Here is a 57,671-nt window from a genome sequence, read left to right on the forward strand (position 1 = left end):
GTGCCTATATCGGCGGTGTCCACCTCTTCCCATTCCGAACAGAGAAGTTAAGCCCGCCAGAGCCGATGGTACTGCAGTAAAATGTGGGAGAGTAGGTCGGTGCCCAATCTTAAAGTTAAACCCCCTTGCGTAAGCATGGGGGTTTCTTTGTTTTAAAGGTTTTTTAACTGCTAAGAGGATGATGATAAGCGGGCTAACTGCTAACTACACACCGCCAACTGCAAACTTCCTCACCCTGTCCGTCCGTCCACTACTGCCGCACTTTACGTACACTACCGCGGACACCCCCTATCCTACACAAACACCACATCACCCAAATCAATACCCTTTACCCTGTCGGTTTCACTGGCCATACGCTCTAAATCGTTTGATACCCTGAACGTAGTGCCCGGCATAGCTCTTTGCAGCTCCGCCGCCTTTAGCTTCCATTTGCTGTATGCATTAACATCGGGGAACAGCATTACCTTGCGACCCTGTAATACTTTACACTTGGCAAGGTTCAATCCATCTAAACTACCGCTGGCCAGCCATATAAACGCCGGCATTAACGCGCTGGCTATAATGGCCGTTTTCTCGCTCTCGGTAATAGCTACGGGTTTATAAGGCGCTGCTATCAACAAATGCTCGCCAAACAAACATTGGTTTAATACAAAGTTTGCAGTTCGCGGTTGGCAGTTTGCATTGCATTGCTGCCCACTGCCAACTGATAACTGCCCACCGCTGTCGTTCATCTGCCTTAATATTTGGGTATGTGCCCAGGTAATGTGGTTATAAGGTTGCTTTACCCGTTTACCGTTTTGCATGTTGTACAGCATTATTTTACCTGTACGCACATAACCCTGCGCATCAAGCTGCCAAAATACGGTTGCGCCATGCCAGTGGCTACTGGTACCAATGCGGTAACGGCCTACCAGGGCATCGGCGGTATCCAGCCCAAAACGGTTTATAAGGTACTGTACAAAATTATTTTTGTGGTAGTTTACAAAGCTATCGTTTACATAATCGGGGCTTATGTAATAATCGGCTTGCTGTGAGGATGGCTTAACGCCGTGCCGTTTAGGGCCTGTGGTAAACTGTTTATTGCCTGTTACCAGCTTATATCCCCCTGTTTCTTTCAGATACTGCTTAGGTGTAAAGTGATAACCGCATTTATCCTGCCTGTCGCACAGGCCTACATGAGGCGCAAGCTCCTCGCCGGTATCGGTATCAATATAACGGGTAAAGGTTTTGCTGCGGTGGTTGCACCCGGGGCAGCGATAGCGCGTTTGTGCGCTGTAGGGTTGTAGGTGGTATTTGTAGGTCATTGGGGTAATATTTAAACAGATCGTCATTGCGAGGTACGAAGCAATCTCTTTAAGCAAATCGTTTAAGTAAGGTGTACAACTGTCCTAAAGAGATTGCCGCGCTACGCTCGCAATGACGCCTGAAATTTAGGGAGGGAATAAAGTCGTGGGTGTCCGTCCGTCCAAAAAGTACGGCTCCTGCGGACGGACGGACAGGCAGGATCTATTGGCGAGGTTAACCTAAATAGGCTTTCAGCATCCTGTCAGCCTTTTGGTGGGTGATGTTTAGCTCTTTGCCAATTTCGCGCAGGCTACGGCCCGATGCTTTCAAATCGGCAACCCGGGCCATTAGCTCTTCTTCGCTACGCTCGCCTTTTTTGCGTATCAGCTGTAGCCGCTCTTCGCCAAAGCTTACAAACTGGTAATGCAAAAAGTTATCGGGTTTGTTTATGCGGCAAAGGCAAATGTTGTTATCGCCGTAAACCTGCTCGGTATTGCGCTGCTTTATTTGCTTAAGATAACGCATATTGTTATCGGCGTTGCTTTCGCCAATGGTAAAGGCGCTATCGCAAAAGTTCATCAGCATTTTACTGCCCTGCAAATCGTTACGGGTAATGGGTTGGGTAAGGTCGCGCTTGGGGGTGTGCGCCAGTACCAATATACTTAAACCGTACTTGTTTTTAAGGGTTTTAAGCTGTTTCATTAAAGGGAGTGCACCTGCTGCCTGCTCGGTTTCGTTACGCAGGTAGGTAAGGTTATCAATAATAAACACTTTGGCGTTGGTTTCAATTACAGATCGTTCCAAATCATGTATCAGGTACTCGTCGAAATCGTTAAAACCGTTTGGCAGTTCAATGTCGGGGTTTATTTTGCCACGCACAAAGGTTTGGTTAAACAGATAATGGTTGGTATACTCCTGCGAGTAGCGGGCTTCAAACTGCTTATCGGTAAGCTCGAAATCGAGGTAAACAACAGGCTGCGCAGGTGCTTCCACATCAAAGGGATTTTGGCCTGTGCCCTTGGTAATGGCATCAGCAATTTGTACGGCGAGTATACTTTTACCCAGGTTACTATCGGCAAACAGGATGCATACTTCGCCCTGGTGCCAAAATTTACCAAAAAGCATTTGGGGGATAGGCGTTTGGCTGGCTTCCTGCATCCAGTAGTTAGCATCACGAAGCATCAGCACACTATCGGTACCGGTATCGGGTTGGTTTAATTGGTTTAAGCTGTGTTGCTGCAAGTCGGCAGCGTTTAGTTGAAGCATGGGAGTTAATTATTGATTTAGTGAATTATTGAATTAGAAATTAGCGAGGTAATTAATTAGTGAATTACTGAGTTATGAATTGCGAATTAGGGAGGTAGCGAATGTGCTTCCTCAATCACTAATTCACTAACTCAATAATTCACTAATTAGCGAATGGCGAATGAGCTTCCTCAATCACTAATTCACTAATTCAATAATTCACTAATTATAAATCCTTCAGGATTTATCAGAAAATACCCCTCCATTAACCCATTTTAACAAGAGGCTTTCATCTGTGCCACGGGGGTACAGTGCTATAGTACAATGTTTGGTTGGGTGTCCGTCCGTCCGGGGGAGCGGGTAGCTCTGGACAGTTGCGGACGGACTAAAAGCCCGGGGAGGATTATGTTCATTACAAATATAAAGAAATATCTGTATATAATAAAGAATTATTTAAAAATATTGTCCGAAAGTGGCCGCGGGTGTCGGGGAGGGTGGACGGACGGACAGGGGCTAAACTAATTGTTTAAGTTTGTCTCTTTCAGACCAGTTTACCATTTCTGAGTGTGTATTTTCTAACAAGTGCCGAAGTGAACTATTAAAGTGCTCTGGATTATAACCAGAAGCAATATTATCTATCAATGAAATTTTATTTTCAATTTGTTCTTTATATAATCCTTTTGCAGCTAATTCAAATAAGAAATTAGTCCTTGTTATACTATTAAAAAAATATCCAGGAGTGCTACCCGTTATATAATGAATTAATATCAGCTTACTTTTTGGTTTTCTAATTACGGCGCTAATTCGTACCTCATTATTTTTCCCTAAATACGCTCCTAATTCTAACTTGTCTTCTGGAACAATGCTTTGAATGAATGAGTTAGCTGTTCTTTGGAACCTTTCTTTGGTTTCTTTTTCTTGCTTATCAACAAAATCAATTTCCGATAAACTTATAATTGAAGCAATAAAGTTAGATAAGTCAAAAATCAATGAAGGTATAGCAAAAGCTTTTGAGGTTTTTTTATAATAATATTTAACTTTATTAAACCCGTAAACCTCTTTAATGTTAAAGGAATTATAATAGTGGAAAAAGGCTCTGTTAAAAATATCATCTTCAAAATTCAAGATAGATTCATACATATTTGAATCTACCCATCCGCCATCAGAAATTACATACTCATTATCTTTTTCAGAAAGAAAGACCGATATAAATTTTTGGGATGTTGTGACATATGGAGTAATTATTTCCAAAGAGTTCCCTCTTACTTTGAACTTCCATAGCTTGTCGAAAGATGCTATGACGCTTTGAAAAATAGGTTCGTAAATCATATGAAGTTTACATTTGAATTTGGATCGTCAGAAGTAACTTTTAATGGAATTTGGCCAGGTAAAATCTGTATTTCTGGAAAATCATCGTCATTGAGCCGAAGGTTCGCTTCATGGCAAAAATGTTTAATACAAATATTTATATCCTCTAAAGCTTTGGTTTCATTTTCATCAAGTAAAGAAGGAGTTTTATAAGCTATGTTTATTCCATTTTCATTGTAATAATGAAAGTGAGGTGCAGGTACTTGCTGATCTTCCAATGGAATGCTTTCATCATAATTTCTATGTGTATCCCCATCACTATCATATCTAAAAAAGGGAACTGCACATAAATCCGTACACCTTAGTTTGAATTGAAAAAAGTTATGATTATTAACTTTAACATTGATTCTTAAAACAATAGCATTTGGCAATGAAAGGTGTGCAATATTGTTATTGCTCTCTAGGACATTACTATTGTTGCCAATTTCTTCGATACTTATCAAACTATCAAAAACTGATTTTCTCTCTCGTAAAACCTTATTATAAAACGCGTAATTCGCTTTTATTTCAGGTATTAGTTCTTTTGACATTAGGTTAAGGTTATTTCTATAAACTTATAAAAACATTAACAATAATAAAAGGAGATGGGATATTTTAAATTTCATCCTCTTTATTCATACGGATGCCTCGCGACCGCAAGCGTTAACAAGCAAGGCGTACAAGATTTCTCCTCGTACCTCGTTCGAAATGACAGGGTGGGGAGTTGAGTTTCTCACTCGTCCGAAATAGACAATATGGGGAGATGATTTTCTTACCTCCAAAACGCCTCAAAACGGCCTCAAACTATCCATTACCGCACCCCAAACGCCAAATTTCGACCCAAAACGACCTAAAAACGTCCTTTTTAGTAAAACCAGAATTTTAGGCATCATACCATCGTAATGGCATGGTGGGGAGTAGCTCAAACTGTCCGCCACCCCGTCCGCCATACCCGTACCTGCGGACGGACGGACAGCTCCGTGTTACCTAAACCCGATAGCAGCGGATACCGGCCTTCTTGCGCCTAAGGCCTGCAGGCGTATAAGCGGATAGCGGGGCTACCGTAACCGATTGTTGCTACAGCACCTTTACTTATTGGTTCATTAGTTCATTAGTTTATTGGTGGTGGGTTCGGTTTAGTATTGGTGGTGGTAGTAGGATGGGTTTGTGCTTGACGAACTGTAGCCCGCTCATTCGCCGCGGAGGGCTGTTACTTTGTCTTGATACAAAGTAACCAAAAATCAAGACAAAAAAATCCTTCCCCGCACAGGCCTTTACCCATCGGCCCCGGTTTTTTGTCGGCCCCGCGCTCTTCGATAGGGACGGCGGGGGTGGTTGTCATGGTGAGCTTGTCGAACCACGAGCGCAAAGGCAGGGAGGGGTTTAACCGCCCAACTTCACCACCACTCCGAGCCCTCACAAACAGAACGTTAGCTACCTAATGCGGCATTGGCGTGTTGCGGATAGCACAATCCCTGCCACAGCAGAACCTTTAATAGCGACACGACGCAGCCGCGACGTTATTCACTACGTTCATGAGATCGCTACGCTAAGTATCTTTGGTTCGTTTCTTTTGAGAGAAAAGAAATGAACATCCACAGGCCAAAGATCACATACTGCCGCACCTAACGGAGCACTAACTCACGACCTAACGGAGCTTTGAAAGTTCGTTACCTATCAGTCGAACAAGATTTATCAAGTGTTTATATTTTTTAAGGGCTTTGATGAGCTCACTCCGTTCGGTTCTCCTCGTACCTCATTCGAAATGACATGGTGGTGGTGAGGCACCGACGCGCAGGGCCAAATCATCTGCATATTTGCACATCCGCATATCTGCACATCTAAAAAATCCTTATCTTAACCACACAAACCATTATAAATTTACTGCTTATGAAAATTGCTATGCTTGGCTCGGGCTTTATAGCGCGTTTCTATGCCGATTCGCTGATTGGGCACCGCAGGCTGGATGTTCTGCACGCTGTGTACAGTCGTAACGTGGATAAAGCCAAACAATTTGCCAACGATTATAAACTCCCCATCTATAGCGACAATATGCACGAGGTGGTGAACCATCCCGAGGTGGATGTAGTCGTAATTTCGCTCCCTAACGATCTGCACCTTGCCGCTGTTGAGGCCTGCGCCAAAGCGGGTAAGCATATGCTGTGTACCAAACCACTCGGTCGTACCGCTCATGAAGCCAAACAAATGCTGGATCTGGTAGAGCAGGCGGGCGTTATGGGCGGCTACCTGGAAGATCTGTGTTACACGCCCAAGTTTAATAAAAGTTTAGCCAGCGTAAAGGCGGGCGCATTGGGGCGCATACTTTGGGCCAAAAGCCGCGAGGCGCACCCCGGCCCGCACAGCAACTGGTTTTGGGATAAAGAACAAAGCGGTGGCGGTTGCATTGTCGACCTCGGTTGCCACTGCATCGAAATTGCCCGCAGTTATATAGGTAAGGACATTCGCCCGGTAGAGGTGATGTGCTGGGCGGCCACGCAGGTGCACCCTATTGATGCCGAAGACAATGCCATAGGCATGGTCAAATATGCCAACGGTGCTATTGGTCAGTTTGAGGTAAGCTGGTGTTTCCGCGGCGGTATGGACCTGCGCGACGAGGTGATGGGCACCGAGGGCACCATCTGGATAAACAATTTCTTGCGTACCGGATTTGATATGTTTAGCACCGGCAAGGGCGGCGGTTACGTTGCCGAAAAGGCCGAGAGCAGCCAAGGCTGGCTTTTCCCGGTTGGCGACGAGGTGAACGAGCTGGGCTACAACCACATGTTTACCGATATGTTTGAGGCCATTGAGCAAAACCGACCGCCTGCCGAAACGTTCTACGATGGCTACGTGGTAAACGCCATAATCGACGCGGCCTACGCATCGGCCAAAAGCGGCGTGTGGGAACCCGTAAAACTGGATGATTGGCGCGGCAGCAACGATACCAAAATAGCCACCGAATTTGCCAATTACGATGAGCAGTATTACCTCATTAAAGAAGAGATCCTCCCCCACGGCGACCGCAAGCTGTTGTTAAAGGATAAAACGACAGGGGAAGTTGTAGTGAGGGATTTGTAGGGAGAGGAGAATCAAGAGTCAAGAATCAAGACAGGAAAGAAGGTTGGTTACTCTAAGCTTATTGAAAGCTATCCTCCGGGTCTTGCCTCTTTTCTCAATGGCGTTACCTTCGGCCCGGGCTTTACGCTCATACGCGCACAGGCATTAGGCGCGGGGCCGGTATCCGCTGCAATCCCTAACGCAGGGTAGACGCTAATGATAAACTATGTCATTTCGAACGAGGTACGAGGAGAAATCTTCTACGAGCAGTAAGTAAGCGCCTTGCATCTGAAAAAGCAGGGCGTAGAAGATTTCTCCTCACTACGTTCGTTCGAAATGACATAGATATTTAATAAATTGTAAACGAAGACGATAATAATAAACTATGTCATTTCGAACGAGGTACGAGGAGAAATCTTCTACAAGCAGTAAGTAAGCGCCTTGCATCCGAAATGACCGATCTTTAATTTAATAACAATATGTGGAACTATAACTTTTATGTTTACATCACCACCAATCACGACAGAACCGTATTATACATCGGTGTTACAAATGATTTGAGCAGGAGGCTGTACGAACATAAAGAGAATAAAGGCACAGGTAAGTCGTTTACCGGGAAATACTATTGCTATAATTTAGTTCACTATGAGCATTTCTCGAATATTGAACATGCCATAGAACGTGAGAAAGAAATAAAGAAGTGGCGAAGGGAGAAAAAGGATGCTCTGATTGCATCTATTAACCCGGAATGGAAGTTTTTAAATGATGAAGTAATTGAATAAATATAATAAACTGGGTCATTTCGAACGAGGTACGAGGGGAAATATTCTACGAGCAGTAAGTAACTCCTTGCATCCGAAAAAGCAGGGCGTAGAAGATTTCTCCTCACTACGTTCGTTCGAAATGACAATTTGTTAAATAAACCAATATGAACAGAAGAAACTTTATATACAGCAGCGGCATGCTGGCAGCATTGTCCGCATCACCTGCAATGTCCGCAACCATAACCGGACGGACAAAACCCGCCCGTGGCATCCAGCTTTACATGGTTAAAGAAGATATGGAGCGCGACCCTATCAGCACCCTTAAACAACTGGGCGCATGGGGCTACACCCAAATAGAAAGCTACGGCAGTAATAAAGGCATATTTTGGGGTAAAACCAATACCGAATTTAAGAAGATAGCGGCAGGCTTCGGCTTAACCTTGGTAAGCAGCCATTACAACCCCGGCACGCTGGACGAGTTTGACAGGTTGGCGGCGCAGTGTGAAGAAATTGGCATGAAGTATTTGATATGTCCCTGGTTAGGCCCGCAAAAGTCTATAGAAACCTTTAAAACCTTTGCCGACGATTTTAACTCGCGTGGCAATATCTGCCGTAAGTATGGCCTAAGGTTTGGCTATCACCCGCACGATTACCCCTACAAACCGGTAGAGGGGCAGTTGCCAATTGATGTGTTGTTAGCCGATACCAACCCGGAAACGGTAGATTTTCAGATGGACGTATACTACGCCGTAACCGAGGGTGCCGACCCATACGCCTACATGAAAAACCATAAAGGCCGCTTCAAGCTTGCCCACATGCGAGATGTGCTCAGGAAACGCCTCCCCGCCGGCAGTAAGGATGAATCGGCCTGTGATTTGGGCGAGGGGATCATCGATTTCAAGAAGTTTATTACAACCGGGCAGGATACAGGCATGCGTTACTTTTTTGTAGAGCAAAGCCGTTTCTACAACGAAACCCCACTGCAAAGCGCCCGGAAGAACGCCATGTATTTGAAGGGAATGAAGCTGGTGTAGCAAGCTAAGTGGCGGGTCATCCTGAGCTTGTCGAAGGACGTGCGTGAAGGCATAGTCCGCAAATGGTTCGACAGGCTCACCATGACAAAAGGAAAGTTCCCTCCCTTGGGAGGGTTAGGGAGGGGTTTTGGCGTAAAGCAGGGCGAATAAACCCCTCCCTGCCACCACATAGGCCAACACACCCCTCCCCAGGGAGGGAATCTTAACCAACAAATTACCTGTCCGCCATAATGTCCGCCAAACCCTTTCCCATGGACGGACGGACAGTACGCAAAAAGCCTGTATGGTTCACAAACTATACAGGCTTTTTTATGTCTTGACTCTTGATTCTTACATCTTGACTCCTCTATAAAAGATAGATCTTAAAGAACTTTTTACCGTATTCGCCCCAATCCTTCATAACATTGGTAAGGGTGGTTTTAAGGCCGGTGTAGTTAACCGCCTTGCCCTTGGTAGGCACCTTTAAAGCAGTTTCGGGGATAGGTACATCGGTTACTTTGGTGGCAAACCAGGTAACGTTTTCGTGCGGCAGGGCAAGGCCCAGTATCATACCCGGTAAGCCTACAAAAGATTCGGGGCCGCCGGATAGGGGGATCTCATCGCTGTAAAAGGCTACCACGTAAATAGAATCCATAACAATAGCATTTGCACGTCGGCACATATAACCGGCAATTTCGCGAGTTTCGTCGGTTATTTTCCAGGTAATTTTGCGGGCGGTATCTTTTACCAAAAAGGTCTCTTCAAATACCTTTTTATTGGTGACGCTAAGGTTAGTGTTTAGGTCGGTATAAATGGTGTTGATCTGTTGTGCCAGGGGCATATCGCTAAACCAGCTGTTTGATGGCGGTGCATCATCAGGAAGTGGTGCGTACAGGGTTTTGTTATCGCCGAAGGTTAACTTGCTTTTAAGTACTTTAAATTGCGGGTTGCTTTTTTTATACGCCTCAAATGCAGGGGTATACCAGCTCTCGTTATCCTTGTTGATAACGTTTTTTATCACCCCGTACATGTTTACCCTTTTTTCGTACTCGATAGTGCCCGATGTGGTAAAGTGCGCGTTTTGTGCAAACAGGGCGCTACCGCTAAACAGGCAGGTAAGTAATATTAATATATGCTTCTTCATTGCTTGATATTTCTTTTTTTGGTTTATGCCTTACTTATTTCTTTGCAGGTGCACCGCCACCCATTCCGCTAAAATCCCACACAACCGATAGCATATAATACCTGCGGATAGTGGTGTACCTGTTTTCGGTATACGACGTGCTTGATGCACTGCGCGTAAAGCCCGAGTTTTGGTTCAGCAAATCGTTACCTCTTAATACCAGCTTCAAATTCTCGCTTTTGAAAAATGCTTTGGTTATGCTGGCGTTAAGTATGGTTTGCCTAAAATCGGTACTGAACGATTGTGATGCGGCCTTATACTGGTACTGACCATCGCTGCTTATCTGTATTTTGCCGGGCAGGTAAAAGTTAATGTAGTAATCGGCACTAAAACCATAGCCGTTATTGTTTCTATCCGGTTGTAATGATGATTGGCCTACGGTGTAATTAGGGCCTCCGTTTAAAAATATCGAATATTTTTTCTCTTTATATTTTGATAAGCCTATTGTGCCCGAGTAATTATTCGATTTTGTTTTGTTAAGCTCGTTGTTTTGCATGCTGTAATAAATATTACCGCCGGTGTTTAACCTTCCGTTAATATTCATACCTATAAAGCTTAGCTTGCGGCTCAGGTCGAGCCCAAAATTATAGTTAGATTGCCTTTGCCCGCTAAGGTTAACGGCTTGTATAGTGCTTTTACCTTCGTTATCGGTAACTACATTGCTAACAATTGGGTTGGTGGTAAAGTTATAGTTACCATTTAACCAAACCGACTGATCGCTGATAACCTTGTACAAGTTATAGTAACCAAAAAAGCCGTTGGTGAAAGATGGTTTCAGATCCGGGTTACCTAACACGATGTTGGTAGGATCGGTATTTACACGAATGGGTTGCAGCTGATCAATAGTAGGTTGCGTTTGGTTACCATAGTACCCAATGTTTAGCGAGCTGTAAGTAGAAAACTTGTACGAATAATTTGCCTGAGGGCTCCAGTTGGTGAAACTACGACTGGCAGAGTTGCCGGATATTTCATCTTCCTGCTTATAATTTACATTGGTGATACGCGTACCGAAACGCAGGTTGCTTTTGCCTTTTTTATAATTAAAGTTTAAACCACCCTGGTTTGATGTTTGGTTAAATATGTAGTGGTTACTAAAGGTAGTATCCAGCAAGGTATAATTAGGGTTACCAACGGTGCCCGTATTATTAAACGAGCGCCTGTCGGCATTGCTATTGTTTAAGCCAAACCCGTAGTTTAATACAAGAGACAATGCCTTGGTAAGTGGCTCGGTGTAGGTTAAATTGGTATTAAACCTGCTGGTTTTTGTGTTATCGGTTTTTAACTGATCGGTGATCTGGCTGCTTGCAGGCTGGCCCTGAAGGTCGAACGTTTCCAGGTCTGATTTTAAGAACCCGCGTGCCTTGCTTTCGGTAGCACCCGCCGTAACGTTTAATGATAGCGTACGACCTGTTTTCTTTAATTTTTTGGTAAGGAAGGCCGATGCATTAAACAGCTGCTGATCTACCTTGTTGGTAAGTGTACGGTCGTTGGTGTTTAGCATGGTGCTATCAAGGCGCCTGCTTTCTGCATTGTAAGTGCTATGGGTATCGCTGTTTTTTAAAGTACCATCTACCGATACCTTTAAAGTGGTAGTGGTATCAAGCTTAACGGTATAAGTAGCGTCAAGCTTTTGCCTGAACATGGAGTTGTTAAATGTTTCATCGCTTTTTGTATCGATAACCGTATTCGCAGTTGGATCGGTAGGGTTAGGCGGCAGGTTTTGTTGCGATTTATTGTTGCGCGTACCATCAACCTCTAAATTACCAACCTTATAGTTGGTGTTTAAGGCATATTTATCATTTTTCCATTTATCATCATAGTGCACACCACCGGTGTTAGCAACAGGGATACCCTGCCCATCATATCTCCCGCTAAACGAGTCGAGGCCACCGTCTCTGCCGCCACCATCAATATAGGCATTACCGTCATCATTAAACTGGATGCCATCACCAGTGCCCAGTTTATTATTATCGTTCCAGCCTAAGCCTGTTTTACCCGTGTTGCCAAAGGTGCCGTAAACGCTGAATTTCTTTTTGCCCTTAAACTTATTGTAAAGGCCTTGTCCCTGGTAAAAACCATCGGTACCAATACCGGCATCTATTTTACCAAAGTAGCCGTTCTTTTTATCTTCTTTTAGCTTAATATTAATGGTTTTGGTTTTCTCGCCGTCATCAATACCGGTAAAGGTAGCCTGGTCGCTTTTTTTATCGTAAAGCTGTACCTTATCTACCATATCGCCACGAATGTTTTTGGTAACCAGGGTAGGATCGTCGCCAAAAAACTCTTCGCCATCAACCAATACCTTGTTTACGGTTTGGCCCTGGGCTGTAATTTTGCCATCCTTATCAACCTGTATACCGGGTAGTTGCTTAAGCAGGTCTTCCACCTTCGAATTGGGTTGAATAGTATAAGCTTTGGCATTAAACTCGGTAGTATCACCTTTAATTTTTATAGCGGCCACCGTACCTTTTATCAATACCTCGTTTAATAACCTCGATTTTAGGTTCATGTTGATGTTACCTACATTGAGGGTTGTTTTGATAGAATCTAAGGTAAAATGTTCTACATAATCGGCATAGCCGGGGTAGGTTACCAGCAAAATAAACTTGCCTTTGTTAAGGTTTGTTATATTAAACGAGCCATTAGCTGCTGCCCGGGTAAACTTACGCAAGGTAGAATCTTTAGCGTTTAATATACTAACAGATGTGTTTACCAGCTTTAGGTTGGCAACGCTATCAACAGAGTTACCTTTAACCGAATAAGAGGTTTGGGCAAGGGTAGAAAGAGAGCACAGGCAGAAAAATACCAGGGCCGTAATTGTGAACTTCATACTTAGGTTTAATGAGTAGCCAAGGTATAACTAAAATCTTAGTAATAAAAAGACAGGCTTGTTAAAAAATGTTAAATCTGCCTTAAGACTGTCTGAGTAGCGTTATTGTTACGGTGACTTTAAAATTTTACCTGTATATAAAATTTTTCCCTTGAGTGTGATAACGCTTATATAGGTGCCGGGCATAAGGCTAAGCGGGATAGTATTTTCGAACCCGTTGAATGTTTTACTAAAGCTTAACTTACCCATGGCATCGTAAAGCTTAAACTCATAATCGTTTGATTCACCGCTTAAAATAGTAAGCTGTGCACCTACCGGGTTTGGGAACAGGGTGAACTGGTTACTTTGTAAAAGTACGGCGCTTGCCAGGTCAGAGTAGATGCTGGTACCATCTGTTGTTGTAAGTTTAACCCGGTAATAATTAATGCCTTTTTTTGGCGAAGTATCTGTAAACTGATAATCCAAAGCGCTTGCCGTGATATTGGTTGTGCCCAGTGCTACATATTGATCTGTCCCGGTAAGCTTTTCCCAGGTTATGGTTTTCAAATTTAATACACTACCTATCTGCAGGGAAAGCGCGATCGCTTTATTATCCTTAACATCGGCCAATAGTGTACGCACATAACAGCCAACGCCTTGTGTGGTAACATCTATAGTATAGCTTTTTACCCCTTCAAAACCATTGCCCTGCGCACTCACCGCATAATAGTTTGATGATTGCATTGTGGCAGGTACTACAACTGATGTATCGCTACTTGTAGTTAGTTTTTGCAGCAGGTTATCTTTAATAGTGTATATCACATAGCCTGTTGCACCGGGTTGCGGGTTCCAATGCAATAGGGTGCCGCTTGTACAGTTATACCCAACCTGCAATGTTAAAGGTTTAGATATAGTAAACTCCTTACTGATAACATCCTGATCATTGACGTGCATTTTTAGCATGGCAGGGGTAAATACATCGGGTGCAGTCCACTTGTAACCATCCGCATTTAACGCAACGCCTGCAGCAATTTGTTGCCAGTTAGCCCCATGATCATAGCTAACGCTTAAGTTGCCCGTAGATGTATTAAAAGTGTTTTGCCAGCGCAGGTAGTTATCTTCATTAGCTAAAATAATATTATTGCCCGATGGGGATGTCCATTCAAACACATCGGCAAGCTGATTTTGCCAGGCAATGTAAAAGGATTGCGGGCCCTGTGTTACCCGGCTGCCTTTAACGTAAATTGTATAGACCCCTGCCGGCGGGTTTTGTAAGGTTACCTGTTCGGTATTATTAAGGGTATCGCGCTGCATTTTAGCAGCTTTTAGTAAAGAATCAGTCGTAGGATAGGTACTCAGCGTCCAGGGTAACAGGATAGCCCCAGCGGGTGTGGTGATGGATAGGTCGAGGTCATTAATTAACGCGTAGGGCGCATTTAGCTGTGCAGGAGCATCGTTCCATGCTAACGAAACCTTTAGCAGCCTGCAATTTGGCGGCACGGTTACCTGGTAACTTGTTTGCATTTTATCGGCAACGGTGCCGGCTTTGAACCGGGCGTCGGTAATGGTTCTGGCGGCTTCTAAAGCATTTAGTTTTCCGTAACCGGTTTTATAATCAACCGCCGGGTTGCCTATATCATCGGCAGAATTAATGAGCACACTTTTTATTAATGCTGCTGACGGAAGGCTGTTATACTGTTTTTTATAAGCCTGCTGCAGCAGGGCAACGGTACCGGACGTTAACGCCGCAGCGCCCGAAGTGCCATCTTCACCATCGGCAACCAGTTCTGGTTTAATACGGCCATCATAAGCCGGGCCGGCCGAGCTTAATGCTTCGGGGATATTTGTACGGCCTGTACCGCCAATAACCAGTACATTTTTGGCCTGCTTAAATGTGCCCGATAGGTTAGCCATGTTTGCAATCCCGCTATATACACCGGTTTCCGAAGTGTTTGTGCCGATATTACCAGACGAGAATACATGTACTATAGAGTCATTCTCATATATCTGCTTATCGTAGGCCTCGGCCTCAAGGCCATAATAATTTTCGATGCCGGTACCGTATGAGTGGTTTTGAACGCTGATATTATAAGTTTTAAAAGCGGTAGCTGTATCGGGTAATAATCTTGTAAAATCCGATGAGGTAAATTTTACCGCAGGTGCAGCACCAAGGCCTTTTATAAACGAATTGCCGTTACCTCCTATCAATGTTGCCATAATGGTGGCATGGCCGGAGTTATTTTCGCTTGGCGTAACCGAAGTGAATGAACGGGCAAGCAGGTCAAGGTCATCCGCATCATAATGTTCTTCTTTTACGCTTACATTTATACCGCTGCCATTAATATCTGTATAGTTATCAGCTATGGCCGATATGTTATTAGCGCCAAGGTCAAGATCATCAATAACCAGTTCGGGATGGGGCTTACGGTCAAGGCTGGCAAAAGAAACATCAGTGTGCTGTAGCAAAACAGGTAATTGCTTTAGTTGCGTTTTAAGCTTTACCATGTTGCCATTTATGGAGATAATTTCCCCGTATTTTTTTATTTCGGATAGTGTACCGGCGTTCTGTTGTTTTAAAACTAAGCCGATGATCTTTGTGGCATTGGGGTGGCTTTGGTTTAAACGGGCCAGGTTATCATCGGCTTTCCATAACGCGTTGGAAGGGGCTACGCTAATTATATTATCTGTAGTGGTGATTGTGCCGCGCGATGCAACAATGTAGTAGTTATAGGATACCCTTTTTACCGGATGCAGGTTTTTAAAACTGCCGGGTGCAGGCTGTTTAAATTTAACCAGGTAGTATTTTATACTGTCACTTTTAACACCCATGGCAGTTGTTGGGGTGTACATTTGTGTGATAGACCGATCACTGATCGGTTTTTGGGCGTAGATTAATTTAGAGCCAAAAATAAAAAGAATAAAGCAGGCGACCTTTTTAATCATACTATACAAAAGTAAGGGGGAGCTGTGCAAACTCCCCCTTTAAAAGTAAAACTACTTACTTAAATAATTAAAAACAATAATGAGGTTTAGTATAAATAGTTAAGCGCAACTTTATCATTAGTATTAAAAGTGCGGTCGCCGCCGTTTGAACAAGCCAACATCCATGAACCGGCATCAGCAGTTGAAGGGGTACCCGGAATAAGGATAGCGCCAACATTTGAAGCACCTTCGTTTACAGCAGTACCACCGCAGCTAAATGCACGGTTAAAGTAATCGGTATGACGGAAACCAATGCAATGGCCCATTTCATGCTGTAAAACCGAAGTTAAATAGTTTACGTCAGGGTTAGCACCGTAAGCCTGCTCATTGGTGTTCATTTGGATCTGGCTGTATGCCTCGCCTCTTTTAGTTGGGAAGCCCGAAGAACCTAAAGTAATGTAACCACCGCTTGGGCCCTGGTTAAAACCAACAATTTGTATTTGGCCCCTGCTGCTAACAAATTGGAATTTTAAGCTAAGGTTAAGCGCGTTGTAACGGGCAATAGCGTTTTGCGTAGCCGTACCATATACCGTTGGCAGGTTTGATATGGATATGGTTATAGTACGTGGCAGGTTTTTCACTAAGTTGGTGGTTCGGTACTGCTCAGTTTCAGCAATACGAACATTAGGGCTGGTGCTTGCCTCTGTAAGGTTTTCCTGGGTTAGTAATATATCACCCTCTACCAGGTAACCATCACCAACTTTTCTTACCTGGTCTGTACTAAAGCCCAGGTCCTTAATGTTTTTTAACACCGCCTCAGAAACATCGCTCTTAGCTACAGGTGTTACATTAGCATTGTTGTTGTTTTTGGTACAAGCAAGTAAAACGGTTGCACCGAACGCGGCAATAATGCCGGTTTTAAATAATAATCTTGTTTTCATGTGTTTGAAAGTTGTTTAGTATTTCGTTAAGTTATTTTGCAGCTGGCCAGCCTTATATTTTATACGAAACCCTAATTAGGAAAGTTGCACCACTTTTAACAAATAATTAACAAATAGTGAATGTTAATTTATTGCCCTGTGTTATCGCGGAAGTTTATTTATAGAAAATAAAAAACATTGCCTGGAGTGGGCAATGTTTAATTTATTTTTTGATGAATATTAATTGTAAGGAAATGGCAAATACGCCTGTTAGATCCTATTGATCTAATAGTTAAACGGACTAACAAGCGATTTAAAATCGGGGAGCACCTGGTCTTTGGCAGATACTATGGCGTCTTTTTCGGAAATGCCCCAGCCAATGGCCAGTTCGGGATCGTTCCAAAATACGCCAACTTCCGAGTCCTTACCAAAGTAAGCGGTTACTTTGTAGGCAAATATGGTGTTGTCCATCAGGCTAACAAAACCATGCAGGCAGCCGGGTGGTACCCATAGCTGTTTTTTATTATCGGCGGTAAGTTCAACAGATACATGCCTGCCATAGGTAGGCGAGCCTTTACGGGCATCAACCGCAACATCCATTACGGCACCTTGCAAAACCCTCACCAGTTTGCCCTGTTCATAAGGCGCTTTTTGGGCATGCAAACCGCGCACTATATTTTTATGCGACATAGATTGGTTATCCTGAACAAAATCAATATCGATACCGGCCTCCAGTAAAGTGCGTTTGCTGTAGCTTTCAAAAAAGTATCCCCTTTCATCGCTAAAAACTTTTGGTTCAAGCAGTAGTACGCCGGGTATAATTGTTTCGGTAATGGTCATTAGTCAACAGTTTTCATTAAGGTATTAAACAGCACAAAACGCTCGTTGAACTGCTGTTGGTGCAACTCCTGAAATTTAAACAAGTGTTTAGTATAGTATTCCTGAAACTGCTCAAGGGTATCCGCATTAAATTGTACACAATAAGTAATACCATCGTTGGGCGAATCGATTATTGTTAACAAACGGTACGAGCTAAAATAGCCGGTAGCCATAACGGCCGGGATGTGTACATTTTTCATCCAGTCGAGCCATTCCTGTTCAACAGTATCATCTAAAATTACGGTGTCGTTATATACAATCATGGCGCAAAAATAGTAAAATGATTTTTGGATTGAGCAGGTTGGTTTTATGATTTCCTTTTAGGTATAGATAGTAGTATTCATTGCCGTTGGCTTCAGCCAACGGAATAATGCAGGGCTTAGTGGCTTCAGCCCAATTGTGAATGTTCGGCTAAAGCCGGATGAGCTTACTTGTTATCCGTCCCATAAATGGGGCGGCAATGAATTTGAAAAGCATGCTGCCGTAAGCTTATCCATTATACTAATGAACGAGTGAACCAATGAACTATTGAACCAATAAACTAACTCGCATCATTCTTATCGCCCCTTAGTAGCCTAAATCTTTTGCGGGCGTCGTTTATCCAAAGGCTGCCGGGGTAATCAGTGATGATCTTTTGGTAATACACTTTAGCGAGTGCGGTATCTTTTAGTTTGGTTTCGTAAATATCGCCAAGCATAAATACGGCGTCATCGGCCCAGAGGTCATCGGCATGGTTCTCGGCTATTTTCTTTAACACTGCAACGGCATCGGTAAAGGCTTTTTGCTGTATCAGGATGCGAGCTTTAGCCATTAATATATCTGCTGTAAGCGCGTTGCCCGGATATTTTTTGTCGATACTATCCAGCGTAAGCATGGCTTTGGCAGGTTGCTCAGCAAATATCAGCAGATCGGCCCTCGAGTATATTTTCAAGGCTTTGCCGCTGCTATCGGCATTAAGGTTGTCAGATATTAGCAAGGACAGGTTTAGCGCGTCGTTGGCTATCAATTGCGTGGTGGCCGCTTTTAAAATATCCAGCTGGCGGCGTGCCCAGTTAAAATCGCCGGTGTAGTAGGCTAATTTGGCATTGCGCAAAAGCGCGTCCTGGCCAATGGTAGTGTTGGGGTTGTCTTTTTCTACCTGGCTGTATAATAAGGTAGCATCCCAGGGTTGGTTGTTGAGCAGGTAAATATCACCCAGATCCAGCTTACAGGCGGCAAGCAGGGCCGGCCTTACACCTTGTATAGCTATGGCGCTTTCCAGTAAGGTTTGCGCCTCTTTTAGTTTATGTAGTTTAAAGGCCTGCAGGTTAGCCAGTTTCTGCATAGCGAACACGGTGCCCCTGTTGCGGCCGATCTCGTCCAGCAGGCCGTTATAGTCCTTCTCCAGGCCAAGCAGGTCGGCCTGTACATACTGGCCCGAGGTTACCTTTAGGTTTTTGGTATTAATAAGCTCTATTTTGGCTGATATGTAATTCTGGTTCTCTTTATCGCCTTTGTTAATAATGTATTCGTAACCACGTATGGCGGCATCGTAAGCCCCATTGCTTACCAGGGTATTGCATAGTTCAAACACGCTTGTGCCATCATCATTTTGCCGGCGGCTTAATGCCAGTGCCTGGTTAAGCGCCATATCAAACTCTTTTTGCTGCAGATATTGCCAGGTAAGCAGGTTAGGATAAACTATCTGCTGCGGGTCTTTTTGGATCCGTTTAAGCAGGGCTGTTTTAAGCATGTCATAATCCTCGGGCCCTTCATATATACTGGAAAGCGTGCTTTCGGCCTGGCTTATAAATACAGGATTAGTAGGTATAAAATTCAGATATTCTTCGGTAAGGGCTACCTTATCGCGCTTGTAACGGTAAAGCGTTATCAGCTCAAAAGCAAAGGCGGCATCGTTACGGAGTAATTTACGGCCCTGCAAAAATATTTTTATAGCATAATCGGCATTGGCATTCTGGTAAAACTGCGATGCAATACCGGCTATGGCATTTTGGTCGGCGGGCATGTTTTTGATCAGGTCGTTGTATAGGGATTCTGCTTTATCTGTATTTCCTTGCTGGGTGTACACCGATCCCAGCGCTATAATGTACTCGCTGTTGCCCGGGTATTTACGCAGCATTTTTTTGGCGATGCTTTCGGCATCATCATACTTTTTAAAGCTTATAAGGGTGTTAAAATATTGCTGGTAATAAGTTTCGTTATCCTGCTTAAACAGCTTCTGGTAAATGTCGAGCGCCTTTTGCTGCTCGCCGTTCGCGGCATACTGGCGGGCAAGTAACAGGTCGTTATTTTGGGCGGAAAGCCTTGTGCTGCAAATAAATAAAAATAGCGCTAATACATACAATGGCTTCATTCTTTTTTATATTTTAGCTTGCAATGGTTTATATTATATGTAACGTTACAAGCGGGTAAAATTGTAGTGACATTTGTATTAAGCTAACTAAATTAACTATTTTGACCTCTGTTAACAATTAGAATAAACCAATGCTGGATCGTTTAAGATCATTTTTCTTTGTTGCTGTTATACTTCTTTTTTGCGCTTGTAAACAAAACGAGGTAAGACAAATACCTGTAAGTGACTTTTTTAAGACGCCCGAAAAAAGCTATTTCAAAATATCGCCAGACGGTAAATATATCTCCTATTTAAAGCCTTATAAAGATAAACAAAATATATACATCAGATCGTTGGTTACAGGCGCCGAGCAAATGGCAACCACCTTTACCAATTACTCGGTACGTGATTATACCTGGACATTTAATAACCAGATCGTTTTTACCCAGGATATTATAGCTGTAGACGAGTTTAGGATATACAGCCTGGATGTAGCCACGCTAAAATTTAAAAGCCTGGTTAATTTAGATAAGGCCCGCATACGTATACTAAACCGCAACCGCCAGCAGCCCGATGTTATAACCGTGGCCATGAACAAGCGCGACCCGGTAAATTTTGATGTGTACCGTTTAAATGTAAAAACCGGCGAACTAAAGCCTTACCTGTTAAACCCCGGCAATATCACTAAGTGGTACCCCGATGCTGATGGTAGCATCCGCCTGGTAAAAGTATCTGATGGGGTAAATGAGACCATTATGTACCGTACAAATGATAGAAGTTCATTTAAACCCATCATCAAAAACAACTTTAACGATAGGGTAGAGCCCATTGCCTTTACAGGCGAGGGCAGTAACTTTTACGCGTTATCGAACGTTAACCGCGATAAAACGGCCTTAATAGAAATAAGCGCTGAAACCGGTAAGGAAGTGAAAGTAGTTTACGCCAGCGATAAGGCAGATATACTGGATGTAAATTATTCAAAAGTAAAACGCCGTTTAGAGTTGGTGGCCTGGGAAGAAGCCAAGCCGCAAAAGCATTTTTTAGATGCCGATATTAAAAATATCTACAACAACCTGTCGGGTAAAATTAAGGGCGACCAGATAGATATTGTTGACCGCGACAGTGCCGAAAATAAATTTGTAATTGTTAGCTCGACCGATAAAAACCCTGGCTCATATTACCTGTATGAACGCAGCAGTGATAAAGTAACCAAACTGGCCGATATTAACCCGGAAACAAAACCACAAGAGCTTTGCGATATGCAGCCGGTTTCGTTTAAAGCCAGCGATGGCATGCTGATAAACGGTTATTTAACCATCCCAAAAGGTAAAGAGAGAAGAGATTTGCCCGTTGTAGTTATGCCGCACGATGGGATCTGGGGCCGCAATTCGTGGGGATATGATGCCGAGGTGCAGTTTTTGGCTAATCGGGGATACGCAGTGTTCCAGGTAAACTTCCGTGGTTCGGCAGGGTATGGTAAAGCATTCAGGACTGCCGGCTTTAAGCAGGTAGGCGGTAAAATACAACAGGATATTACCGACGGCGTAAAATGGCTTATCGCAAACAAAATAGCCAACCCTAAAAAAATAGCCATTTTTGGCGGTAGCTTTGGTGGGTTCTCGGCTTTGTACGGGGTATCTTTCCACCCCGAGCTGTATAACTGCGCGATAGTTAAGTACGGGCTTATCAACTTCTTTACTTACTTAAAAGATGTGCCGCCGTTTGTTAAACCATATTTAAAAATGACTTACGAAATGGTTGGCAACCCCGAAACAGATGCCGACCAGCTGAGGGCCATATCGCCTGTTTTTCATACTGATAAGATAAAAAGCCCGTTATTAATATTCCAGGGAGCGAAAGACCCGCGGGCTAATATCAGCGAGCTTAACCAGTTTGTGCGCGAGCTGAAGAAGCGGAATGTACCCGTAACCTATCGCCTTAAGGAAAACGAGCGCGCCTTTTTTAGAAGTGAGCATAACCGTATGGAAATGTATGCCGAGATAGAAACCTTCCTGAGTGCTAATATGCAGGTTAAACCTTAGCCTGTTATGCAAACGCAGAAAAATCTATATCGCAAAAATTTTTCGCTGATAACTGCTTTCCTGGTGCTGATAAGCGTAAGCCTTGTTATAGCGGTTATCATATCGTACAATTTAACCGCTAAATATGTCGAGAATGAGTTTGCATCAAAAAAGATTGAAGTGCTTGATCAAACCACCAAACCTTATAACGATTTCTTTCAGCTAAAAATTCCCGAAATAACTTCCTACCAGGGGTTTCTGGATTCGACATCCGCGGCAAATTATTCGACTACCGTTTTTAAAAGCTATCCTTTTGTGCGCAAGGTGTTGTTTTATGATATGCAAATTGGCAACCCCGCGTCAAAATTAAGTCTTACCCATAACAAGGGGATCTCTGTAAAAGCCATTTATGAGTATAAGTTAAAACATAACAAGGTACAGGGCCTAAAAAACATGGCCTGGGCAAACGGTGAGGATTTTAGAGAGATGGCGTTAAAGCTGAGCAACTTTATCAGCGTTGCAGACACCACAAGGTTACCAACCCAGGACGATATATTTCGTACTTTTTATAATGTTACACCCGATAAGATCAGCTACCTGAATATTCCCCGCAGGGAGGATATCAGGATCTATAAGTCGTTGCTGAAAAATGGGGATATTAAAGCTTTTTACAAGCAAAACATGATGACCTTTTTGCTGGATGCCCATCAGCTTAAAGTGAAAAACACCCACCCCGAACTATACCAGCAGGTTACTATACAACCTGTTGTGTACGACCCCTTAGATGTAGAGGGCGGCCGTAAGGTGACAGAGGCGGCACTAACGGGAGCCTTCTCTAATTATAAACTGTACTTCGTATCAACAAAAGAACACCTTGACCATGAGATCGATCGCCGGTTTTTGCCAATAGGGGCCATAGTACTGCTTATTTATTTTTTTTTAGTGCTCATAAGCTGGCTCATATATCGTAACCTGAACATCAACCTAAAGGTATTTAAACTACAGTACGATTTTATAAACAACTTTACCCACGAGTTTAAAACGCCGGTTAGCGTTATAAAAATTGCGGGCTCAAATCTTAAAGGTGATGCAGAGCTTAGCGAACGCCAGCGCCGGCATTATGGCAAAATACTGGATGAAGAAGCCGATAAGTTAAACGACCTGATGAATAAGCTGTTATCGTTTACACAGCTGGAAAATAAATCAATAACGGTTAAACGCGAAGAAATAAACCTGCAGCAGTTTGTTAAGGGATATATTGATACGTTTAAAATTAAGTATCCCGATTTTAACCTTACTTATAATATTGAGAACATAAGCAAATTTTACAGCGACCCCGTGTTATTGGGCAGTATATTCCAAAACCTGATGGAAAACGCCTACAAGTATTCGCACCCCGGCAAAAAGGAGCTATTTATAAATATAAAGCCCGAAAAACGCAATATTGTATTCTCCTTTACAGATAAGGGGATAGGTATGGCCCGGTATGAACAAGGCGATGTGTTTAAAAAATTTTACCGGATAGAGAATAAATATAACCAAAACGGCAGCGTTGGCCTTGGCCTTGCTTTTTGTAAAGAACTGGTTAACTTTATGGACGGCGAAATAAGTGTTACCAGCAAGGTAAATGAAGGCTCAACGTTTGTTGTTACTTTGCCTTTAGAGAATTAAAATAATCGGTATAAAATGAATAAAGAAATTAAAATAGCACTGGTTGAGGACGATGAGAACCTTAGATTTTTAGTAGCCGAGCGCCTGCAAAGCGAGGGATATAAAGTTTTAGAAAGTGGCAACGGCGAAGAAGCCGAAAGCATGATATTGACAGAACAGCCCGATATTGTACTGCTGGACTGGATGCTGCCCGGTAAACAGGGATCTGAAGTTTGCAGCAGCCTGCGCAGCAAAGGTTTTGATAAACTGGTTATTATGATGACAGCCAAGGCACAGGATGTAGACAAGATAGGTGCTTATAACTTTGGTGTATCTGATTATATTACCAAGCCATTTAATATGGATGTTTTGGTAGCGATGATAGACAGCAAGATCAAATTCTCGCTGAATAATGAGAAAACGGAATCGCACAAGTTTGGTAACATGGAGCATTTGCCAAACACTCACCTGCTGATCCGTGACGGCCGCAAAACCGAATTGACCATATTAGAAAATCGTATCTTATTATACTTCCTTAAAAACAAAAACAAGGTGATAAACCGCGAAGAACTGATGATGGAAGTTTGGGGCTACAACGCCGATGTAAACACCCGCACGCTGGATATGCATATTGTACGCCTGCGTAAAAAGATAGAGAACAACCCCGATTCGCCAACCTATTTACAAACGGTTAGGGGTATAGGGTATAAGTTTGTTTATTAAAACCTAATACATCCGGTAGGGATGACAAGTGCCGTAGGTACAAAACCAAAGTAGTGTACCTACGGCACACAATTTATCCATTTTATTTTTCTACCGACATTTAGCCCCGATGGGGCATTGAATTGCGTCTTAGTATGAAATTATAGACGATAAAGTCTTGTCACCACAAAATCCCCAAAGAAATTCTTTTCCTCTACAACCTCATACCCATACCCACTAAACTGCTTTGCCACATCTGGCAAATGCCATGACTCTACCCCGCATAATAGCTTAAAAAACAGGAGCATGCTTTTCAACATGGCGTATTGCCACCATTTACCCGTTAGCTGAAAATCGGTATAAAGCCACAGGCCTTTGGGCTTTAATGTTTTATAGATCTGATTAAAGATGCCGGGCAGGTTTTCTTCGATAAAATTATCAAACAGGAAGGGGGTTATCACCACATCAAAATCTGTCGGCAATTTAGTTTGTTCCATTGCCTGGTTAATGTAGGTTACTTTATTTTCGCCGGTGTTTCTTTTTTGGGAAAGCGCCATCATTTTTGCCGAGATCTCTACATAGGTAATGCTTAAGCCCGATGGTTGTAATTTGGTTATCTCTTCCAGTATCCAGCCGGTACCCCCGCCTACAATAAGGATGTTACTATTTACAGGGATCTGCGGCAGCAGGTAAACCTGTGCATTAATTAAGGCCTTGCCGAAAACTAACCGCGAAAGGGTATCATAAAAAGAGGCCGAGTTGTCATAATTACCCGCCATAGCCATCACCAAAAACAAAACCGAAACCAATCAATATCACGTATTGCAGGATCAGTACGCCATCCAGGTAAAAGAAATAGTAATACTCGTCCCTTTCCCATTTAGATTTGAATATCAGCCAGCCCATTAGTATAGCGGTTGCGGTCAGCGCGAAAAAGTCAACATTAAAGCCATTGTTCCGAAGGAGAAATAGCAGTACGATATAACCTGCAAGCAGGAACTGGCAAAACAGGTAGGCATTTTTTTCGCCCCAGGCAACAGGTATGGTTTTTAAGCCGGCCTGCCGGTCGCTAAACAGATCGCGGATATCAAAGGGGATAGCAAGGGCGAATATCAGTAAAAAGCGTTTCGCTATCATGATGGTTACATCCCGCATAGCTATATCGGTAAGGTGCAGGTCTTGTGCTTCCAGCACGGGCAGCAGTACAGTGCTTAAAGTCCACACCAGGGTAATTAAAAATGTTTTTAAGCCGGGGATGTTGCGCAGGCCGAATTTTTGATCGCCAAGGGTAAACAGGGGAAGGCTGTAACAAAATGAAAGCACAGACAGGAATACCAGCAGGATCCTTGATTCCATCGACAGCAGAAAAAACAACGGGATAAGCGATAGCAGGGAAATGAGCGTAAAGGTGACCATTAACCTGTAATGCGCAAAAAACCAGCGTACACGCCTATAGGGCGATTTCTCGGGGTATTTAGGTTTACTAAGCAGAATGCTGAAATTGTAAATACCCAGCGTAGAGGTAAACAATAAACCTATAACGGTATAAACAGGTTTAGAATCAATTAAACGGAAGGTGACCAATGCCTGCGCCACCGCGCATAGCGACATGAAGATGTTACTGAAAAGCAAAAAATCAAAGGCACTGCGGAATAGTTTCTTCATCGTTTCGGTGGATGATCAGTCCGCGGTTATGCTAAGCTTTTAATAGTGGGTCTTCCGCGGCTTTTAGTGTAAATATCGTAATCTCCGGCAATATTCCAATCCTTCCGGGGTAACCTAAAAAGCCGTAGCCAACATTTACATAAATCTGCTGATGTTTTTCGCGGTAAAGGCCGGCCCATTCAGAATATACATATTCGATAGGGCTCCACTTAAAATCGGGCGTGCGAACGCCAAACTGCATGCCGTGGGTATGCCCGCTAAACATTACATCGATCTGTGGGTATTTAGGAATAACCTCGGCCCGCCAGTGCGATGGGTCGTGCGATAATAGTAGTTTAACAGGCAGGTCGTTGGTGCCGCTAACAGCCTTTTCCATTTTGCCATATTTAGGGAAACGGCTTAATTCGCCCCAATTGCCAATACCTAAAATGCCCAGCTCGGCACCATCAACCTTAAGGCGGCGGTGTTCATCGGTTAACAGATCCCAGCCAATGGTTTTATGGGCCTGGTACATATCCTGCAAATTTTTAACTTTATGAGCCGGGCTGGGCCATATGCCATAGTCGCCATAATCATGATTGCCCAAAATAGAGTAAACGCCTAATGGTGCACGTACGTTCTGAAAAACTTTTACCAGGCGGTTAACTTCTTCTGTCTGGCTGTTCACCAAATCGCCGGTAAAGAATATTACGTCGGCTTTTTGGTTCATTAGCATTTCTACGCCACCCTGCATATTATGCACGCTATGGAAACTGCCCGAGTGGATATCAGAGATTTGCCCTATGCGCATACCGTCAAAAGCCTTTGGCAGGTTAGGCAGGTCTACGTTTTGTATGTGATAGTCATACAAGCCTTTAGACATGTTGTGCTTTATCAGATAAAGGGGCACAGCGCCGGCCAGTATGCCCGCCTTCATCAAAAACTCCGACCGGGGGATGGATTTAAAGCCATTGTCTTTATCGGGATTAGGGGATATTTTGTTTTTATGGATAAGGTAAATGATAAACCTGCGCAGATCATCAACCGCTATAAACAGTACATAAAATATCTTGAAGATGAACGTAACAAAAAACAGGAGCAGAGAAGCCCCGCGTACACCAACAGGCAGGTTAATGTAAATGCTGAGCAGTAAAATAGTTATCAGGAATAATGACGAGAACCAGTAGAAGCCCAGAAACCACTTTTTACGGGTAAACTTTCTTTTGATAAAGGCAGTTTGTAATCCCCGTAAAATGTAGTAATCTATTATAATGAGAACAAACGGTACAAGTATAAAATATAGGGCGTTTGCCTGCATTTGTTTATAGCTGCTGAATAAATAAATTAGTAACGGTCATCAAGGTCAAGATCGTCCTCGTCCGGCTCTAAGTTAAATAAGCTATTGAACATATCTGAAAACGCGAAGCCGTTATCCAGGAAACCTTTATTTAACTGTGAAAACTCGGCCAGGCCATGCAGTATAAATTCCATTAACAGCAGTTGCTGGTTCTCGCTTAAACGCGGATGGAATTTTTTAACCACATCTTTTAATCCCGGTACAGCATTCAATGCTTTTTTATACTCAACCAACGGCAGGTCATCAACCAACGACAGGGTATTGCCATCGCTAAACCAGTTAATGATGTCGGCATACGGGTTGGGTGTTTTCGCTTTCTTGGTTTTTTCAGGATCAGGGAAAAACTGCAGTAGCAATGTTTTAATGGCTTTACCGATAAGGATATTGGCCACTTTACCCGGGCCTTCCAGCTCGCCTTCGTAAACCAGTTCAATTTTACCGGTGATGGCAGGGATAACGCCCAGGAAATCGGAGATACGGACAAACGTAGTTGTCTCGCCATTAATGATCATTCGGCGCTCGGCATTGCTTATCAGGTTCTCATATGATGAGATGGTCAAACGGGCAGATACACCAGATTTTTTATCGATATACTCGGAGTTACGCGCCTCAAAAGCAATTTGCTCTACCATATCTTTCACCAATCCATCGGCTTCAACGTTGGCACGCTGCTCTGGTGTAAGCAATGCTTCCTGCTGGGTTATTTTGCGCGAAACTTCTACCGTACGCGGGTAATGGGTTAATATCTGGCTTTCTATACGGTCTTTTAATGGCGTTACTATCGAACCACGGTTGGTGTAATCTTCGGGGTTGGCCGTAAATACAAACTGGATATCTAAAGGTAAACGCAGTTTAAAGCCACGGATCTGGATATCCCTTTCCTGCAAGATATTGAACAGGGAAACCTGGATACGTGCCTGCAGATCGGGCAGCTCGTTTATTACGAAAATGCCCCTGTGTGCACGCGGAATTAAGCCGAAGTGGATAACACGCTCATCAGAATAAGTAAGCTTCATGGTGGCGGCCTTTATAGGGTCAACATCACCAATCAAATCGGCAACGGTAACATCGGGCGTAGCCAGTTTTTCGGTATAACGCTCACTGCGGTGGATCCAGCCGATAGGGGTATCGTCGCCCTTGGTTTCTACCGTGCTGTGGCCATACCATGATATTGGGGCCAAGGGGTCATCAAACAGTTCAGATCCTTCTATATATGGGATGTATTCGTCCAGCAGGTTTACCAGCAGGCGGGCAATACGTGTTTTTGCCTGTCCGCGTAAACCCAGTAATAAAATATTGTGGCGCGATAGGATAGCAGTTTGCAGATCGGGTATAACGGTATCTTCGAAACCGATGATGCCTTCAAAACCGCCTTCTTTTTTTTGCAGCTGCGTAATAAGGTTAGCCCTCAGCTCATCTTTAACCGACCGGCTTTTGTAGCCCGTTTTTTTAAGCTCGCCAAGGGTTTTTATATTTAATAATTTGCTCATTTTTTATTCTTGATTTCACCGATTCTGTTTATGATTACACCGATGATTTGATTTAATGATTTGTCTTGACTCTTGTGTCTTGAATCTATCTAACGTTCTTCCTTCTATTCCTGGCGTAGTCTTCAAAAATGTATTCGCCCAGGTTGTTTAGCGAACTGTAAAAAGCTTTGCCGCCGTTGGTTTCGGTGAATTTGCGAACAAACTGCTGCAAGTAGGGGTCTTTCGCTATCATAAAGGTGGTAATAGGTATTTTAAGCCTTTTGCATTGCGCCGCCATGTTCAGCGTTTTGTTCACCACTTTTCTATCCAGCCCAATGCTGTTTTTATAATACTTGGTGCCTTCCTTTAAGCAGGTGGGCTTGCCATCGGTTATCATAAAAATTTGCTTGTTGTGCGTTTTGCGCCTGCGCAGCATATCGGTAGCCAGTTCTAAACCTGCATAGGTATTGGTATGGTAAGGGCCAACCTGCAAATAAGGCAGGTCCTGTAAAGTAATAGGCCAGGCATCATTACCAAACACCACAATATCTAAAGTATCTTTAGGGTATTTTGTGCGGATAAGCTCAGCCAGCGCCATGGCTACTTTTTTGGCAGGGGTTATCCGGTCTTCGCCGTACAGAATCATGGAGTGCGATATATCTATCATCAGCACGGTTGAAGTTAGGGTTTTATAATCCATCTCTTCCACCTCCAGGTCGCGCTCGGTCATCATAAAATCGCCACCTATACCATGGTTAACCTGTGCATTCTGAATAGATTGTGTCATGTCTATCTGGTCCAGGCTATCACCAAACTCAAACTCGCGGCGTTCGGCATTTTTTTCATCGCCCTGCCCGCTTTGCGGCGAGCGGTGATTGCCCTTGCCCGATTTTTTAAGCTTCCCAAAGATCTCTTCTAATGCCGACTGGCGGATGCTTTGTTCGGTTTTGGCTGTAATACGGAACTCGCCATTCTGGTTGTCCTCGTTAAGGTAACCCTTCTGTTTAAGCTCGTCAATAAAATCCCCCATGCCGTAATCGTCATTGGTGAGATTGTATTGCTTATCCAACTCGTTTAGCCATGCCAAAGCCTCCCCGGCATCACCGGCGGTATAGTTCAATAATTCCAGAAATAACTTCAGTAATTCTTCAAATCCACCCTTTGGGATCTGGTTTGGTTTAAACTGTGAAAATCCAAAACCACGCATATTTTACCCTTTCTAAGTATAAAGTAACGGATAATTTGATTTAAAAGTTTGCAATTGCGCCATTTAAGCGCAATTGTTAACTAAGCATGACAATAGGGCGAAAAGAGCAGGGGTTAGCTCTTCTTTATACGGCCAATTTCGTCGCGGTTGTAAACCGGGTTAGCACCACGGCGGCTGGTTACATAAGCACCAATGGCACATGCATTCAATAATATTTTAGGGATAGGGTTGTTGGCAATTAAACCGGCAATAAAGGTAGCCAGGAATGCATCGCCTGCACCAACGGTATCTTCAACCTCTACACAAAAGCCCGGGTGCTCAAAAAATTCGTAATCGTGCCATATCATAGCACCGTTTTCGCCGCGGGTTACACAAATGGTTTTTGTATGGTACTTATTTCTAAACTCAGTTATCTTGGTTTTTAAGTCGCCGCTACCACCGCCAATAAGCAGGTCGGCTTCTTCTTCGTTCATTTTTATGACACTGGCACGTGCCGCAAGGGTCTCGATAGTAGCCAGGGTATAATGCGGATGGCGCAGGTTAACGTCGAATATTTTTATGGCGTCGGTTTCGTCGAGCAGGTTAAGCAGGGTATCGTGCGTTGTTTTTTCGCGGCAGGCCAGGCTGCCAAAAACCACTATCGATGCATCTTTAGCGCCATCTTTCAGGTTGTTGTCTAACTGGATATTATCCCATGAAACAGGCTGGGGTATAATGTAAGTTGCCTGGCTTTTTTCGTCAAGCTCAACAGTAACCTCGCAGGTAGGCAGGGTGTTATCCCTTTGTATCATAGGCGAGTATAGGCCGTTGTTTTTAAGGAAATCAACCAACTCATCGCCAGATGCATCCATGCCAACACGACTTGCAAATTTAACATCGACATGCTGCTGCACCAGGTGCCTTGCTACATTCATTGGTGCGCCACCGGCTTTCTTTTCGTCGCCGAAGGCATCCCATAAAACTTCCCCAAAGCATAAAACCCTATTTTTCATATTGTAGTGGAACAGTAAGGCCGTAAAGCTAAAAAGGATTTATGGTAAACCATGTTAAATTTTTAATAACATGCGGTGTAATTTGTTAACAATTGTTTAACAATGAATTGGAGTGAAATCAGGTTCTCCTCTCGAGTGGGGGTAGGGGTATGTATGGCGAATAAACACGCCCCTGCTACCCGCAATTCCACGGCGCCCCTCTAAAAAGGGAAGTATTAAGGAATCCTTCAATATGGTTTAGAAATTTTATATTTATCCTATGAAAAAGCTTATCCTCTCTTGTCTTTTGCTTCTTACCACCTGCTTCGCCTTAAAAGCGCAGGATAAGCAAGCTATTGTAAAATTGATGCACGACCAGCAAACCGCCTGGAGCAAAGGCGATCTGGATGGTTTTATGCAGGGTTACTGGAAATCAGATTCGCTGATGTTCATTGGCAAACGCGGGCCAACCTATGGCTGGCAGCAAACGTTAGAAAACTATAAAAAAGGCTATCCCGACAAAGCCGCTATGGGTAAGCTCACCTTTAGGATTGATAAAGTAGAACTATTAAGCAAGCAAGATGCCTTTGTAATGGGTGCCTGGAGTCTTGCACGCGAGAAAGACGCCCCCGGCGGATATTTTACCCTATGGTTTAGAAAGATAAACGGTGAATGGAAGATAGTTTGCGACCATACGAGTTGATTTAAGTGCTTTCGCAACAATGCTTCATAGTTAAATACTTGTCGCATCCAGCCCTAAGATTGTCGCGTTCACACTGCCATGGCGCTGTATTTATTAGCGAGATTTACATTGTAATAAAACAGCATGGTATGAGAAAGATTATTGTTTTATCAATGATTACCCTTGATGGAGTAATGCAGGCACCTGGTGGGCCCGAAGAAGATACATCAGGTGGTTTTAAATATGGCGGTTGGACAGATCCCTATGGTGATGAAGCTTATAGCAAAGCCCTGGAGAAAGAGCTGCAACCTGCCGATTATCTTTTAGGCAGAAAAACATTTGAGATCTGGGCTGCCTACTGGCCTGAGCATGCTGACTTTTGGCCGGGCATCAATGATGGGACGAAATACGTACTGTCTAACACGATGGAAAAGTCGGATTGGAAAAACTCAGTTTTCCTTAAGGGTTTGGACGATATAAAAAAGCTCAAAAACTCCGAAGGTTCTGACATCCAGGTTTGGGGCAGTGGCGAACTTATTCAGCTGTTACTTAAGAATGATTTAGTAGACGAACTCCGACTCAAAATTCATCCGTTGACTCTTGGTGAAGGAAAAAAGTTGTTTGACGGTGGCCCAATCCCGGCAGCGTTTACATTAATGGAAAGTTCTGTTACACCAAGCGGAGTAATTATGGCCAATTATAAGCGGTCCGGAAAAGTGGAAACAGGTAATGTTGGCGCTTAAGGAGAAATATAACGAATTGTTTATCAGTGTGATGTGATCAGCCAAGTGGGAAAGATGTCTCCTGTGGATATTTTAGGTTGGGGTATTGATTTGTGCGTCGATAAATTATCTTTGATGATTGTATGAAAGAAATAATTAGCGCCCTAAAAACTATTAATACCTGGGAGAAGGTTTTTCTTGTTCTAATATTTTTTTCGGTTTTGCTTAAGCATGTATTTCACGTAACGGGAACTGTTGATATTGTTGTTTTCGGAATGATGCTTGGTATTATATATTTTCCATTAGGTATTTACTTCTTGAGAATGCCTACTAAAGCTTCCATAATATTTCCAATAATATCTGGTTTTGTTTATGCTATGGGTATAGTGTCAATGTTGTATAAAACACTAAACCTGGCCGAATATGAGCTGCCTATGCTTATATCCGGCATCCTGCTATTGGGAGTGATAATTTTCTTGTTTCTAAAATATAAATCGCCTTTTTATCCCCCAAATTATTTGATTTCACATTTCCTGAGGATAGGTATTATTATCAGTGTAAATTTAATGACATTATTGTAGGTAATTATCGCACTTACATATTCCGGGTTAACTATGCAGCTTCCTGAATTCGGACGGTGCCATGCCTTTATACTTTTTAAAAGACCGGTTCAGGTGACTTTCGTCGGTAAAATTCAATTCGTTCACAATCTCGTTGATGCGCATATCGCTATGCAATAGGCGGGTCTCTACCAATCGCATTTTATACATAGCAATGTAGTGTTGCAGCGTTTCGCCTGTCTGGCTCTTAAAATAACGGCCCAGATAGCTTAGTGATATCGCAAAATGTTTACTCAAACTTTCGGCCCGCAGCATTTGCGGCTCAAAAATGTTCTGCTGGATATAATGCAGCATCTCCAACACCGGTTCGCCGGTATTTTCTTTGATGTTCTTGGGGAGTTTTAGGGCAATGTTACGGGCCACAATGGTGATAATGGTGTTAACCAGTTGGGTAATTATGGTGTCGCAGTAGAGCTGCCGGTTGGTTTGTTCCTGTATGATGCTTTCGATAAGTGACGCGATTAGGGGTTTATCTACCTTGTTCTTTAAAATGCAGCCCGGCCGGTGGCTGGCATTTTGCAAAATATACTCCATGCGCTGTACAAGCGCTTTATCTTTCGGCGCGTTGTTCTGCACAAAATATTCATTGAACCGCAGGAAAAAAACCTGGTGACCGTGCTTACTTCGAACGAATGCAGATCCTGCGGTGTAAGCAAGAACAGGTTCCCCTTACGATAATTGAACCTGTTTTTGTTGATATACTGCACACCCGTGCCATCAACAATATAGATCAGTTCGAAAAAATTATTGGTCCGCGGTGTTTTTGGGAAGTGGTCCAGCTCTTTGAGTTCTATCTCGAACGGATGGTATAAATTCTCTTTCCTCATCAGTGCTAATATACAGAATTAGTGAAATTTTGTACAAGTAACAGGTGCCGGTATCTGTATAATTTTGTATCGATTTAAAAACTAATATTGAATACAATGAAAACCATAATGACCACCCTAATGCTGTTTTGCGCTGTAGCTATCGTATCTGCACAAACCAAAACTAACTCTAACAAACCGTTAAAAGAACAATTAATTGGCACCTGGGCGCTGGTATCTGTTGATAATATTTACCCCGATAGCAGCAGGGTGCATCCCTATGGCGAAAACCCAAAAGGCATGCTGATATTTGACGAACGGTTAAACTATGCTATTCAGATCTATAAAGATGTGCGCCCCAAAATAGTATCGGGCGATAAGAATATTTGCACCCCCGAAGAGAGCAAAGCCTTGATACAAGGCAGCAATGCGCATTTTGGTAAATACAAAGTGGACGAGGCTAAACATACCATCACTTTTAAAATAGAGCATGCGTCGTTCCCCAACTGGGAGGGTGCCGAACAGGAACGAACCTATATTTATACCGGCAACGAGCTAAAATATGTAGTTACCCATACTACGCAAGGCGGCAAAGCGGTAGTTGCCGAGGTGGTGTGGAGGCGGCTGTGAAAGGTATTTTTAGATAGAAGCGATTTCCTGTTACGATTTTTGGTATCCATTTTGATTAGTTATCTATCCACTAACATAAATTAGCAATACCCCATGGATTTGAATAATAAAGCAATACTTGAAAAGGCAAATGCGGCTGTCACTGCCGGCGATAATGAGAGGTTCCTGTCTTTCTGCACCGACGATACGGCGTGGACATTTGTAGGCGACAAGACACTGCGAGGCAAGGAAGCCGTACGCCAATACATGGCAACGACCTATATAGATCCACCGAAATTCATGGTCGAAAATTTAATTGCCGAAGGTGAATTTGTTACGGCAATTGGCAAAATAAGTATGAAGGACGAGAACGGGAAAATGGTCGATTACTCTTATTGCGATGTCTGGCGTTTTCGCGATGGTAAAATGGCCGAATTAAAGGCTTTTGTTATTGAAACCAAGTAGGTATTCACTACGTAACACAGCTTTAAATCCTATCAAATGGTTCGGGTTTCGTGCCAACAGGAGCAACCCGGCTTCCGTTACCCGAACCAATATTTAACTTTTAAATACAACTAACAACATTCAGTGAAAAAAAATCGCATAAAAATTTGCGTAGTTAAATAGCTACACATATATTTGTAGTCAAATAGCTACACGATGAATTTAAGGAGAGATGTATTCCAGGCCATTGCCGACCCTACCAGGAGGGCCATACTGCTGTTGGTTGCTTCGCAATCTATGACTGCCGGGGTCATAGCTGCCAACTTTGACACCGCCCGGCCAACAGTTTCAAAGCATTTACAAATACTTACCGAGTGCGAATTGCTTAAGCAAGAGCAAAACGGCAGGGAGATCTATTATCATATTAACGCGAAAAAAATGAAAGACGTAGCCGACTTTATTGAGCCATTCCGCAAAATGTGGGATGATAGGTTCAACGCATTAGAAACCATAATGAAGAATTATAAAAGCAAATAATATGGAACTAAAAACAAAAATTAACGCCGAAAACGGCGCACATGATTTATTTATAACCAGGGAGTTTGACTTGCCGTTAGAACTGCTTTTTAAAGCGTTTGCCGAGCCCGAACTTGTTGAGCAATGGATGGGAACTAAAGTGCTGAAACTGGAAGGTAAAAAACATGGCAGCTGGCAATTTGAAACAACAGATGCTAAAGGAAACGTGGTGTTTAAGGCCAATGGTACCATCCATGAATTTAGCCTTAACCGGAAGATAACCCGGACATTTGAAATGGAGAACGCGCCTTTTGGTGTTCAGCTGGAGTTATTGGAGTTTGAAAAAATTACAGACGATACCAGCAAGATCAATATGCATATCGTATACGAATCGGCAGCACTGCGCGATCAAATGCTGAAGCTACCATTTGCCCAGGGCATAAATATGGCACATAACAGGTTAGAACAAATAGTAAGCAAATTAAAATAACACATTATGGAAAAGACAAAATTAATTATCTATTGGGTTGCAACAGGTTTATTGGCCGTTGGCATGACGGGAAGTGGCCTGGCGCAAATATTCCATGCAAAAGATATGGTTGACCTTATCGTTCCTTTAGGCTATCCTGTATATTTCTTGTACATCATTGGTGTTTGGAAAGTACTTGGCGTGATAGCTATTTTAATTCCAAGATTCCCACTTGTTAAGGAATGGGCCTATGCGGGGTTGTTTTTTGTGATGACAGGCGCCTTCGCTTCGCATTTGCTGAGCGGCGACCATAGCGTAAAAGGACTTATCGGGCCATTTTTCCAGACTGTTTTTATTATCTTGTCGTGGTATTTTAGGCCTGCAGATAGAAGGATCGTTTCAGTTAATTAATAAAGATATGAGCAACATCAATAGCAATAAAAGGGAGCTGTCATCTGAAGAACGTGATGAACTCCTCAAAGCTTTGAAAACCCGCTTTGAGAAAAACATGAGCCGCCATAAAGATATTGAATGGGCCAAAGTACAGGCAAAGCTGGAAGCCAATAGTGAAAAGCTGTGGTCGCTTGATGAGATGGAAATAACCGGCGGCGAACCTGATGTAGTTGGTTATGATAAAAATACGGGCGAATACATTTTTTATGATTGCTCGGCAGAAAGTCCTAAAGGGCGCAGAAGTATTTGTTATGACCGGGAAGCGTTAGAAGCACGAAAAGAATATAAACCGGAAAATACCGCCGTTGATATGGCAGCTGCCATGGGCATCGAAGTTTTAACAGAAGAGCAATACCGGGAACTGCAACAGCTTGGAAAATTTGATCTGAAAACATCGAGCTGGGTAAAAACGCCTGCCGATATCAGGAAACTTGGCGGAGCTATTTTTTGTGACCGTCGTTACGATACGGTCTTTACTTATCACAACGGAGCAGAATCTTACTATGCCGCCAGGGGTTTCCGCGGCTTGCTTAAGGTCTGAATTTGGAGCAGGTATTAACTAACCAAAGAATAAAAAAATGAATCCGAAGGTTGATTTTTATTTTAATAAAGCTAAAAAGTGGCAGGAGGAAGTTAAGAAATTGAGGACGATAGCGCTTGACTGTGGGCTTACCGAAGAGTTGAAGTGGGGCTGCCCCTGCTATACTTTTCAGAACAATAACATTGTTTTAATACACGATTTTAAGGACTACTGCGCGCTGTTGTTTTTTAAAGGAGCTTTATTAAACGATACGCATGGCATCCTGATCCAGCAGACAAAGAATGTGCAAGCGGCCCGCCAGATCCGGTTTACAGGTATCGACGAAATAATAGAATTAGAACCCGTTCTTAAAGCCCATATTTTTGAAGCCATTGAACTAGAAAAAGCAGGTTTAAAGGTAGACCTTAAAAAGACCGAAGAATTCGCTATCGCTAAAGAATTCCAGTATAAATTAGATCGCATCCCCGCTCTTAAAACTGCTTTTGAAGCCCTGACGCCTGGGCGGAAAAGAGCATATTTGCTGCATTTTTCTGCACCCAAACAATCAAAAACCCGTGAAGCGAGGATTGAAAAATATATACCTCAAATTCTCGGCGGAAAAGGATTAAATGATTAGTACATTCGACGAGCGGAACCTGTTAAACAAACGCTATTGATCCTCTTTTAATACGGTTTCCCTGCGGCTAATTCCCTCTCGGCCCATTTAACGGCCAGTTGCTCGCGATATTTGGCGTACTTTTCTTTGAAGGCCATTTTTAACAAACTATCTATACCACCTTTTACGGCCAGGTTATAAACGCTTGCTGCTTTGCGGGTAATGGATGCATCCCAGGCGCGTAAACTTAACGAGTAAGAGCCATCAATATATTTCATCCAGTGCCAGTACCCGGTTGGCATAAACAGGGTATCGCCATGTTCCAGGAATACCTCGGTGCCTTCCACACCTTCAAGGGCCGGAAACTTTTTGGTGTCGGGGTTTAGTACATCATAATCCTCCAGCGCGTAGGTGGCGTTAGGGATACAGTATAAACGGCGTTTCCATTTATTCTCGAACAATATTACATGTTTGCGGCCACCAAAATGGGTGTGAAATATATGCGGAAGGTCGATATCGTAATGTAAAAAAGTAACAGAATTTGAGCCGCCAAAAAACATAGAGGGCATGCTTTCCAGGAAACCACCCATCAGATCTTTAGGGAAAACGATATCATCAAGCAGTTGCGGCGCCTGTTTAAATATATTAAAAAAGAAGATACGTAACTCGGTTGGCTGCGACTTTATCAGGTCAATGTATTCATCAAAAGGCATTTCTGCTGCCGATGAATTGATTGGTTTTGATGGGTCGGCTTTTGAGTTATCGTACAAAGGCACTACCTTTTTGCCTACCACTTCTTTTAAATACTCAGGTGTCCATTTTTCGCGGGCGAGCCAGCTTTTGGTCATGCCTTTAATAACCAGCGGGCGGCGCGGGTCAAGGTAATTCTTCTTAAAATCCTCCGGACTAATGTTTTCAACAGTATCTATGGGGCGCAGTATAAAGCTCATATCTTACCAATCGTTTTTTTATAAAGACGTAAATGTTACCTAAAAGGTATCAAAATAACATATTAAAAACCTATTACAGGTTAACGTTATGTTATGCAATTGCGATGCAAAATTAAACTTCTTTAAACAAACAATAGTGTAAAAAGTACTCAACCGTATTTTTTCACAAAAATAAAGCCCGGTGCTTATGCAACCGGGCTTGTTTAGGGAGTATAAATTTTAGTCGGCAGTTATATGTTTGCAGTTTGCGCCACGCTTATCTATTTTTGCCAACTGCCAACTGCCAACTGCCAACTGCCAACTGCTTAGTTAGGCATTAGTACGGTATTTACTACGTGTATAACACCGTTGCTTTGGTTAACATCGGCAATGGTTACCCAGCTTTTTCCGCCTTTTTCATCAACAAGGTATATTTTTCCGCCTTGTATCATGGCCTTTAATATGCCACCGCTAACGGTGTTTAATTCGGCTGTGCCTTTACCGGCTTTAATTTTTGCCATAAGCTGTGCCGCGCTAACTTTGCCCGATACAACATGGTAGGTTAATATTTTGATAAGGGCTGTTTTATTTTCTGGTTTAACCAGCGTTTCAACTGTACCCTTTGGCAATTTATTAAAAGCCTCGTTAGTTGGCGCAAATACGGTGAACGGCCCGGCAGATTGTAAGGTTTGTACCAAACCTGCAGCTTTAACTGCCTCAACCAAAGTAGTGTGGTCTTTTGAGTTAACCGCGTTTTCGATAATGTTTTTTGTTGGATACATGGCCGCGCCGCCTACCATTTTTGTTTGAGCGTACGTGTTTGGCGCAATTGTAATAGCTGCTAATGCAATGGTCGCGATGATTAATTTCTTCATGTTTTTTAGGTATTTAAAAGAAGATACGCCGTAATGTTAAAGCGGTTTTCAAAGACTGGTATTATTCTAACAACTGTTTGCTATCCCCAAGTGTTTTAATTATCAGAAGAACAAGCTTGCGGCAATGTTATCTGCATACAGCTTGCCGTGTGGGGTAAGGGTTATTATATTATCATTTTGGTTGATACTGCCATCGTCAAAATAAGGGCCGGCAGCTTTTAAAAGCTCGGTTGAAGCGCCGGAAGCGATGGCGTTTAGTTTATCAAGATCAAGGCCCCAAACGGTACGTAACGATGTCATGATGTACTCGTTCAGGCGGTTGGTTTCTGTCAGTACTTCTATTTCTGCCGGGATGGTATTCTCAGTTAGCGCTTTTATGTATTTAGCATTATTAGCCACGTTCCACTGGCGGTTATCGCCGTTAAAAGAATGTGCCGAAGGGCCTATCCCCAGGTATTTTACACCTTTCCAGTAGTTAGAGTTATGGCGCGAATATTGGCCGGGTTTGCAGAAGTTCGAGATCTCGTATTGCTCAAAACCATTGGCCTGCATGGCATCAAGCATAATGTTAAACTGTTCGGCGCTTTGCTGCTCGCTCATGGCCGGCTGCTTCTTTTTACTGATAAAAGTTGCCAGCGCCGTTTGTGGTTCAACCGTCATGCTGTAAGCTGATACATGGGGGATACCCAACTCAAAAACTTTATTCAGGTTGTGTTTCCATTTCAGATCTGTTAACAGGGGGTAACCGTATATCAGGTCTACTGTAATATTCTCAAACCCGGCATCCTGCGCGCGTTTTACTGATGCTTCGGCTTCGTTGGCGCGATGTACACGGTTCATCCACTGCAAATCCTCATCAAAAAAAGATTGGATACCAATGCTGAACCGGTTAACAGGGGTATGCCTAAAGGCGTTTATCTTTTGCTGGTCCAAATCATCGGGGTTAGCCTCCAGAGTTATTTCGGCATCGGCACTAACGGTGTGGAGCTCGGTAATGGTGTTAATAATGCTGATTATCTCGTCAGCAGAAAGCACGGATGGCGTGCCGCCGCCAAAGTAAATGGTCTCAACGGTTTCATTAGTAAGATAGCTTTTTTGCAGGGTTATCTCTTTTAAAAGGGCCTGCACCATCTCGTCTTTATACTTAGCTGATGTGCTGAAATGAAAATCGCAGTAATGACAGGCTTGCTTGCAAAAAGGGATGTGGATGTATATACCGGCCATGTTTTTAAGGGTAAATAATCGAGAGTAAAGTAAAATAAAATAAAGTAGTTATATAGGTCATTTTCAATATTTTATGTTAATTTATTCTTTTTTACTTTTTTGCAATTGATCTTATTTTATGTTATTTTTGTTACTGGTATGTTACTTTTGGCTATCGTGAGTAACAAAAGTAACAAATAAATTATGGTAACGGTCAGATATAAAAAGTTAAGCAGCGGCAAATTTAGTGCTTATCTCGATATTTATTCAAATACCGTAGAGGGCAAAGGTAAGCGCAATTATGAGTTCCTTAAGATTTATGTCGGTAAGGACTATTCTGTTTCGGGCACCCGGATCACTGAGTCAGACAAAGATAATCTTAAGATCATAAATGCACTTCGCAATAAAAGAGAGAACGAATTGAATTTTTCAGACCACGGTTATAAGCAGCCTGTCAAAGTAAATTACAACCTGTTAGACTACTTTGATCAATGTTTGGCCAAGAAATTTAATTATAAATTGGAGTGCCTTATTATTCACCTTAAGAGGTATTTCCCCAAAAGAGATGTTTTAGTTCAGGACGTAGATGAAGATTTGTTAGACAACTTTCAAAGTTACCTGCTTAACCAGGTCAGTAGAAATACCACTAATGCGTATTTATCCGTTTTTCGGCAACATTTTAATAAGCTGGTAGTTAAAGGCGTGATTACAGCCTCGCCGTTCAGTACATTTAAGATCATTGAAGAAGGCGACACCGAACGCACTACCTTGACCATCGAAGAGGTCAGGACTTTAGCCAATTTTATTCCGAAAAGGGGAAATAGCCAAATTCGGCAGGCGTTTTTATTTTCATGCTTCACCGGTCTGCGGTTCTCAGACGTAAAAAAATTAGTTTATAGTGAAATTGAAAATGACCAGATCACTTTCCGGCCAGCTAAAACCACAAAAAAAATTGTTATGGTGCCACTTACCGAGGATGCCAAGTCAATCTTAGAAAATCTCTCAAAGCACCCGATCAATAAAAAAGTTTTCTGGGATTTGCCATCAAGCCAGGTAGTTAATGTCTACCTAAAGTTTTGGGCACTCGAAGCGGGGCTAAAGAAAAATCTGCACTTCCACGCTGCACGACATACATTCGCCACCATCGGACTAACGTTCGGCATGGACATCTACACAGTCAAAGAAATACTTGGACACAGCAAAATTGAAATGACACAGATTTATGCCAAAATAGTCGATCAGAAGAAAAAGTTTGAAATGTTAAAATTTCCACCCCTCATACAAACAGATAATATTATAAACTATATTCTGTCAATAGGTTACCAAAAAAAACAACATCCCAATTTTCCCGATTCTTTTAAATTTGTAAAGTCAATTTCTGATGTATTAATAGCTGTAGTTGAGCTGTTCAATGATGGGAGTTTGCAGTTAATTGGACTGCCAATTGATGTTGAGGATAATGAAGTAACATACTGGAATGAAAGTAAGTCCGTTTTTGATACTGATGTAATTAACCCAACTTTGGATGAATTTAAGATCATAGAAAATACGTTTACTAAAAACAGATAATTCAAATTTGCTTAGTTAGATTTCCGGCTTTAAAAACCGAGATGATAAACGTTTATGCTAAAGTTGTTGATCAAAATAAAAAAGTAGAAATGTCAAAGTTTCCGAGTTTGTCAGATGAAAAGGATATTCATTGAAATTATAACCGTCATTATATTTTGCATATTTTACAGTTTATTGCCAACGTTTCGCACGACAATAATAATCTGTAGTATTTTACTTGCGCTATGGATTGTACCTGTACAATTGATTTTATCTGTTAGTTACAGAAATTGGCTCGATGAACTGGGTGACCGTTATGGAGGTCTTAGTTTTGAAGATAGGCTGGCGCAAATAAGAAATAGCTTTAAAGGCTTGACCGAGGCTGAATGCCAAAAGCTGCGATGGTTCTATATACAGGCCCTGGTGTTTCACTATATTCTATTAGTAGTATATTCTTTATCAATAATAGTCTGTATCTCTTATTTACTGTACTATGGAAATAATAAATCCAGTCCAATAATGGTTACGGAATCAGTTTTAGCAGCGCTGGTTGTTGCCATAGGAGGATATTTTTTCGGGAGTAATATGTTTTCTTTGAAACGAAAAAAGGTACGTGACGAGATTTATTTTCTTCTGATCAGCAAAGACTGGAAAAGGAAATTAAAAATGCCAGATCAATCCGAATTTACGAGTTCATTTGATGAAATTAATGGTACTTCTTTTTACAGTTTCTGGCTACAGGGTAGGACTTTAGAAGAAAGGAAGGAAACCTTTAATCAGTTCCTGATCAGCCTGAACCTAGGCAGTAAAAATGGTGAACTTTTCCAATTTGATAGCGGCAAAGTTAAGATCGTTTCAGCAGTATATGCCAATGCTGCTAATAAGTCCATCGCAGGTTTTCTTCGGTTCTGTATTGAAGAACACAAGGTGCTTTCCTCAAATATTTTGCATCATAAAAATCGTGAACTTCTACGTGATATTTTTATACTTAATCCCGAAAATGATTTAGTGTTTCTGGAAGGTCAGCGCTATATTACCACCTCGGCAGAATACACAGATGTGTATAAACAAGCGCTCAAAAATTAGGTTAAAACACGAACCTTGATAATACTTAAAGACTTAATATAAGTACGGTCATTCGATACCGATAAACCGTTCGTATAGGTTTATTTTATGCTATTTATTTGCTTCCGAATCAATACGGAATGCAAATGAACATAAATGAAAACACCCGTGTAATAGATCTGAAGGTTTCCGATCTCATTACCATTCTAAAAGAGTCCACTCCAATTCCTGCCGCACCGGTACAGACGTCCGAGGATGACGACGAAATTGGTGGCTACGAAGTGGCAGAAAAAGCTACCGGATACGCCCGGCAAACTATCTACCAACTAAAGTCGAAAGGCAAAATTCCCTATATCGCCATACCCTCTGGCGGTGTCCGTTTTTCCAGAAAGGAAATTCTCAAGTGGCTGATGTCCCATAAAAAACTAACCTATGAGGAAATAACTGCAAAGGCGGATGATTTTGTGTTTAAACGGAGGGCGCGACGTAAATGACAGGTGCTCCATTAGTCGACCATCTCCAGTGCGAATTGCGTCCGGTCCGAATGGCGGCAGTAACCGGCCCGGTCTCCGACACAGGTTCGCTCGCGGTGCACCCGTTGTATTGCCGATGAAAAAAAGCTAATCAACAAATTTTTGAACAAATCTTTAATCCATGCGCAAAATGAATTGCGACGAAGCCAGGCAAATTTCGATAGTCGATTATCTGGCACAATGCGGGTTCCGGCCACAATATATTAAAGGGGTTAACCATTGGTATCTCTCTCCGATTCGGGAGGAAAACACAGCTTCTTTTAAAGTTAACACACAACTCAATGCATGGTTTGACCACGGCATGGGGGTCGGTGGTAATTTTATAGACTTGGGTATCCGGCTGCATCAGTGTACAGTAGAACAATTATTAAGCCTGCTAAGCGCCGGGGATCGTTCTCTTCCTTTTCACCAGCGGGTAAAAGAAACGGTAGTTGAACCAGAGCATAAAATAAAGATCATCCAGGCTGGCGAATTGCAAAACCTGACATTAGTAAAATACCTGCATGAACGTGCGATAGATTATTACACGGCTAAAGCATGGTGCAAGGAAGTACTGTTTACATTGAACGAGCAGCGTTACCTGGCTATCGGCTTTAAAAACAACTCGGGTGGCTACGAACTGCGTAATGCACAGCTTAAATTATCCTCGTCCCCCAAAGATCTGACCTACATCGATCAAGGAGCAGACACGGTTCACGTATTTGAAGGCTTTACAGATTTCTTGTCTTTGCTAACACTAAATGGCCGCGATATGCCTGGCGATTTCCTGGTGTTGAATTCACTCAGCTTTGTGGGCAAAAGTTTGGAGATTTTGCAACAACGTCCCGCTGCCAAATTGTACCTGGATCACGATAAGGCGGCAGCAAAAGAGATGGCTTTCATTAAGCAAACAATTCCGAATGTAGAGGATGCCAGCCGCTTTTATAGCGGCTATAAAGACCTTAATGCCTATCTCAAAATTCAGCAGCAGAGCAGGCGGTTGAGCCTATGAAAAGGATCGGCATGGCGGCATCGGCATTTTCGTTTTTTGCAGAGCCAGCTATGTTTCGGCCCTGCCGAAACTCGCTGGCCCCCCTTCATGCTATCGCATTTGGGGGGATAGAAAAGAATTTATTAAGACAGATTGATGCTTTATCGGCCTTGATTTTAAAGTAAGTCAAATGGAGAAGGAGACACAGAAAGTAAGAGTAGTAAACAAGGGTGGCCGCCCGAAGGCGCAAATAAAAAGAGATTGCCAGTTGACGGTGATGTGTAATATCATAGAGAAAAAGATGATACAGGCCAATGCCAGACGCGCCAGGACAAACGTATCAATTTATCTCCGTCAAGTAGGATTAAATGGCCGGATAACCGTGAAGACTTTGCCGAAGGAAGTGTTGCAATTTACCGGCACCCTAAATCACATGGCGGCCAATTTAAATCAGATCGCCAGGAAGCGGAACAAGGGTGAAGACTTAAATACGCTCGACAGAGCATTGTTGAACCAGGAAGTCAGAGGCTTGCAGAGTATAGTAAAAGAGGTTAAAAATTATTTGGCATGATCGGGAAAATCACTACAGGTAAAAGTTTTCGCGGCTGCATGAGCTACCTGCATGAAGGCCGGTTGCAGGAGAATGAGGAACAGCAAAAGCTGGAAATGGAAAAGAAGCAGGCGGAGGTCATTTATTACAACCAGTGCTTTGGCAACAAGAAAGAATTGATCCGGCAATTTGTAGAGGTAGCGCAGTTGAACCCAAATGTCTGCAAGCCGGTGTTCCACGCCAGTATCAGTTTTGACCTGGCCGACAATGGTAAACTCAGCATACAGGATAAGATCGATATTGCCGAGGGACTGGCCAAAGAGTTTGATTTTGCAGATAGACAATACGTAGTGATTACCCATGCCGATACCGAGCATGAACACCTGCATATTGTTGCCAACCGGATCGGTTTAGAGGGGCCGACCGCGAGCGACAGTAACAGTTATCGGCGCATGGCTGAATATTGCAGGCGGATGGAACAGGCGTACAATTTGACCAAAGTGCTGAGCCCTAACAAATTCCTGAAACCAGAGCAGCGGGTAGCGCAAAGCCAGCGGGTGGATCAACGCAAGGAACATTTAAAAGCACATTTGGCGAGGGCCGTTAAGCAATTTAAAAGCGTAAAGGAAGTCAAAAGCTACATGGAGCAGAAAGGCTATCAGGTGGAACTTGGGCGAGGTATTGCTTTTACCGATCAGCAGCATGTCAGGTTCAAAGGCAGCCAGGTTGGTTACAGCCTGGCCGACATCGAAAAGAAAATTCGGCAGGAGCAGACACAGCGGCAGGTACAGCAAATGCAGCCTAAAAACCAGGCCCGCGATCAACGTCAAGCTTATGGGCAGGAACAACCCAAAAGTTTGGCCGATCAGTTACGGGAAGTGATTAGCGAGAATGAGCAAATAGAGCAGAAAACCTATTTGAAGCGGGAACCGGAAACGCATTATTTAAGGGCAGCCCTGGCAGCTGGCGGCGAATTGTTTGCTGGCCTGCTTCAAAATATGCCGGAAGGGGAACCGGAAACGCCAAGCAAAAAGAAGAAGAAAAAGTTAGGCCAGGATCAAAGCTACCACATAAGCAGGTAGGAAAATTGAATTGTAAAACCATTAATTAATGATAATATGAAGAATGAAGCAACAGCAATCGATGAAGTGACTATGACGGATATGCTCAAAAATATTTTCGAGCATGAAGAAAAAATGCAGAAATACATGGAAACCCAGGCAGTAGAGATTAAGGAAAAAAACACCATGATCGAACGATTGTTCACTGAAAGCAAGAAGCAAAAAGAAGAATTTGCAACCAAGCTGGCCAATATGAAGGTGACTGCGCCAGCTCCTGATCTGTCCATGGTAAAGGAAGCCATTACTGCTGGGCTTGCAGGCATCACTAAAAGCATGTCTACAGACTTTGTTGCGATCAGAGAGACGATCAACAGAGGCCCGGCCCCGATCACACGGAAACTTCAGCTATTCTCAGATGCAAAAACGCCCGAGCAATACAAAGCGGTGCTTTCATGGATCGTCCTTGGATTGATTGGGCTGGTAACATCGGTCGGCACCATTATGCTGATCTGGCACTATATGAATTTAACCCACGTCCGTTAATTCAATTCTGCCATGAACCCATTAAATATAGGGCAGCGGTTTTGGCGGCTGCCCTATCAAACAACCAAAAAAATTAGTAAATTTGATTAACGATGGATAAGAGTATGGAAACACAAATTTTGACAGACGAAAGCGGTGAACCGACAAGAGTGGTGATGGATTACCAAACCTACGTTGAAATGTACCGTCAATTAAACCTGCCATTACCCCCTGCTAAAACCGTACAGGCGCGCAATCCGCTCGACTGGTATACCAGAACTGAAAGCGCTAACTCTATATTAAACGGATTGGTAGCACTGGCCTCGCGGGAAAAAATGAAAGAATCTGAAAAGGCCAATCCCGATCAGCAGCGCATCGAGGAATTGCTGGCTTTACGCAAAGAGGCTATTGAGGCGGTAAACAACAATGATAATTTTTCCAGCCTGGAGCGGATGGATCAGGTCATTGAAAAATACGGTCCTATTTTATTAGCGGAGAAAAAAAAAATCCCGATTTAAGTTCAGAGTATGGAGTAGACCGAACCGAGTCCTTAAAGAACTTGTACACGCTCTCTGAACAACGGTTTGACAAAATTCAACAGATCATTATTGAAGATAACACGGCTATTGCTAAACCATCCGATAGCCCCGTGGTCATTGTCTTAGGTGCCCAGCCTGGTGCGGGCAAAACAGAGTTAGAAAGAATCGCCAGGGCCGAATTGGGCGGTAATATTATTAATTGTAATGCAGACTTGTTCAGAGATTATCACCCTGACGCCCATGAGATCAAATCCCGCTTTGAATCCTACTATCCTTCACTTACTGCCAAAAACGCCCAGGATTGGAATAATGGTTTGAGGGCTTACTGCGAAGACAACCGGCTTAACTATATACTGGAAACAACGTTTTCGTCCGGCCCAGAGATGAATAAGACCATCGATGAACTTCAACAAAAGGGCTACCGTGTAGAGATTAAGCTGCTGGCTATCCATCCCCGGCTGAGTTTGTTGGGCACCCACCTGCGCTTTGAGGATATGAAGTCCCAGGAGAAAGGTGGCAGAATGGTCGGCAAGGAAGTGCATGACCAAAAATATGAGATGGTTGCGCCCACCCTTTATACTGTACAATCTGCCGCATTGTACAACAAACTGCAAATATATGGCCGTAGCGTTGAACCCGTTGAAGGTTCCTTTAAGTTAGGGGTTTATCTGATCGCTACCAATCCGCCTAATCCCTTGCAACTGTTCCAGGATGAAATTGACCGGAAATGGTCGCCGGAGCTTTCAGCAAGTTTTAACCAGGGTGTTCAACATGCGGTTCATTTAATGCAGGCCAGGAACGCCGCTGAGCAGGAGATTAAAGGTTTCCTGAAAGACATGCAGAGTGAATATCTCACCCAAAAACAATTGCACTTGCAAATGGAGCAACAAATAAAGGAGCAGGAATTTGCTGAGCAGCTTAATAAGCGCCTGGCGGGTGAGTTGCCACATATTAATATTAATGGAACAGATTTTACCATAGATCTGCGGTTGGGCGAGTTACGTGAAACAAAAGCACCGGGAAACAGCATTCAATTGCCCCAGATGCAGGCCGGGCGTGCAGGCGAAGCCTATCTCTTTTTCTATCATACGCAAAAACATACCGTTTACGATCCCCCGGCCAATATCAGATCACTGCCGAAAAATGTTGTTGTAGTCGAAATTCCCGTTGAAGCAAAGCTCGATCCGGTAGGTACGGCAGAAATACTTGAGGTTGATATTAAAGAATTTGTCAAAGCCCACCCTATTCAAAACGAGTTGACTGCTGTGGTTAAACAGCTTTTTCAATCTGCCTTACCAGAACTGATCCAGCAAAATTTGAGGAAGGAGGAACCAAAAAGGCAAGAACAAGATCAAAAAAAAGGCAGGAACCCCGACGAAGATTTAGACCAGGGACTTGACTGGGCTCCTAAAATAGGCCGTTGAAATAAGATCACTATAACACGAAAGGGTTAATGGCTATTTCAATGAAAGCAAATCACAACGCGCGAAGCGCGTTGTGATTTGCTTTCATTCTTTGAACAACTGATATTTGCAACAACTTCGTATAAATGTGACATCTGAAAACTGCGGTTGTGATTTGCTTTCATTCTTTGAACAACTGATATTTGCAACAACATACCATAGTTCAAAAGGCTAAATATCAGTTGTTTATGTTCAAAATTAGAATTAAAAAATCCGGTTGCTTAGGCTTCCGAATTTAAAATTCTAAAACAATTCCAATTGCTGCGGGGTGTTTGGAAGCTCCTTTTCTTCCTTAACGGCGGCGAGGCTGTCTTTTTGGAAACAGATGTGACCTGCCGTGAAGATCTGGCTAAATTGACGGCATCAGCTGTTGAGCGGTTTGGCAGGCTCGATGTCATGATCAATAATGCGGGTATCAGCCAATTATATAAGATGGAGGAGCTGGACGTAGAAGGCTGGGAACAGATGATCGATGTTAACCTGAAAGGCACCTTGTATGGTATCGCCGCAGCATTACCTATTTTTAAGGGACAGGGTTCAGGTCACATCATTAATGTGATCTCCACAGCTGGTATCAGCATTGTACCTACCATGGGTGTTTATGCCGGTACCAAAAACGCTGTGCGTACCATCAGCGAAGCCTTACGCCAGGAATCGCAGGGCCGCTGGCGCGTAACGGGTATCTCGCCGGGTTATGTGGCCACCGAATTTGCAAGCAATATCAAAAACGAGGAAGTCAGAAATACCATTCAGCAAAATGCCGATAAAATGGCTATCCCCGCTGAAGCCGTTGCCAGGGCGATTGCTTACTTCATTAAGCAGCCCGATAACGTGGACGTAGGTGATATGGTAATCCGCCCGTCTGTTCAGGGTTGATTCAGTATCTTTATACTGACCAATGAAATTAATAAATCATCGAGCCAAATGGACAAGCCGTTAAAGTTTAATAGTATAACTGATCTGATGCGTAGGCTAAAGTTAGATCCGCCTGCACATCCGATGATCACACTGGTCAACTACGACCAGGTAAAGATAGACCTGCGTGATGCCGGCAGCTGGTTCATGCTCGACTTTTACAAGATCACTTTTAAAAAGGACTTTAACGGCAACGTTAAATACGGCCCGGGCACTTACGATTTTAAAGATGGCGGCATGGCCTTTTTAGCACCGGGACAAATCGTACAAATGACCGCCGACCCCGGGGACTACCAGGGGTATGCCTTATATTTCCATCCCGGATTATTAGGTGGACATTCGCTGGCACAGAACATTCATAACTATGGATTTTTTGATTATGCAGTTGCGGAAGCTTTGTTCCTTTCTGAAAAAGAAAAGCAGATTATGGGTGCGCTTTTTAAAGCGATTGAGATGGAGCTCGATAACCATATCGATCAGTTCAGCGAAAACGTATTGGTATCGCAACTCGAACTGTTGCTCAAATACAGTAACCGTTTTTACAACCGGCAGTTCCTGACCCGGAAGAACATGCACCATGACCTTATCAGCCGGATGAACATTTGGTTGAACGAGCGTTTTGAGGGTGCAGATATGATCATTAACACTTTGCCTTCGCCACAGGATATAGCAACGCATTTGAATGTATCACAGCGCTACCTTTCAGATCTGCTTAAAGCACTTACAGGTAAAACTACGCAGCAGCATATCCATTTGGCATTGATCGAGAAAGCAAAAGTATTATTGAACCAGACAAACCTGACCACAGCGGAGATCGCTTACCTGTTAGGATTTGAGCATCCGCAATCATTCAATAAACTGTTCAAACAGCGCACCAGTGTTTCGCCTGTACAGTTCCGGCGTAATCAGCTAAACTAAATTGACAGCGGTTTTTTGCCAGGCAACGAGGTGTAGATATCACAGGTCCCTTTCTTTGCGCATCATGCTAAGGAAGGCAGCTGTAATCCCCAGGTAGCTGGCAATATGCTTTTGGGATATGCGCTGTTCAAGTCCCGGGTAATGCCTGCGGAATTCGCGGTAACGCTGTTCGGCGGTTTTTGACAGGTTTGACGTAACCCGTCGCTGAAACATGTCAAAACCGTTTTGCGTGAGGATGCGGAAAAAGCGCTCAAACCTGGGCACCTCGACAAATAACCGCTCGAGAGCGGGCAAGGAAAAGTAACACACTTCTGTATTTTCCAATGCCTGGATGGAGTTGGTAGCGGGTTTCGCTTTAAAAAAACTTACGATATCACAAGCCCACCAGTTCCCGGGGAAAAAGCAGAGGTTGTGTTCCTTCCCGTCCTTATCGGTGTGGTACATGCGTAGGCAACCCTCGTTAACAAAATAGATATGCCGTTCGATCTCGCCGGGGCGCAGCAATATGCTGCGTTTAACAACTGTCTTGCGCTGCAACAAGGCAAGCACTTGCTCCTGCTCGTCAGGGGCAAGTGCTATGTGCAAGGCAAAATTGGACAGGATGAGTTCTGACATATCAGCAAGTATAACTTTTAAAAGTCAATTTTGCGCGTCATGAACAATTTCAGTTCCGCTGTTCCGGCCTCACGAAGCGGGTTAGCTATTTCGTGATAGATTTCGCTCTGCGCAATGGTTAAGAACGCTTCAGCACTCGGATATTCTACCACTACAATCTCGTCCCATTTTTCGTCTTCGTCGGCCATAATGTTGGCGACGACCTCGCTCACCAGTTTTACGGTAACACCTTCAATACCCAGTTGCTGCACCACCTGGTTAAATGCGGGTAAATACTGTTCAAAGTAGATCTTTTTGTCCCTGAACCTGATCATGTTCAGCATCAACACAGGCCCCTGGCCCGATTCAATATTCGGCAATGTTATTTTCATGATTTCCTGTTTAAAAAAAGCCTACAATGCGGGTGATGCGTTTCTCGCTGTCAAACTCAAAATAATCCATACCCTCAACCGGGTAACCTTCCAGACGTACGGCCAGCCAGCGGAAACGGCCGCTTTGATGATGTACCTGCGGTTCTGCCAGTACATGAAACGTTCGTGGCCCCATTTGTACGTACGAACTGATGATCAGGTCAGTGATCGCGTCCGGCCCGGTGATGGTATCGGTTAAGCGATCAGTATAAGTACCGGCCGGTGCCCAGCATTTGCTGATCTTCTCCAGGATGGCCTCTCGTTCAGTCTCATTCCACGCACTCGTGTAAGTGAGAATGGTTTCTTCGATGTTCTTCATATTTTCCATAACACAAAGGTCGGAGACCCCGGCCTGAAAAAAGTTCAGGTAGTTGAAGAGTTTAAACGAAATACAACGTGTTTGTTCAATTAAATGAAGCCCTGAATTCCAGCGGCGAACGTTTCGTTTTGCTTTTGAATAACTTACTGAAAGACTGAGAATGCTCAAACCCTAAAGCCCATCTGAATCAACTTAAGGCAGGTTAAGTTATCGGGTGCTAATAAATTCGCCCCCGCTGTCCGCCGATCTGGTTACCCCAGGCCAGGATCACGTTCAATGTCGGAATTAAGGATTTGCCGAAATCTGTCAGGCTGTAAATCACCTTGCTCGGTGGATAACAAAACGGTGTCTTAGTATTCTCATTTATTCCCAGTGTGATCGAATTTGGAGTCAAAATTACCCGGGGCCGGCTGCGCAATAATGCCCACGATCACTCCATTGACTGATCCTGCTCAAGGTTAGTTAAAATATTCGTTAATAACTTAGCAGCTGAAATCCGCTGAAAAACGGCCGAGAGTTGCCCGGCGCACATTTTTAAGTCAAAATAAATAAGTATGAGACCCGCAACGATTTTATATTTCATGTTTTCATTTTTCAGCGCAGGCGCGCAGGATGCCAAAGAAATCGTGAGAAAAGCTGATGAAAAAATGCGGGGCGCCACGATGCAGGCCGAGATAATAATCAAAACTGTCCGCCCGACCTGGAGCCGGGAAATGCAATGCAAAATATGGACCAAAGGGAACCAGCTTTCCATGATCCTCATCCAATCCCCGGCCAAAGACAAGGGTACAGTTTTCTTGAAAAAACGAAAAGAAGTATGGAACTGGATGCCGGTTCTGGAGCGCAACATCAAGCTTCCCCCTTCCATGATGAGCCAGAGCTGGATGGGCACGGATTTTACCAATGATGACCTGGTGAAGGAATCCTCGGTAGTGGAAGATTACAATCAAACCATTTTGGGTGATACCGTTATCCAAAACAAAAGTTGTTATATCATCCGTATGATACCCAAACCGGCAACCGCGGTGGTCTGGAGCAAGGTGATCATATGTATCGACAAAACAGATTTCCTTGAATTGAACAACCGTTTTTTTGACGACGACGGCCAGTTGATTAATACCATGAACAGCTATGATATCAAACTGATGCACGACCGTATCATCCCAACCCGGTTTGAAATGATACCTGCTGATAAAAAGGGGCAAAAAACGATCATGATTTATAGCAATATTCAATACAATAAACCCATCGATGATAATTTCTTCTCGCTGGAGAAAATGAAGACCCTCAAATAAAATGTGGCTGATCAAAATGGCATGGAAGAATATGTGGCGTAATAATACGCGAACGCTTATTACAATGGCGGCGATTTTTTTTGCTGTTATTTTATCGGTCATAGCCAGCAGTTTGCAAGAGGGCATTTTCAGTAATCTGGTCAAAAACGTGGTGAGCTTTTATACAGGGTATTTACAAGTGCACAAACAGGGGTACTGGAACGAGCAAATCCTGGATAATAGCTTTGAATCATCAGCCGAGCCAAAACGAAGAATTTCAAACGACAAAAACGTACTTACGGTTACTTCAAGAATAGAATCATTTGCATTAGCGTCTTCGGCTGATATAACCAAGGGGGCGCTGGTTGCCGGTATCGAACCCGAACAAGAGAACCGGATCACCCTATTAAAAAATAAAGTTGTGCAGGGCCGTTACCTGAAGGATAATGAACAGGCAGTATTGTTGTCGCAAGGGCTTGCAGAAAGGTTGAAATTGAAGACTAATGATACCGTATTACTCATCGGGCAGGGTTATCATGGCGCTACAGCAGCCGGTAAATATCTGATCAAAGGGATAGTAAAATTCGGCTCACCGGAATTAAACAGCAAATCACTGTTTATGCCACTGGCTGCCGCGCAGGATTTTTACAGTGCGGGTGGCGTGGTAACCTCTTATATTCTTTCATTGAAGGATATCAAGGCCCTTCAAACTACGAGGTCTGCTGTGTCCGGGTACCTCGGTCCGGCTTACGAAGTGATGACCTGGGAAGAGCTGATGCCGGATATCAAACAGCATATCGCATCGGATTCGAATAGTATGAAATACATCCAGGGGATTTTATACCTGCTGATATGCTTTGGCATTTTTGGCACCTTATTAATGATGATGGTTGAAAGAAAGTTTGAAATGGGTATGCTTGTGGCTGTCGGGATGAAAAAAAGCAAATTGGTTTTCCTGCTCATGTTTGAATCGGTTTTCACCGTGATCACGGGCTGCTTGCTGGGGATAGCGGCCAGTATCCCTATTGTATATTATTTAAACCGGCACCCTTTAAGAATGGGCGGTGAAACTGCGAAAATATACGAGAAATTTGGCTTTGAAGCCATATTTCCCACTTCAACCAGTGCTGCCATTTTTATTCACCAGGGGGTAATCGTGCTGTTAATTGGCTTATTGCTATCACTGTACCCTGTATACAAAGTGATCCGGTTAGACCCTATTACAGCAATGAAACGATAACAATAATGATGATGATCTTCATAATGGCATGGCGGAATATCTGGCGCAACAAAATGCGGAGCATGGTTATTATTTTATCCATAGCGGTGGGTTTATTTGCCGGTATTGCCGTGCTGGCCTTATATAAAGGGATGATGAAAAGCAGGGTACGTACCGTTATCGACGCTGAGGTTGGCCATTTACAGCTACACGATATCAATTTTAAGAAAGATTACGAGCCCAAATTTGTGCTGACGGACGGGGCCTCAATATTAAAAACAGTTAGTTCAATGCCCGCGGTCAAACTCGCTGCACCACGAAGCATAACCACCGGCATGCTCTCGACCACAACCGGCAGCGCGGGTGTGCAGATAAACGGCGTAGTTCCGCAGTTGGAATATGAGGCTTCCCAACTTAAGAAGAAGATCGTCGCCGGGAAGGTTTTTGATCCGGTTAAAAACAATGAGATCATGATCGGTCAAAAGCTGGCTAAAAAGATGAAGTTAAAGGTCAGGTCGAAACTCGTGCTGACTTTTACCGATACCGCAAGCAATATGGTTTCAGGGGCGTTTCGCGTAACTGCCATTTACAAAAGCGACAATACGCCGCTGGACGAGAAAAATGTGTACATCACAATGACTGACCTGAATGCTTTATTAGGCATTTCAAGCGGGTTCCACGAGGTTATGCTCTTGCTGAAAAATGATGAGGATGTAAACAAAGTACAGCAGGAGTTAAAGCAATTGTTTCCTGCCTATCAGGTCGAGTCGTGGAGGGAAATTTCGCCGGAAACGGATTTTATGGTCAAGACAACAGATCAATACGCTTATATCATCATGGTCATCATCATGTTTGCCCTGGCTTTTGGTATCGTTAATACCATGCTGATGGCCGTTTTAGAGCGGACCCGCGAGATCGGTATGATGATGGCGCTGGGTACCAACCGGGTAAGAGTGTTCGCTTTAATTTTTCTGGAAACCGTTTTCTTGACACTTGCCGGCACACCCATTGGTATTTTGACAGGCTGGGGCACATCGGCTTATTTTAATAAACACGGGCTCGACCTGTCGGGTATGGGGCGGGATATGATGGGCAGTTTTGGTTTTGGGACGATGATTTATCCGGAATTTCCGGCGGATAAGTTGTTGGTTGTTATGCTGATCGTTACCGGCACCGCTATCTTCTCCTGCTTATTTCCTGCCATAAAAGCTGTGAAATTGCGGCCCGTTGAGGCATTGAGAAGATAAACGGGTTTGAAGATGAAAAAGGCCTTATAAACAGATGATCATGAATACAGTAATCGATGCACATAACATCAGTAAGGTATACAACAAAGAGACTATACCTGTATACGCGGTAAACAACGTGCATTTGCACATAGAAAGAGGGGAGTTTACTGCATTGGTCGGGCCATCCGGGTCGGGCAAAACCACTTTGCTGAATTTAATAGGCGGCCTGGACAAACCTGATGATGGTCAGGTGCGCATCAATGGCCTGGATATCACCGGGCTATCTGCCGATCAGCTGATCGACTTCCGCCTGAAAAACATAGGATTTGTATTTCAATCGTTTAACCTGATCCCGGTGCTTACGGCAAAAGAAAACGTGGAATTCATCATGCAGTTGCAGGGGGTGGAAAGAAGCAAACGCGACGCACGGGTAAAGCAATTGTTTGACCAGATAGAAATGGCAGATAAGCTCGATAGCCGTCCCGCGCAATTATCAGGCGGGCAGCAGCAGCGCGTGGCTGTTGCAAGGGCACTGGCAACCAAACCACAGTTTGTTTTAGCAGATGAGCCAACCGCGAACCTTGACTCTCAGTCAGCGGCTAATCTACTGGATATCATGGCAAAGCTTAACAAGGAAGAACAAATCACTTTTCTTTTTTCCACGCATGACCAGCGGGTAATTGACCGGGCCCGAAGGGTTATCACCCTGGTCGACGGTAAAATAACCAGCGATACAGCAGCTGTTTCAACCAAACATGGTCACGCCGGCGGAAAGAAATGAAAAAGCTGCTGGCTATCGGGTTCATCTTTTCGTTTGCAATAGCAGCAAATGCCCAGGACAGCACCGCAACATCAAAAAAGCTGGCCATTAACGGGTATATTAAAAACCTGCAGACGCTCAATTTTGATAAATATCTCAGCGATCTGGTATCCGGTAACACTATTCACAACCGGATCAATGTAAAATGGATGCCGACCGACCGGTTTACCGGCGATGCCGAGTTCCGTACACGCTTGATCTGGGGAGAGGAAGTAAAGCTGACCCCGGGCTTCGTATCGTTATTGCGAAACGAAAACGAAGCGATCAACATGCAAAAGCTATGGATGGAAAACAAGTCGTTGGTTTTGCTGACTAACGTGGAAAGGCTGTATGCTGATTATGGAAATGATCAACTGAGTATCCGTGTCGGACGCCAGCGGATCAATTGGGGAGTAGCGACCACCTGGAACCCTAACGACATTTTTAATTCCTACAATTTTCTTGATTTTGATTATGAAGAGCGGCCGGGTGTGGACGGTGCCAAAGCCAGGTACCTGTTCAGCAGCGTTTTCAATACCGAACTTGCTTATGCGAATACCGGTCAAAAAAACGGGAATGTGGCAGCGTTTAAGTTCGCCCTCAATCAATGGGGTTATGACCTGCAGCTCATTACCGGGTGGTACCATACCCATCCAACACTGGGCGCCGGTTGGGCAGGGAATATTAAAGATGCCGGTTTTAAAGGCGAGGTGCAGTATTTTTTGCCCGGACGGGATTCAAACGACCATTTGAACCTGACCCTTCAGGGGGATTATATGTTTAAAAACGGCTGGTATATAAATTTAGGTCTTTTGTTCAATAACCGGGGTTTAAATCAACCTGTAAGTAATTGGGGCAATTTGAGCCTTGGACTTTCGCCGGAAAACCTGATGCCCACCCGGTGGAATATCATTGCAACAACGATGAAGGAGATTAACCCCCTGTTTTCTGCAAATTTGAGTGTAGTCTACGCTCCCGGGTCGAACCTGCTTATCCTTTATCCGTCCTTCCGGTATAGCCTGGCTACGAACCTGGATGCGGACCTGGTGTGGCAATCCTTTTTTGCCGAACAGGATCATGCTTTCGAAGCGGCGAATCACACTTGCTTTTTCCGGCTGAAATGGAGCTTTTAGCGGGAAATGTGATGCAGATCATTTTTTATTCCAAAATTTTACACGATATTTTAAGTTCAATAGCATCTATCGCGGGAATTCTTTTTTTATTGAACGACTACACGAAAAATTGGCCGTGGGAACTACACTGGCTGCTATTGCAGGAAGTACAACCATTTGGCAAATTAGGCTGATTAGTTATATTCGTATAAACATGTAGCCGTGAAAAAAAACAGGTCAAAAAATACGCCTTCAAAAACACCCGCAAGTGCCCGGGCAGATGCCCCGTCCCAAAACCCGTCCCTGCTTATTGTGGGTATCGGCGCTTCCGCCGGCGGACTGGAAGCGCTTAAAGTATTTTTTGAACATG

The 57,671-nt window shown here is 43.4% G+C and carries 58 protein-coding genes, 1 rRNA gene and 1 pseudogene (1 of these 60 running past the window's edge); 33 read left to right on the top strand and 27 right to left on the bottom strand.

Annotated features, from left to right (window positions below; all coding sequences use genetic code 11):
- Positions 1–108: ribosomal RNA gene (rrf, locus tag NPE20_RS25830) — 5S ribosomal RNA — on the top strand; the annotation flags it as partial.
- Positions 109–293: 185 nt separating this feature from the next.
- On the opposite strand, the gene NPE20_RS25835 is transcribed toward rrf, so the two are convergent.
- The 4 genes from NPE20_RS25835 to NPE20_RS25850 form a co-directional block, all read right to left on the bottom strand.
- Positions 294–1,304 carry a DUF6371 domain-containing protein gene (locus tag NPE20_RS25835; protein ID WP_256541608.1) on the bottom strand — a complete coding sequence of 337 codons (1,011 nt, stop codon included), beginning with the start codon at positions 1,302–1,304 and terminating at the stop codon, positions 294–296.
- A 214-nt stretch (positions 1,305–1,518) separates the two neighbouring features.
- Complete coding sequence (locus NPE20_RS25840; protein ID WP_256541609.1) at positions 1,519–2,550, bottom strand: AAA family ATPase; 1,032 nt, start codon at positions 2,548–2,550, stop codon at positions 1,519–1,521.
- 492 nt (positions 2,551–3,042) lie between these two features.
- Positions 3,043–3,858 carry a hypothetical protein gene (locus NPE20_RS25845; protein WP_256541610.1) on the bottom strand — a complete coding sequence of 272 codons (816 nt, stop codon included), beginning with the start codon at positions 3,856–3,858 and terminating at the stop codon, positions 3,043–3,045.
- Entirely contained in the window at positions 3,855–4,427 is a 573-nt protein-coding gene (locus NPE20_RS25850; protein WP_256541611.1) for a hypothetical protein, read from the bottom strand. Before NPE20_RS25850 ends, NPE20_RS25845 begins: the two co-directional genes overlap by 4 nt.
- A gap of 1,339 nt (positions 4,428–5,766) precedes the next feature.
- Between NPE20_RS25850 and NPE20_RS25855 the strand changes: the two genes are divergently transcribed.
- The 3 genes from NPE20_RS25855 (at position 5,767) to NPE20_RS25865 (ending at position 8,731) form a co-directional block, all read left to right on the top strand.
- On the top strand, positions 5,767–6,954 hold the full coding sequence (locus tag NPE20_RS25855; protein WP_256541612.1) for a Gfo/Idh/MocA family protein: 1,188 nt from the start codon (positions 5,767–5,769) through the stop codon (positions 6,952–6,954).
- 458 nt (positions 6,955–7,412) lie between these two features.
- A complete protein-coding gene (locus NPE20_RS25860; RefSeq protein WP_256541613.1) occupies positions 7,413–7,715 on the top strand; it encodes a GIY-YIG nuclease family protein in 303 nt (100 codons plus the stop codon).
- A gap of 146 nt (positions 7,716–7,861) precedes the next feature.
- Positions 7,862–8,731 (top strand): sugar phosphate isomerase/epimerase family protein, encoded by an 870-nt coding sequence (locus tag NPE20_RS25865; RefSeq protein ID WP_256541614.1) that lies wholly within the window; start codon positions 7,862–7,864, stop codon positions 8,729–8,731.
- 346 nt (positions 8,732–9,077) lie between these two features.
- Here the strand turns inward: NPE20_RS25865 and NPE20_RS25870 are convergent, their stop codons facing one another.
- From NPE20_RS25870 to NPE20_RS25900, 7 genes are all read right to left on the bottom strand, one after another.
- Entirely contained in the window at positions 9,078–9,854 is a 777-nt protein-coding gene (locus tag NPE20_RS25870; RefSeq protein ID WP_256541615.1) for a GLPGLI family protein, read from the bottom strand.
- Positions 9,855–9,888: 34 nt separating this feature from the next.
- Positions 9,889–12,723 carry an outer membrane beta-barrel protein gene (locus NPE20_RS25875; protein ID WP_256541616.1) on the bottom strand — a complete coding sequence of 945 codons (2,835 nt, stop codon included), beginning with the start codon at positions 12,721–12,723 and terminating at the stop codon, positions 9,889–9,891.
- A gap of 108 nt (positions 12,724–12,831) precedes the next feature.
- Positions 12,832–15,552, bottom strand: a complete 2,721-nt coding sequence (locus NPE20_RS25880; protein WP_256541617.1) for a S8 family peptidase — start codon at positions 15,550–15,552, stop codon at positions 12,832–12,834.
- Positions 15,553–15,731: 179 nt separating this feature from the next.
- Positions 15,732–16,565 (bottom strand): M57 family metalloprotease, encoded by an 834-nt coding sequence (locus NPE20_RS25885; protein WP_256541618.1) that lies wholly within the window; start codon positions 16,563–16,565, stop codon positions 15,732–15,734.
- A 264-nt stretch (positions 16,566–16,829) separates the two neighbouring features.
- Positions 16,830–17,384 carry a dTDP-4-dehydrorhamnose 3,5-epimerase gene (rfbC, locus tag NPE20_RS25890; RefSeq protein ID WP_256541619.1) on the bottom strand — a complete coding sequence of 185 codons (555 nt, stop codon included), beginning with the start codon at positions 17,382–17,384 and terminating at the stop codon, positions 16,830–16,832.
- Positions 17,384–17,686 carry a DUF4286 family protein gene (locus NPE20_RS25895; RefSeq protein WP_256541620.1) on the bottom strand — a complete coding sequence of 101 codons (303 nt, stop codon included), beginning with the start codon at positions 17,684–17,686 and terminating at the stop codon, positions 17,384–17,386. The genes rfbC and NPE20_RS25895 overlap by 1 nt, the downstream gene beginning before the upstream one ends.
- 278 nt (positions 17,687–17,964) lie before the next feature.
- Positions 17,965–19,776, bottom strand: coding sequence for a tetratricopeptide repeat protein (locus NPE20_RS25900; protein WP_256541621.1), 1,812 nt, complete (start codon positions 19,774–19,776; stop codon positions 17,965–17,967).
- A 131-nt stretch (positions 19,777–19,907) separates the two neighbouring features.
- Between NPE20_RS25900 and NPE20_RS25905 the strand changes: the two genes are divergently transcribed.
- Genes NPE20_RS25905 through NPE20_RS25915 form a run of 3 tightly spaced genes read left to right on the top strand, consistent with a single transcriptional unit; the run spans position 19,908 to position 24,149 of the window.
- Positions 19,908–21,797 (top strand): alpha/beta hydrolase family protein, encoded by a 1,890-nt coding sequence (locus NPE20_RS25905; RefSeq protein WP_256541622.1) that lies wholly within the window; start codon positions 19,908–19,910, stop codon positions 21,795–21,797.
- 6 nt (positions 21,798–21,803) lie between these two features.
- Complete coding sequence (locus tag NPE20_RS25910) at positions 21,804–23,447, top strand: sensor histidine kinase (protein ID WP_256541623.1); 1,644 nt, start codon at positions 21,804–21,806, stop codon at positions 23,445–23,447.
- A 15-nt stretch (positions 23,448–23,462) separates the two neighbouring features.
- Positions 23,463–24,149 (top strand): response regulator transcription factor, encoded by a 687-nt coding sequence (locus NPE20_RS25915; RefSeq protein ID WP_256541624.1) that lies wholly within the window; start codon positions 23,463–23,465, stop codon positions 24,147–24,149.
- A gap of 140 nt (positions 24,150–24,289) precedes the next feature.
- On the opposite strand, the gene NPE20_RS25920 is transcribed toward NPE20_RS25915, so the two are convergent.
- From NPE20_RS25920 to NPE20_RS25945, 6 genes are all read right to left on the bottom strand, one after another.
- Positions 24,290–24,907 (bottom strand): class I SAM-dependent methyltransferase, encoded by a 618-nt coding sequence (locus tag NPE20_RS25920; protein ID WP_256541625.1) that lies wholly within the window; start codon positions 24,905–24,907, stop codon positions 24,290–24,292.
- Entirely contained in the window at positions 24,897–25,793 is an 897-nt protein-coding gene (locus NPE20_RS25925) for a UbiA family prenyltransferase (RefSeq protein ID WP_256541626.1), read from the bottom strand. Before NPE20_RS25925 ends, NPE20_RS25920 begins: the two co-directional genes overlap by 11 nt.
- Positions 25,794–25,824: 31 nt before the next feature.
- Positions 25,825–27,090, bottom strand: a complete 1,266-nt coding sequence (locus NPE20_RS25930; RefSeq protein ID WP_256541627.1) for a metallophosphoesterase — start codon at positions 27,088–27,090, stop codon at positions 25,825–25,827.
- 26 nt (positions 27,091–27,116) lie between these two features.
- Positions 27,117–28,619, bottom strand: coding sequence for a sigma 54-interacting transcriptional regulator (locus tag NPE20_RS25935; RefSeq protein WP_256541628.1), 1,503 nt, complete (start codon positions 28,617–28,619; stop codon positions 27,117–27,119).
- A gap of 85 nt (positions 28,620–28,704) precedes the next feature.
- Complete coding sequence (locus NPE20_RS25940; RefSeq protein WP_256541629.1) at positions 28,705–29,805, bottom strand: vWA domain-containing protein; 1,101 nt, start codon at positions 29,803–29,805, stop codon at positions 28,705–28,707.
- Between the two features lie 113 nt (positions 29,806–29,918).
- Positions 29,919–30,797, bottom strand: coding sequence for a carbohydrate kinase family protein (locus NPE20_RS25945; protein ID WP_256541630.1), 879 nt, complete (start codon positions 30,795–30,797; stop codon positions 29,919–29,921).
- A 259-nt stretch (positions 30,798–31,056) separates the two neighbouring features.
- Between NPE20_RS25945 and NPE20_RS25950 the strand changes: the two genes are divergently transcribed.
- Together NPE20_RS25950 and NPE20_RS25955 are read left to right on the top strand one after the other, a co-directional pair.
- On the top strand, positions 31,057–31,479 hold the full coding sequence (locus NPE20_RS25950) for a YybH family protein (protein WP_256541631.1): 423 nt from the start codon (positions 31,057–31,059) through the stop codon (positions 31,477–31,479).
- 128 nt (positions 31,480–31,607) lie between these two features.
- The gene (locus NPE20_RS25955) at positions 31,608–32,201 is read left to right on the top strand and encodes a dihydrofolate reductase family protein (RefSeq protein ID WP_256541632.1); all 594 of its coding nucleotides are present in this window, start codon (positions 31,608–31,610) and stop codon (positions 32,199–32,201) included.
- Between the two features lie 587 nt (positions 32,202–32,788).
- On the opposite strand, the gene NPE20_RS25960 is transcribed toward NPE20_RS25955, so the two are convergent.
- Both NPE20_RS25960 and NPE20_RS25965 read right to left on the bottom strand, forming a co-directional pair.
- Entirely contained in the window at positions 32,789–33,334 is a 546-nt protein-coding gene (locus tag NPE20_RS25960; RefSeq protein ID WP_256541633.1) for a helix-turn-helix domain-containing protein, read from the bottom strand.
- Positions 33,286–33,627 carry an AraC family ligand binding domain-containing protein gene (locus NPE20_RS25965; protein ID WP_256541634.1) on the bottom strand — a complete coding sequence of 114 codons (342 nt, stop codon included), beginning with the start codon at positions 33,625–33,627 and terminating at the stop codon, positions 33,286–33,288. Before NPE20_RS25965 ends, NPE20_RS25960 begins: the two co-directional genes overlap by 49 nt.
- A gap of 96 nt (positions 33,628–33,723) precedes the next feature.
- On the opposite strand from NPE20_RS25965, the gene NPE20_RS25970 reads away from it, so the two are divergent.
- From NPE20_RS25970 to NPE20_RS26000, 7 genes are all read left to right on the top strand, one after another.
- On the top strand, positions 33,724–34,236 hold the full coding sequence (locus NPE20_RS25970) for a lipocalin-like domain-containing protein (protein ID WP_256541635.1): 513 nt from the start codon (positions 33,724–33,726) through the stop codon (positions 34,234–34,236).
- 93 nt (positions 34,237–34,329) lie between these two features.
- Positions 34,330–34,680, top strand: coding sequence for a nuclear transport factor 2 family protein (locus NPE20_RS25975; RefSeq protein ID WP_256541636.1), 351 nt, complete (start codon positions 34,330–34,332; stop codon positions 34,678–34,680).
- A 195-nt stretch (positions 34,681–34,875) separates the two neighbouring features.
- The gene (locus NPE20_RS25980; protein ID WP_256541637.1) at positions 34,876–35,196 is read left to right on the top strand and encodes an ArsR/SmtB family transcription factor; all 321 of its coding nucleotides are present in this window, start codon (positions 34,876–34,878) and stop codon (positions 35,194–35,196) included.
- 1 nt (position 35,197) lies between these two features.
- Positions 35,198–35,665 carry an SRPBCC family protein gene (locus NPE20_RS25985; protein ID WP_256541638.1) on the top strand — a complete coding sequence of 156 codons (468 nt, stop codon included), beginning with the start codon at positions 35,198–35,200 and terminating at the stop codon, positions 35,663–35,665.
- 6 nt (positions 35,666–35,671) lie between these two features.
- Positions 35,672–36,055 (top strand): DoxX family protein, encoded by a 384-nt coding sequence (locus tag NPE20_RS25990; RefSeq protein ID WP_256541639.1) that lies wholly within the window; start codon positions 35,672–35,674, stop codon positions 36,053–36,055.
- Positions 36,056–36,062: 7 nt separating this feature from the next.
- The gene (locus tag NPE20_RS25995) at positions 36,063–36,638 is read left to right on the top strand and encodes a DUF4256 domain-containing protein (RefSeq protein WP_256541640.1); all 576 of its coding nucleotides are present in this window, start codon (positions 36,063–36,065) and stop codon (positions 36,636–36,638) included.
- A 37-nt stretch (positions 36,639–36,675) separates the two neighbouring features.
- Positions 36,676–37,254: a YdeI/OmpD-associated family protein gene (locus tag NPE20_RS26000; protein WP_256541641.1), complete on the top strand. Its 579-nt coding sequence runs from the start codon at positions 36,676–36,678 to the stop codon at positions 37,252–37,254.
- 47 nt (positions 37,255–37,301) lie between these two features.
- Here NPE20_RS26000 and NPE20_RS26005 read toward each other — a convergent pair whose 3' ends face one another.
- The 3 genes from NPE20_RS26005 to hemW all read right to left on the bottom strand — a co-directional run bounded on the left by NPE20_RS26005 (position 37,302) and on the right by hemW (position 40,261).
- The gene (locus NPE20_RS26005) at positions 37,302–38,183 is read right to left on the bottom strand and encodes a cupin-like domain-containing protein (RefSeq protein ID WP_256541642.1); all 882 of its coding nucleotides are present in this window, start codon (positions 38,181–38,183) and stop codon (positions 37,302–37,304) included.
- Between the two features lie 305 nt (positions 38,184–38,488).
- A complete protein-coding gene (locus tag NPE20_RS26010; RefSeq protein WP_256541643.1) occupies positions 38,489–39,037 on the bottom strand; it encodes a fasciclin domain-containing protein in 549 nt (182 codons plus the stop codon).
- Positions 39,038–39,139: 102 nt separating this feature from the next.
- Positions 39,140–40,261, bottom strand: coding sequence for a radical SAM family heme chaperone HemW (gene hemW / locus NPE20_RS26015; protein WP_256541644.1), 1,122 nt, complete (start codon positions 40,259–40,261; stop codon positions 39,140–39,142).
- A gap of 183 nt (positions 40,262–40,444) precedes the next feature.
- Here hemW and NPE20_RS26020 point away from each other — a divergent pair, with 183 nt between their 5' ends.
- The 11 genes from NPE20_RS26020 to NPE20_RS26070 all read left to right on the top strand — a co-directional run bounded on the left by NPE20_RS26020 (position 40,445) and on the right by NPE20_RS26070 (position 50,324).
- Positions 40,445–41,809 (top strand): site-specific integrase, encoded by a 1,365-nt coding sequence (locus NPE20_RS26020; RefSeq protein WP_256541645.1) that lies wholly within the window; start codon positions 40,445–40,447, stop codon positions 41,807–41,809.
- A gap of 114 nt (positions 41,810–41,923) precedes the next feature.
- Positions 41,924–42,874: a hypothetical protein gene (locus NPE20_RS26025; protein ID WP_256541646.1), complete on the top strand. Its 951-nt coding sequence runs from the start codon at positions 41,924–41,926 to the stop codon at positions 42,872–42,874.
- Positions 42,875–42,999: 125 nt separating this feature from the next.
- Entirely contained in the window at positions 43,000–43,347 is a 348-nt protein-coding gene (locus NPE20_RS26030) for a helix-turn-helix transcriptional regulator (RefSeq protein WP_256541647.1), read from the top strand.
- 169 nt (positions 43,348–43,516) lie between these two features.
- Complete coding sequence (locus NPE20_RS26035) at positions 43,517–44,377, top strand: DUF8464 domain-containing protein (RefSeq protein ID WP_256541648.1); 861 nt, start codon at positions 43,517–43,519, stop codon at positions 44,375–44,377.
- A 169-nt stretch (positions 44,378–44,546) separates the two neighbouring features.
- Complete coding sequence (locus NPE20_RS26040) at positions 44,547–44,927, top strand: plasmid mobilization protein (protein ID WP_256541649.1); 381 nt, start codon at positions 44,547–44,549, stop codon at positions 44,925–44,927.
- The gene (locus tag NPE20_RS26045; protein ID WP_256541650.1) at positions 44,924–45,988 is read left to right on the top strand and encodes a relaxase/mobilization nuclease domain-containing protein; all 1,065 of its coding nucleotides are present in this window, start codon (positions 44,924–44,926) and stop codon (positions 45,986–45,988) included. Before NPE20_RS26040 ends, NPE20_RS26045 begins: the two co-directional genes overlap by 4 nt.
- Positions 45,989–46,024: 36 nt before the next feature.
- Positions 46,025–46,510 carry a hypothetical protein gene (locus tag NPE20_RS26050; RefSeq protein ID WP_256541651.1) on the top strand — a complete coding sequence of 162 codons (486 nt, stop codon included), beginning with the start codon at positions 46,025–46,027 and terminating at the stop codon, positions 46,508–46,510.
- A gap of 104 nt (positions 46,511–46,614) precedes the next feature.
- The gene (locus NPE20_RS26055) at positions 46,615–47,007 is read left to right on the top strand and encodes a hypothetical protein (protein WP_091171724.1); all 393 of its coding nucleotides are present in this window, start codon (positions 46,615–46,617) and stop codon (positions 47,005–47,007) included.
- Between the two features lie 41 nt (positions 47,008–47,048).
- Complete coding sequence (locus NPE20_RS26060; protein WP_256541652.1) at positions 47,049–48,452, top strand: zeta toxin family protein; 1,404 nt, start codon at positions 47,049–47,051, stop codon at positions 48,450–48,452.
- A 297-nt stretch (positions 48,453–48,749) separates the two neighbouring features.
- Positions 48,750–49,367, top strand: a complete 618-nt coding sequence (locus tag NPE20_RS26065) for an SDR family oxidoreductase (protein WP_256541653.1) — start codon at positions 48,750–48,752, stop codon at positions 49,365–49,367.
- 48 nt (positions 49,368–49,415) lie between these two features.
- Positions 49,416–50,324: a helix-turn-helix domain-containing protein gene (locus NPE20_RS26070; protein WP_256541654.1), complete on the top strand. Its 909-nt coding sequence runs from the start codon at positions 49,416–49,418 to the stop codon at positions 50,322–50,324.
- Between the two features lie 39 nt (positions 50,325–50,363).
- On the opposite strand, the gene NPE20_RS26075 is transcribed toward NPE20_RS26070, so the two are convergent.
- The 5 genes and pseudogenes from NPE20_RS26075 to NPE20_RS27035 all read right to left on the bottom strand — a co-directional run bounded on the left by NPE20_RS26075 (position 50,364) and on the right by NPE20_RS27035 (position 51,990).
- Positions 50,364–50,939 carry a Crp/Fnr family transcriptional regulator gene (locus tag NPE20_RS26075; protein WP_256541655.1) on the bottom strand — a complete coding sequence of 192 codons (576 nt, stop codon included), beginning with the start codon at positions 50,937–50,939 and terminating at the stop codon, positions 50,364–50,366.
- 17 nt (positions 50,940–50,956) lie between these two features.
- Positions 50,957–51,310, bottom strand: coding sequence for a DUF1330 domain-containing protein (locus NPE20_RS26080; RefSeq protein WP_256541656.1), 354 nt, complete (start codon positions 51,308–51,310; stop codon positions 50,957–50,959).
- A 10-nt stretch (positions 51,311–51,320) separates the two neighbouring features.
- A complete protein-coding gene (locus NPE20_RS26085; RefSeq protein ID WP_256541657.1) occupies positions 51,321–51,668 on the bottom strand; it encodes an isomerase in 348 nt (115 codons plus the stop codon).
- 85 nt (positions 51,669–51,753) lie between these two features.
- Positions 51,754–51,849 (bottom strand): annotated as a pseudogene (locus tag NPE20_RS26090) (AraC family transcriptional regulator); the annotation flags it as partial.
- 36 nt (positions 51,850–51,885) lie between these two features.
- Positions 51,886–51,990 carry a winged helix-turn-helix transcriptional regulator gene (locus NPE20_RS27035; RefSeq protein ID WP_256541658.1) on the bottom strand — a complete coding sequence of 35 codons (105 nt, stop codon included), beginning with the start codon at positions 51,988–51,990 and terminating at the stop codon, positions 51,886–51,888.
- 259 nt (positions 51,991–52,249) lie between these two features.
- Here NPE20_RS27035 and NPE20_RS26100 point away from each other — a divergent pair, with 259 nt between their 5' ends.
- The 6 genes from NPE20_RS26100 to NPE20_RS26125 form a co-directional block, all read left to right on the top strand.
- Positions 52,250–52,963, top strand: a complete 714-nt coding sequence (locus tag NPE20_RS26100; RefSeq protein ID WP_256541659.1) for an outer membrane lipoprotein-sorting protein — start codon at positions 52,250–52,252, stop codon at positions 52,961–52,963.
- 16 nt (positions 52,964–52,979) lie between these two features.
- A complete protein-coding gene (locus NPE20_RS26105) occupies positions 52,980–54,182 on the top strand; it encodes an ABC transporter permease (protein WP_256541660.1) in 1,203 nt (400 codons plus the stop codon).
- A gap of 62 nt (positions 54,183–54,244) precedes the next feature.
- A complete protein-coding gene (locus NPE20_RS26110; RefSeq protein WP_256541661.1) occupies positions 54,245–55,408 on the top strand; it encodes an ABC transporter permease in 1,164 nt (387 codons plus the stop codon).
- Between the two features lie 40 nt (positions 55,409–55,448).
- On the top strand, positions 55,449–56,171 hold the full coding sequence (locus NPE20_RS26115; RefSeq protein ID WP_256541662.1) for an ABC transporter ATP-binding protein: 723 nt from the start codon (positions 55,449–55,451) through the stop codon (positions 56,169–56,171).
- Entirely contained in the window at positions 56,168–57,322 is a 1,155-nt protein-coding gene (locus NPE20_RS26120) for a DUF1302 family protein (RefSeq protein WP_256541663.1), read from the top strand. Before NPE20_RS26115 ends, NPE20_RS26120 begins: the two co-directional genes overlap by 4 nt.
- Positions 57,323–57,523: 201 nt before the next feature.
- On the top strand, positions 57,524–57,671 hold the 5' end (the start) of the coding sequence (locus NPE20_RS26125) for a chemotaxis protein CheB (protein WP_256541664.1). It continues 2,795 nt past the right edge of the window; 148 of the gene's 2,943 nt are visible here — the first part of the coding sequence; it begins with the start codon at positions 57,524–57,526; its stop codon lies beyond the right edge, outside the window.

This window comes from Mucilaginibacter aquariorum (assembly GCF_024498135.1).
Taxonomy (GTDB): domain Bacteria; phylum Bacteroidota; class Bacteroidia; order Sphingobacteriales; family Sphingobacteriaceae; genus Mucilaginibacter; species Mucilaginibacter aquariorum.

Coding starts and splice junctions, on each gene's coding strand:
- NPE20_RS25835 (WP_256541608.1), bottom strand. CDS start 1,304: ATGACCTACAAATACCACCTACAACCCTACAGCGCACAAACGCGCTAT.
- NPE20_RS25840 (WP_256541609.1), bottom strand. CDS start 2,550: ATGCTTCAACTAAACGCTGCCGACTTGCAGCAACACAGCTTAAACCAA.
- NPE20_RS25845 (WP_256541610.1), bottom strand. CDS start 3,858: ATGATTTACGAACCTATTTTTCAAAGCGTCATAGCATCTTTCGACAAG.
- NPE20_RS25850 (WP_256541611.1), bottom strand. CDS start 4,427: ATGTCAAAAGAACTAATACCTGAAATAAAAGCGAATTACGCGTTTTAT.
- NPE20_RS25855 (WP_256541612.1), top strand. CDS start 5,767: ATGAAAATTGCTATGCTTGGCTCGGGCTTTATAGCGCGTTTCTATGCC.
- NPE20_RS25860 (WP_256541613.1), top strand. CDS start 7,413: ATGTGGAACTATAACTTTTATGTTTACATCACCACCAATCACGACAGA.
- NPE20_RS25865 (WP_256541614.1), top strand. CDS start 7,862: ATGAACAGAAGAAACTTTATATACAGCAGCGGCATGCTGGCAGCATTG.
- NPE20_RS25870 (WP_256541615.1), bottom strand. CDS start 9,854: ATGAAGAAGCATATATTAATATTACTTACCTGCCTGTTTAGCGGTAGC.
- NPE20_RS25875 (WP_256541616.1), bottom strand. CDS start 12,723: ATGAAGTTCACAATTACGGCCCTGGTATTTTTCTGCCTGTGCTCTCTT.
- NPE20_RS25880 (WP_256541617.1), bottom strand. CDS start 15,552: ATGTACACCCCAACAACTGCCATGGGTGTTAAAAGTGACAGTATAAAA.
- NPE20_RS25885 (WP_256541618.1), bottom strand. CDS start 16,565: ATGAAAACAAGATTATTATTTAAAACCGGCATTATTGCCGCGTTCGGT.
- rfbC (WP_256541619.1), bottom strand. CDS start 17,384: ATGACCATTACCGAAACAATTATACCCGGCGTACTACTGCTTGAACCA.
- NPE20_RS25895 (WP_256541620.1), bottom strand. CDS start 17,686: ATGATTGTATATAACGACACCGTAATTTTAGATGATACTGTTGAACAG.
- NPE20_RS25900 (WP_256541621.1), bottom strand. CDS start 19,776: ATGAAGCCATTGTATGTATTAGCGCTATTTTTATTTATTTGCAGCACA.
- NPE20_RS25905 (WP_256541622.1), top strand. CDS start 19,908: ATGCTGGATCGTTTAAGATCATTTTTCTTTGTTGCTGTTATACTTCTT.
- NPE20_RS25910 (WP_256541623.1), top strand. CDS start 21,804: ATGCAAACGCAGAAAAATCTATATCGCAAAAATTTTTCGCTGATAACT.
- NPE20_RS25915 (WP_256541624.1), top strand. CDS start 23,463: ATGAATAAAGAAATTAAAATAGCACTGGTTGAGGACGATGAGAACCTT.
- NPE20_RS25920 (WP_256541625.1), bottom strand. CDS start 24,907: ATGGCGGGTAATTATGACAACTCGGCCTCTTTTTATGATACCCTTTCG.
- NPE20_RS25925 (WP_256541626.1), bottom strand. CDS start 25,793: ATGAAGAAACTATTCCGCAGTGCCTTTGATTTTTTGCTTTTCAGTAAC.
- NPE20_RS25930 (WP_256541627.1), bottom strand. CDS start 27,090: ATGCAGGCAAACGCCCTATATTTTATACTTGTACCGTTTGTTCTCATT.
- NPE20_RS25935 (WP_256541628.1), bottom strand. CDS start 28,619: ATGAGCAAATTATTAAATATAAAAACCCTTGGCGAGCTTAAAAAAACG.
- NPE20_RS25940 (WP_256541629.1), bottom strand. CDS start 29,805: ATGCGTGGTTTTGGATTTTCACAGTTTAAACCAAACCAGATCCCAAAG.
- NPE20_RS25945 (WP_256541630.1), bottom strand. CDS start 30,797: ATGAAAAATAGGGTTTTATGCTTTGGGGAAGTTTTATGGGATGCCTTC.
- NPE20_RS25950 (WP_256541631.1), top strand. CDS start 31,057: ATGAAAAAGCTTATCCTCTCTTGTCTTTTGCTTCTTACCACCTGCTTC.
- NPE20_RS25955 (WP_256541632.1), top strand. CDS start 31,608: ATGAGAAAGATTATTGTTTTATCAATGATTACCCTTGATGGAGTAATG.
- NPE20_RS25960 (WP_256541633.1), bottom strand. CDS start 33,334: ATGGAGTATATTTTGCAAAATGCCAGCCACCGGCCGGGCTGCATTTTA.
- NPE20_RS25965 (WP_256541634.1), bottom strand. CDS start 33,627: ATGAGGAAAGAGAATTTATACCATCCGTTCGAGATAGAACTCAAAGAG.
- NPE20_RS25970 (WP_256541635.1), top strand. CDS start 33,724: ATGAAAACCATAATGACCACCCTAATGCTGTTTTGCGCTGTAGCTATC.
- NPE20_RS25975 (WP_256541636.1), top strand. CDS start 34,330: ATGGATTTGAATAATAAAGCAATACTTGAAAAGGCAAATGCGGCTGTC.
- NPE20_RS25980 (WP_256541637.1), top strand. CDS start 34,876: ATGAATTTAAGGAGAGATGTATTCCAGGCCATTGCCGACCCTACCAGG.
- NPE20_RS25985 (WP_256541638.1), top strand. CDS start 35,198: ATGGAACTAAAAACAAAAATTAACGCCGAAAACGGCGCACATGATTTA.
- NPE20_RS25990 (WP_256541639.1), top strand. CDS start 35,672: ATGGAAAAGACAAAATTAATTATCTATTGGGTTGCAACAGGTTTATTG.
- NPE20_RS25995 (WP_256541640.1), top strand. CDS start 36,063: ATGAGCAACATCAATAGCAATAAAAGGGAGCTGTCATCTGAAGAACGT.
- NPE20_RS26000 (WP_256541641.1), top strand. CDS start 36,676: ATGAATCCGAAGGTTGATTTTTATTTTAATAAAGCTAAAAAGTGGCAG.
- NPE20_RS26005 (WP_256541642.1), bottom strand. CDS start 38,183: ATGAGCTTTATACTGCGCCCCATAGATACTGTTGAAAACATTAGTCCG.
- NPE20_RS26010 (WP_256541643.1), bottom strand. CDS start 39,037: ATGAAGAAATTAATCATCGCGACCATTGCATTAGCAGCTATTACAATT.
- hemW (WP_256541644.1), bottom strand. CDS start 40,261: ATGGCCGGTATATACATCCACATCCCTTTTTGCAAGCAAGCCTGTCAT.
- NPE20_RS26020 (WP_256541645.1), top strand. CDS start 40,445: ATGGTAACGGTCAGATATAAAAAGTTAAGCAGCGGCAAATTTAGTGCT.
- NPE20_RS26025 (WP_256541646.1), top strand. CDS start 41,924: ATGAAAAGGATATTCATTGAAATTATAACCGTCATTATATTTTGCATA.
- NPE20_RS26030 (WP_256541647.1), top strand. CDS start 43,000: ATGAACATAAATGAAAACACCCGTGTAATAGATCTGAAGGTTTCCGAT.
- NPE20_RS26035 (WP_256541648.1), top strand. CDS start 43,517: ATGAATTGCGACGAAGCCAGGCAAATTTCGATAGTCGATTATCTGGCA.
- NPE20_RS26040 (WP_256541649.1), top strand. CDS start 44,547: ATGGAGAAGGAGACACAGAAAGTAAGAGTAGTAAACAAGGGTGGCCGC.
- NPE20_RS26045 (WP_256541650.1), top strand. CDS start 44,924: ATGATCGGGAAAATCACTACAGGTAAAAGTTTTCGCGGCTGCATGAGC.
- NPE20_RS26050 (WP_256541651.1), top strand. CDS start 46,025: ATGAAGAATGAAGCAACAGCAATCGATGAAGTGACTATGACGGATATG.
- NPE20_RS26055 (WP_091171724.1), top strand. CDS start 46,615: ATGGAAACACAAATTTTGACAGACGAAAGCGGTGAACCGACAAGAGTG.
- NPE20_RS26070 (WP_256541654.1), top strand. CDS start 49,416: ATGGACAAGCCGTTAAAGTTTAATAGTATAACTGATCTGATGCGTAGG.
- NPE20_RS26075 (WP_256541655.1), bottom strand. CDS start 50,939: ATGTCAGAACTCATCCTGTCCAATTTTGCCTTGCACATAGCACTTGCC.
- NPE20_RS26080 (WP_256541656.1), bottom strand. CDS start 51,310: ATGAAAATAACATTGCCGAATATTGAATCGGGCCAGGGGCCTGTGTTG.
- NPE20_RS26085 (WP_256541657.1), bottom strand. CDS start 51,668: ATGAAGAACATCGAAGAAACCATTCTCACTTACACGAGTGCGTGGAAT.
- NPE20_RS26100 (WP_256541659.1), top strand. CDS start 52,250: ATGTTTTCATTTTTCAGCGCAGGCGCGCAGGATGCCAAAGAAATCGTG.
- NPE20_RS26105 (WP_256541660.1), top strand. CDS start 52,980: ATGGCATGGAAGAATATGTGGCGTAATAATACGCGAACGCTTATTACA.
- NPE20_RS26110 (WP_256541661.1), top strand. CDS start 54,245: ATGGTTATTATTTTATCCATAGCGGTGGGTTTATTTGCCGGTATTGCC.
- NPE20_RS26115 (WP_256541662.1), top strand. CDS start 55,449: ATGAATACAGTAATCGATGCACATAACATCAGTAAGGTATACAACAAA.
- NPE20_RS26120 (WP_256541663.1), top strand. CDS start 56,168: ATGAAAAAGCTGCTGGCTATCGGGTTCATCTTTTCGTTTGCAATAGCA.